Annotated in this window: 41 protein-coding genes and 2 pseudogenes; 32 read left to right on the top strand and 11 right to left on the bottom strand. The window is 60.8% G+C overall.

Translation table 11 applies throughout. The features are described 5' to 3' along the window. Window positions 1-183, top strand: a 183-nt coding sequence (locus PQQ95_RS30950) for a hypothetical protein (protein WP_408444651.1), incomplete at its 5' end; no start/stop codon positions are given. Window positions 184-322: 139 nt separating this feature from the next. Here the strand turns inward: PQQ95_RS30950 and PQQ95_RS30945 are convergent. After that, window positions 323-991: a TetR/AcrR family transcriptional regulator gene (locus tag PQQ95_RS30945; RefSeq protein ID WP_408444650.1), complete on the bottom strand. Its 669-nt coding sequence runs from the start codon at window positions 989-991 to the stop codon at window positions 323-325. Between the two features lie 238 nt (window positions 992-1,229). Between PQQ95_RS30945 and PQQ95_RS30940 the strand changes: the two genes are divergently transcribed. The 6 genes from PQQ95_RS30940 (at window position 1,230) to PQQ95_RS30915 (ending at window position 7,550) form a co-directional block, all read left to right on the top strand. Beyond that, complete coding sequence (locus PQQ95_RS30940; protein WP_408444647.1) at window positions 1,230-2,669, top strand: amidase family protein; 1,440 nt, start codon at window positions 1,230-1,232, stop codon at window positions 2,667-2,669. Window positions 2,670-2,783: 114 nt separating this feature from the next. Next, a complete protein-coding gene (locus PQQ95_RS30935) occupies window positions 2,784-3,017 on the top strand; it encodes a hypothetical protein (RefSeq protein ID WP_408444645.1) in 234 nt (77 codons plus the stop codon). A 23-nt stretch (window positions 3,018-3,040) separates the two neighbouring features. Next, window positions 3,041-4,576 (top strand): sodium:solute symporter family protein, encoded by a 1,536-nt coding sequence (locus tag PQQ95_RS30930; protein WP_408444643.1) that lies wholly within the window; start codon window positions 3,041-3,043, stop codon window positions 4,574-4,576. Between the two features lie 135 nt (window positions 4,577-4,711). Continuing rightward, window positions 4,712-5,182, top strand: coding sequence for an aminotransferase class III-fold pyridoxal phosphate-dependent enzyme (locus PQQ95_RS30925; protein ID WP_408444640.1), 471 nt, complete (start codon window positions 4,712-4,714; stop codon window positions 5,180-5,182). Between the two features lie 358 nt (window positions 5,183-5,540). Then, window positions 5,541-6,590 carry a porin gene (locus PQQ95_RS30920; RefSeq protein WP_494471481.1) on the top strand — a complete coding sequence of 350 codons (1,050 nt, stop codon included), beginning with the start codon at window positions 5,541-5,543 and terminating at the stop codon, window positions 6,588-6,590. Between the two features lie 756 nt (window positions 6,591-7,346). Continuing rightward, a complete protein-coding gene (locus PQQ95_RS30915; protein WP_408444638.1) occupies window positions 7,347-7,550 on the top strand; it encodes a DUF2970 domain-containing protein in 204 nt (67 codons plus the stop codon). 92 nt (window positions 7,551-7,642) lie between these two features. On the opposite strand, the gene PQQ95_RS30910 is transcribed toward PQQ95_RS30915, so the two are convergent. Beyond that, window positions 7,643-9,061 carry an aminotransferase-like domain-containing protein gene (locus PQQ95_RS30910; protein WP_408444635.1) on the bottom strand — a complete coding sequence of 473 codons (1,419 nt, stop codon included), beginning with the start codon at window positions 9,059-9,061 and terminating at the stop codon, window positions 7,643-7,645. A 323-nt stretch (window positions 9,062-9,384) separates the two neighbouring features. Here PQQ95_RS30910 and PQQ95_RS30905 point away from each other — a divergent pair, with 323 nt between their 5' ends. Next, window positions 9,385-11,163, top strand: a complete 1,779-nt coding sequence (locus PQQ95_RS30905; RefSeq protein WP_408444632.1) for a nitrite/sulfite reductase — start codon at window positions 9,385-9,387, stop codon at window positions 11,161-11,163. Continuing rightward, entirely contained in the window at window positions 11,160-11,537 is a 378-nt protein-coding gene (locus PQQ95_RS30900) for a DUF934 domain-containing protein (protein WP_408444629.1), read from the top strand. The genes PQQ95_RS30905 and PQQ95_RS30900 overlap by 4 nt, the downstream gene beginning before the upstream one ends. A 218-nt stretch (window positions 11,538-11,755) precedes the next feature. Here the strand turns inward: PQQ95_RS30900 and PQQ95_RS30895 are convergent, their stop codons facing one another. Further along, window positions 11,756-12,181, bottom strand: a complete 426-nt coding sequence (locus PQQ95_RS30895; protein WP_408444627.1) for a PaaI family thioesterase — start codon at window positions 12,179-12,181, stop codon at window positions 11,756-11,758. A 2-nt stretch (window positions 12,182-12,183) separates the two neighbouring features. Further along, complete coding sequence (locus PQQ95_RS30890; protein ID WP_408444624.1) at window positions 12,184-12,918, bottom strand: IclR family transcriptional regulator; 735 nt, start codon at window positions 12,916-12,918, stop codon at window positions 12,184-12,186. A 152-nt stretch (window positions 12,919-13,070) separates the two neighbouring features. Here PQQ95_RS30890 and PQQ95_RS30885 point away from each other — a divergent pair, with 152 nt between their 5' ends. The 6 genes and pseudogenes from PQQ95_RS30885 (at window position 13,071) to PQQ95_RS30860 (ending at window position 20,259) form a co-directional block, all read left to right on the top strand. Beyond that, window positions 13,071-14,663: an acetate--CoA ligase gene (locus PQQ95_RS30885; RefSeq protein WP_408444621.1), complete on the top strand. Its 1,593-nt coding sequence runs from the start codon at window positions 13,071-13,073 to the stop codon at window positions 14,661-14,663. Window positions 14,664-14,681: 18 nt separating this feature from the next. Continuing rightward, complete coding sequence (locus PQQ95_RS30880; RefSeq protein ID WP_408444619.1) at window positions 14,682-15,818, top strand: FAS1-like dehydratase domain-containing protein; 1,137 nt, start codon at window positions 14,682-14,684, stop codon at window positions 15,816-15,818. 56 nt (window positions 15,819-15,874) lie between these two features. After that, on the top strand, window positions 15,875-17,113 hold the full coding sequence (locus PQQ95_RS30875; RefSeq protein ID WP_408444616.1) for a CaiB/BaiF CoA transferase family protein: 1,239 nt from the start codon (window positions 15,875-15,877) through the stop codon (window positions 17,111-17,113). A gap of 101 nt (window positions 17,114-17,214) precedes the next feature. Further along, window positions 17,215-18,367, top strand: a pseudogene (locus tag PQQ95_RS30870) (MFS transporter); the annotation flags it as partial. 113 nt (window positions 18,368-18,480) lie between these two features. Next, window positions 18,481-18,831: pseudogene (locus PQQ95_RS30865) on the top strand (MFS transporter); the annotation flags it as partial. A gap of 198 nt (window positions 18,832-19,029) precedes the next feature. Continuing rightward, complete coding sequence (locus PQQ95_RS30860; protein WP_408444613.1) at window positions 19,030-20,259, top strand: porin; 1,230 nt, start codon at window positions 19,030-19,032, stop codon at window positions 20,257-20,259. Window positions 20,260-21,430: 1,171 nt separating this feature from the next. On the opposite strand, the gene PQQ95_RS30855 is transcribed toward PQQ95_RS30860, so the two are convergent. Continuing rightward, the gene (locus PQQ95_RS30855) at window positions 21,431-22,282 is read right to left on the bottom strand and encodes an alpha/beta fold hydrolase (RefSeq protein ID WP_408444610.1); all 852 of its coding nucleotides are present in this window, start codon (window positions 22,280-22,282) and stop codon (window positions 21,431-21,433) included. A gap of 448 nt (window positions 22,283-22,730) precedes the next feature. Next, the gene (locus PQQ95_RS30850; RefSeq protein ID WP_408444608.1) at window positions 22,731-25,439 is read right to left on the bottom strand and encodes a winged helix-turn-helix domain-containing protein; all 2,709 of its coding nucleotides are present in this window, start codon (window positions 25,437-25,439) and stop codon (window positions 22,731-22,733) included. Window positions 25,440-25,673: 234 nt separating this feature from the next. On the opposite strand from PQQ95_RS30850, the gene PQQ95_RS30845 reads away from it, so the two are divergent. The 10 genes from PQQ95_RS30845 (at window position 25,674) to PQQ95_RS30800 (ending at window position 37,861) form a co-directional block, all read left to right on the top strand. Further along, the gene (locus PQQ95_RS30845; RefSeq protein WP_408444605.1) at window positions 25,674-26,930 is read left to right on the top strand and encodes an acyl-CoA dehydrogenase family protein; all 1,257 of its coding nucleotides are present in this window, start codon (window positions 25,674-25,676) and stop codon (window positions 26,928-26,930) included. A gap of 52 nt (window positions 26,931-26,982) precedes the next feature. Beyond that, window positions 26,983-28,098, top strand: a complete 1,116-nt coding sequence (locus tag PQQ95_RS30840; RefSeq protein WP_408444602.1) for a saccharopine dehydrogenase family protein — start codon at window positions 26,983-26,985, stop codon at window positions 28,096-28,098. A 64-nt stretch (window positions 28,099-28,162) separates the two neighbouring features. Next, the gene (locus tag PQQ95_RS30835) at window positions 28,163-29,404 is read left to right on the top strand and encodes a thiolase family protein (RefSeq protein ID WP_408444600.1); all 1,242 of its coding nucleotides are present in this window, start codon (window positions 28,163-28,165) and stop codon (window positions 29,402-29,404) included. A gap of 94 nt (window positions 29,405-29,498) precedes the next feature. Next, entirely contained in the window at window positions 29,499-31,103 is a 1,605-nt protein-coding gene (locus PQQ95_RS30830) for an AMP-binding protein (RefSeq protein WP_408444597.1), read from the top strand. Window positions 31,104-31,266: 163 nt separating this feature from the next. Then, window positions 31,267-32,910 (top strand): fatty acid--CoA ligase, encoded by a 1,644-nt coding sequence (locus tag PQQ95_RS30825; RefSeq protein WP_408444595.1) that lies wholly within the window; start codon window positions 31,267-31,269, stop codon window positions 32,908-32,910. A 22-nt stretch (window positions 32,911-32,932) separates the two neighbouring features. After that, the gene (locus PQQ95_RS30820; RefSeq protein ID WP_408444592.1) at window positions 32,933-33,397 is read left to right on the top strand and encodes a MaoC family dehydratase; all 465 of its coding nucleotides are present in this window, start codon (window positions 32,933-32,935) and stop codon (window positions 33,395-33,397) included. A gap of 76 nt (window positions 33,398-33,473) precedes the next feature. Beyond that, window positions 33,474-35,180 (top strand): alpha/beta fold hydrolase, encoded by a 1,707-nt coding sequence (locus tag PQQ95_RS30815; protein WP_408444590.1) that lies wholly within the window; start codon window positions 33,474-33,476, stop codon window positions 35,178-35,180. 66 nt (window positions 35,181-35,246) lie between these two features. Continuing rightward, window positions 35,247-35,669, top strand: a complete 423-nt coding sequence (phaP, locus tag PQQ95_RS30810) for a TIGR01841 family phasin (protein ID WP_408444587.1) — start codon at window positions 35,247-35,249, stop codon at window positions 35,667-35,669. A 72-nt stretch (window positions 35,670-35,741) separates the two neighbouring features. Continuing rightward, window positions 35,742-36,575, top strand: a complete 834-nt coding sequence (gene phaZ / locus PQQ95_RS30805) for a poly(3-hydroxyalkanoate) depolymerase (protein ID WP_408444585.1) — start codon at window positions 35,742-35,744, stop codon at window positions 36,573-36,575. Next, on the top strand, window positions 36,572-37,861 hold the full coding sequence (locus PQQ95_RS30800) for a DUF445 domain-containing protein (RefSeq protein ID WP_408444583.1): 1,290 nt from the start codon (window positions 36,572-36,574) through the stop codon (window positions 37,859-37,861). Before phaZ ends, PQQ95_RS30800 begins: the two co-directional genes overlap by 4 nt. A gap of 28 nt (window positions 37,862-37,889) precedes the next feature. On the opposite strand, the gene PQQ95_RS30795 is transcribed toward PQQ95_RS30800, so the two are convergent. Beyond that, complete coding sequence (locus PQQ95_RS30795) at window positions 37,890-40,628, bottom strand: winged helix-turn-helix domain-containing protein (protein ID WP_408444580.1); 2,739 nt, start codon at window positions 40,626-40,628, stop codon at window positions 37,890-37,892. Between the two features lie 286 nt (window positions 40,629-40,914). On the opposite strand from PQQ95_RS30795, the gene PQQ95_RS30790 reads away from it, so the two are divergent. From PQQ95_RS30790 to PQQ95_RS30780, 3 genes are all read left to right on the top strand, one after another. After that, entirely contained in the window at window positions 40,915-42,705 is a 1,791-nt protein-coding gene (locus PQQ95_RS30790; RefSeq protein ID WP_408444579.1) for an acyl-CoA dehydrogenase C-terminal domain-containing protein, read from the top strand. A gap of 74 nt (window positions 42,706-42,779) precedes the next feature. After that, window positions 42,780-43,535, top strand: coding sequence for an OmpW/AlkL family protein (locus PQQ95_RS30785; RefSeq protein WP_408444576.1), 756 nt, complete (start codon window positions 42,780-42,782; stop codon window positions 43,533-43,535). Between the two features lie 165 nt (window positions 43,536-43,700). Then, a complete protein-coding gene (locus PQQ95_RS30780; protein WP_408444573.1) occupies window positions 43,701-44,534 on the top strand; it encodes a hypothetical protein in 834 nt (277 codons plus the stop codon). Window positions 44,535-44,745: 211 nt separating this feature from the next. Here PQQ95_RS30780 and PQQ95_RS30775 read toward each other — a convergent pair whose 3' ends face one another. Then, on the bottom strand, window positions 44,746-45,666 hold the full coding sequence (locus PQQ95_RS30775; protein WP_408444572.1) for a CHAD domain-containing protein: 921 nt from the start codon (window positions 45,664-45,666) through the stop codon (window positions 44,746-44,748). A gap of 245 nt (window positions 45,667-45,911) precedes the next feature. On the opposite strand from PQQ95_RS30775, the gene PQQ95_RS30770 reads away from it, so the two are divergent. Continuing rightward, window positions 45,912-46,280, top strand: coding sequence for an NUDIX hydrolase (locus PQQ95_RS30770; RefSeq protein ID WP_408444569.1), 369 nt, complete (start codon window positions 45,912-45,914; stop codon window positions 46,278-46,280). A gap of 347 nt (window positions 46,281-46,627) precedes the next feature. Here PQQ95_RS30770 and PQQ95_RS30765 read toward each other — a convergent pair whose 3' ends face one another. Beyond that, the gene (locus PQQ95_RS30765) at window positions 46,628-47,233 is read right to left on the bottom strand and encodes an acetate uptake transporter (RefSeq protein ID WP_408444567.1); all 606 of its coding nucleotides are present in this window, start codon (window positions 47,231-47,233) and stop codon (window positions 46,628-46,630) included. 101 nt (window positions 47,234-47,334) lie between these two features. Further along, complete coding sequence (gene acs, locus PQQ95_RS30760; RefSeq protein WP_408444565.1) at window positions 47,335-49,311, bottom strand: acetate--CoA ligase; 1,977 nt, start codon at window positions 49,309-49,311, stop codon at window positions 47,335-47,337. 395 nt (window positions 49,312-49,706) lie between these two features. Between acs and PQQ95_RS30755 the strand changes: the two genes are divergently transcribed. Together PQQ95_RS30755 and PQQ95_RS30750 are read left to right on the top strand one after the other, a co-directional pair. Continuing rightward, a complete protein-coding gene (locus PQQ95_RS30755) occupies window positions 49,707-50,396 on the top strand; it encodes a CBS domain-containing protein (RefSeq protein ID WP_408444563.1) in 690 nt (229 codons plus the stop codon). A 181-nt stretch (window positions 50,397-50,577) separates the two neighbouring features. Beyond that, window positions 50,578-51,564: a zinc-dependent alcohol dehydrogenase family protein gene (locus tag PQQ95_RS30750; RefSeq protein ID WP_408444560.1), complete on the top strand. Its 987-nt coding sequence runs from the start codon at window positions 50,578-50,580 to the stop codon at window positions 51,562-51,564. A gap of 32 nt (window positions 51,565-51,596) precedes the next feature. Here the strand turns inward: PQQ95_RS30750 and PQQ95_RS30745 are convergent, their stop codons facing one another. Continuing rightward, window positions 51,597-52,574, bottom strand: a complete 978-nt coding sequence (locus PQQ95_RS30745) for a LysR family transcriptional regulator (RefSeq protein WP_408444558.1) — start codon at window positions 52,572-52,574, stop codon at window positions 51,597-51,599. Window positions 52,575-52,691: 117 nt separating this feature from the next. Here PQQ95_RS30745 and PQQ95_RS30740 point away from each other — a divergent pair, with 117 nt between their 5' ends. Then, window positions 52,692-53,657 carry an alpha/beta fold hydrolase gene (locus PQQ95_RS30740; RefSeq protein WP_408444555.1) on the top strand — a complete coding sequence of 322 codons (966 nt, stop codon included), beginning with the start codon at window positions 52,692-52,694 and terminating at the stop codon, window positions 53,655-53,657. Window positions 53,658-54,111: the final 454 nt, after the last annotated feature.

Here is a 54,111-nt window from a genome sequence, read left to right as displayed (position 1 = left end):
CGAAATAGTCGATTGAAGCAGTTGGGCAACTTCCTGCTGACTGATACCGAATGGCTGCTAATGAGAACGGCGACTGGCCGTTCCGGCTCGATAACGGACCGTCGTGACAGGCGAGTCATGCCACTTTCTATTTCTCTGATCTCCGATGTGATCGTAAAAACAAAAAGTGTCGGCGCAAAATAAAAAGCGTCACGAACTCGCCTATGCGAGCTTGTCCTGAAAGGCAAACACAAACACACAATTTCGCGCTCTCGCCGCCGATTGGCAACAGAGTCCGTCAGGACACCTTGAGCATCTGAACCCTGTCATCGGACCAAACAGTTCACGGGCATCCCGGGGCAAGCATTAGTCGCGCTGCAAGTGCAAACAGGCAAACTTTCAGGCTTTCCATGAATTTCTCGGGATGCGGCGCGTCGCGCACGTATGCCTCGCTAATCATGCCGTGACCGATTATCTGGAGGGTACGAGCCAGCACGGCAATGTCCGCTACCGCGGCGTTCGGTAGGAGCATCGATATCGAATCGACGACGAGTTCAACAAACCGGCGCCGGTGCTCTTCGGCCGCTGCGCGCAAGTCCGGGGCAGAGGTGAGCATGGTATTGATCGCCGATAACCCCGGCTGATCGCGATACAACGGGACAATGCAATCGATCGACTTGTTCAGGTAGGTCAGCAGGTCATGCGTGGCGCCATGGCGAGGGTGAACGGCCTCAGTGACCTCATAGATCTGGCTCATCCAGCGCTGTGCCAGGGCCAGAATAATCGACTCTTTGTTCGGAAAATATTCATATAAGGCGCCAACAGAAACTCCAGCCTCCTGCGCGATCCGGCGGGTTGTCAGCCCATCCAGGCCACCTTTCTCGATTTGAATGGCTGCTGCCTTCAAGATCGTCTCGATTGTCTCGCGTCCTCTCGACTGGTGCGGCATCTTGCGTGCTGACAAGCTCCGGGCGGACCGACCGGCACGCCCGGGCGAGGTTTCTTCCTGCATCTGCGTTTCTCCTGAGGCAATGGTCCGGACATCATACCGATTTGCCCAATCTGTGTCTGCGGACCGGCAGCGGATGGCCGAGTACGGGTTTCTATGCATATAAACCGATCTTTTGTTCGGTTTAAATCCTCATCAAGCGTGAACAACCTTCCGTCGATGGAAGCCGCGGGCGGCTGCGGCGGGAAGGTCGGAATCTTTCAATCCTTGCGCTTCGAGCTGCGCTTTCTGAGGAGTTAAAGTGGAAATTACCCGGTTCAATAGTGAGATGGCTACCGAATCCCGTGACATCTGGCAGTGGGACGCATGGCAGATCGCCGATGCAATAGCGGATGGCACGATCTCAAGTCGCGAAGCCGTGACGAGCTGTCTGCAACGGATCGAGGCGAGCAACCCCCGCATCAATGCGTTTTCCCACGTCAACACAGAGTCGGCTTTGCATGCGGCGGATACCGCCGACGCCGCGCGGGCGTCGGGCCAGAAACTAGGTCCTCTGCATGGTGTTCCCGTGTCGATCAAGTGCAACATCGATGTACTCGGCGAACCGACCACAAACGGTGTGGTCGCGAGACGGGATGACGTTGCCCGTGCTCATAGCCCGGTGGTCTCGAACCTGCTGAACAGTGGGGCAGTGATTGTCGGGCGCACCAATGCTCCCGCGTTTTCGTTCCGGTGGTTTACCGAGAATGACTTGCACGGACGCACGCTGAATCCGTGGAATGACGAACTCACGCCCGGTGGTTCCTCGGGCGGGGCAGGCGCTGCGGTGGCTGCCGGAATGTGCCCGATAGCGCATGGCAACGATATCGCCGGTTCGATCCGCTACCCGGCCTATGCATGCGGCTTGGCCGGCTTGCGTCCCACCGCCGGTCGCATTCCTTCGTTCACGCCGAGCGGCGGTGATGTCCGGACTTTCTCGTCGCAGCATTTCGCCGTGCAGGGGCCGATTGCACGCTCCGTGCGCGACTTGCGCATCAGCCTCGCAGCCATGTCCACCCGTGATGTGCGCGACCCCGATTGGATTCCCGCGCAGTTGACCGGTGATATTGCCAAAGGTCCGATCAAGGTGGCGCTCGTGGATGACTTCGACGGCCTTCCGCTTGCCCCCGAGGTTCGTGCTGCCCTGGAGCGCGCGGCTCAATGGCTCAGCGAGGAGGGCTACATTGTGGAGCGCAAGACGCCGCCTGGGTTGAAGGAGGCTCTGGACGTCTGGATGACGATTGCGATGACCGAACTAGGCTTAGGCTACGCACCGCTTATCGAACAGTATGGGGATGACGGCGCGCGTGAAGCGGTGCGCGCAATGTATGCCCGTTCTGGGAAGTCCACCACGCTGGAGGACTACATCCGCGCCTTTGCGAAACGTGATGGCCTGCGCCGGCAATGGAACGCATTCTTCGAACAGTACCCGGTGATGCTGATGCCTACATCACTGCAGCTACCGTTCAAATATGGTCTCGATCTGGCCGGTGATAAAGCCATGTCGGACATCATGGATGAACAGCTTCCGATGATGGCGATTGCGGCGCTCAACTATCCTGGCTTGAGCGTACCGACCGGCCTGCATGGCGATGTGCCCGTCGGGGTTCAGATCGTCGCCGGGGCATTCCGCGAGGATCTGTGCCTGTCCGCCGGCGAATCGATTGAGCGGCACGCTTGCATGCCGCGGGCTTTTGGGTAGACCGACAACAAAGCGCCCGGATTAATTCCTTCAAAAAACAGACCAGTCCAGCGACCGGCAAAACATATTGAGTCGCATATTGCGCGGCGGCGCGTGCATCTATAGGAGTCACGAATGAGTTCAAGGTTCTTGCGTTGCGATACCCCATTGTCGCGCTGCGTGACGATCTGGTTCGCCCTGGATTGGTTTGTTGCGCTCTTTCCCCCCATTCACTGGGGCATCGCACTTCCCCTGCCCAACGTTTTGGGGTTGCCGGTTACGTTGGCCTATTTCCTTGGCGTATCACTTTGCATCTGCGCCAGCATTGCGTTTGCGTACTGGGTGGATACCCGGCGCGGTATCGCCTGATCAGCCTTCTCCGGAGAGACATCATGTGGGTGACGTACGGTGCGCTGGCACTATTTTTCTGTGCGGTGATCTGGATTCTGCAGAAATCGTTTGTGGCTGACCGCAATTTCTCGGACTATGCCGTCGGGGGCAGGTCGTTCGGCCCGTGGTACCAGACCATGTCGTTTTTGAACACCTGGTATCCAGGGGCGACATTTACGGCGTTCGCCGGCCTGGCCGCAGGCACCGGCGTGTTCAGTTTCTATTTGCTGACCTACAGCCTGCTCACCGTCGTGTTGATGTACCCGATGGCGACCCGGGTCTGGACCTGGGGAAAGCGTTTCGATCTGGCCACGCAGTCAGAGTTCTTTTCCCTGCGCTACGACTCGCACCACATCAAGGCGCTCACGGCGGTAATCGGCATCGTCTCCGCGTTTCCGTGGCTTGTTCTCGGCATGCAGGCATTGGGCGCGATGTTTCACGACCTGTCGCTGGGTTATCTGTCGTTCACCGCATCCGTCATTCTTGCTGTCGCGGTGATGGTCGTCCGGCAGTTCTGGACGATCCGCATGGGGATGCGCGGCGTGGTGATCTCGGATATGTTCCAGGGCATCGTTGCGTACGGTGGCGGCTCGCTGCTGATTGCGGGCCTGCTCATCTGGCTCGTGGAAGCTCGCGGGATTCATCTGTCGTCGTTAAGCACAGGTGTACTGTCGATTCCCGGCTTCGGATCGGACAAGGGATCTCTCTATCTCTTCGCGCTGATTTTCAGCGGTGCGATCGGCGGCTGGTGCTGGCCGTCCATTTTCGTTCGTCTATTCACTGCTGACGGTGTGCGCAGTGTCAAGAAGGCGGCGGTGCTTGCGCTGCCGTGGTCGATCATTTTCAGCAGCGGGTTGTTTTTCACCTGCATGCTCGCCAGCCAACTCCCGGACGTGGCCGCGCATCCCGACAACGTCTGGTTCACACTGAGCCGGGATGCCGGCGGACTGGGCGCGCTGGCGCTGGCGGGAGTGTGTGTTCTGGCCGCATCGATGGGCAATATCGATGGCGGCATTCAGGCAATCGGGGCGCAGGTCGCGGGCGGCTTTGCGGGCAGGAACAGCAGGTTCACCCATACCCAGCTTCTCGTCATCGCGAAGCTCGGCATGGGGGTCGTCACTGCGCTCGCCGCCTGGGCCGCCTGCTCGACGCTGCCAGCCCTTTTCTCGCTCGCCGTGCTTTCGTATCAGGGCATCATCCAGCTCGCGGTCCCGCTGATGCTTGGGATCTTCTGGCGGCGCGGCAATCGCCAAGGTGCGATCGCAGGCCTATTCGTCGGTTTCGTCGTTACAGGTGCGCTGGAATGGATATACCACGGTTCCGTGCCTTGGGCTCATGGGCTGACGTCGGGTGTGATCGGGCTCGCGGCGAACTTCGCGATCTATGCCACGTGCGCCTACCTCTTTCCTCATTCCGCCGCGGAGCAGGCCCGGCTCGACGAACTGTTCGATTCGACGTCGTCATCCGCGCGCGCCTGTCCCGGCAGCAGCGTACCGTCTTCTGCGGTTGCAATGCAGGCCACGCAGAGTGGTGGATAAAAGGCCGCGTCCGGAATAGACATGGGCTTGAGCGGCGCAGAGCATTGACGCCCCTGCGCAGCACAACCGGGGTGGGCGCGCTGCCGGAATTGGCACGGCCGTTTCTCGAGATTTCAATGAAGTGAGCGATAGATCATGAGTTTCGATTCAACCCTGATCGATCTAACTGCTTGTGAGGTGGTCGATCTGCTGCGTCGCGAGGACGTGAGTCCTCTTGACCTGCTCGACACGATCCGGATCTATGAGGAATTCGACATCGTCGCGCGCGTTCGGGAGCTTACGCCCGTGTTCCAGGCTCATCTGCAACGTCTGGGTGACCACCCGCTGATTGGCGAAGCACGAGGCGTCGGCCTGCTCGGCGGCCTGGAGGTGTCGAAGAATAAGGCATGCCGCGAATCGTTTGATCCGGGCGCGGGTGTTGCCGGGTATGCGGCGAAGCGGGCACTCGCACACGGCGTGATCACGCGCGGACTGAACGATACCGTGACGCTGTGCCCACCGCTCATCATCACGCCGGATCAACTTGACGAGATGTTCGACGGTATCGGCAAGGCGCTCGACGACACGTATGCCTGGGCGGTCCAGCAAGGGTTGACGGCCGCCTGAAGCGAGGCGGCCGCAGCCACCGCGAGAAGTCGGATGGACCAAGGAGCAGGCATCCGCCGCTCTATATCGATAGGAATGAGTGGTGTCGTTTCACGCGTTTTGGGCGCCGCTCCTGAAATCAAATCGATGTTCGATTGCTGACTGAGTTGATGCGTCATTCACCATGCAGGATCAAAGGCCACTATTCGTATATTGATTAGGTATACAAAATATGAATTTGAGGCGTTGTCGCTTTGCGATTTCGACGGGGGTATCGAGTGCAATCGAAAGAAGGTTGGAACAACATTTAACCGCTTGGAGACTAAACTTGAAGAAGCTGATTTCGGACACCTTCACCCGATTGGGTGAAGATGGAAGCGTGTTTCCCGCCCAGGGGCTTTTGGCCCGCGCCATTGGTGTCGCCGCGCTCTTGTGCGCCGCGCCGGCCTGCGTCCACGCACAGGGTAGTGTCACCCTGTACGGGATTCTTGATGCCGGGATTCAGTACCGCACGCATGCCGACGGAACGAATAGCGAGATCAACCTTCAGAACTACGGGAATATTCCCTCTCTGGTTGGCATGTCGGGCAAGGAGGAACTCGGCGGTGGCCTTAGCGCGGTTTTCAAACTCGAACAGGGACTCAACCTGAACGACGGGACCCCGACGGTGCCAGGATATGCCTTTTTCCGTGGCGCGTACGTCGGCCTTTCTGGCCCGTTCGGTACTGCCACGATAGGCCGGCAGACAACCGTGCTTTTCGACCAAAACCTGTACTTTGATCCGCTGTTGCTCTCGGCGTACAGCGCCGACGGAGAGGTTATACCTGTCACGGATAATTTCGTCAGCAATGCGGTCAAGTTCAAGTCGGCCTCGCTGGGCGGCATCGAACTGGAGGCGTTGGCCGCCACGGGCGGTATCGCCGGTCGTTCGACATCAGGCCGGGTGCTTGAACTCGGTGTCCAATTTTCGGGTACTTCGCTTGGCGCCAGTGGCGTGATCAGGGAGTCGTATGGAACCTATGTCAGCGATGCAGATGACACTTCAGGTTTGAAGCGAGTCATCGCAACGCTCGCGGCGAACTACCACATTGGCGGTTTTACCGCCTACGCCGGCTTCGAACGACAGACGGGAGATCTGGCGCCGGTCAAGACCGTCCTGTGGACGGGGGCAAGGTACCAGATATTTTCGGATCTAAGTTTTGCCGGCGGCGTCTATCAAACCCTTTCGAACACGCCGAGCGTGGGTAATCCGACGCTCTATTCGTTTAGTATGACATACAATCTGTCGAAGCGGACCAGCACATACCTTAATGCCGCGTACTCGAGAAATTCCAGCCAAAGTTCGCAGACAGTCTACGAGTACGATCCCACGTTGCTGAACGGAGTTGGCCAGCTTGGGGTAATGCTCGGAATAACCCACACGTTCTGACGCGTCGTCAAATGAAAAAGGAGTTCCAGAAGTGATCGTTTATTCCCGCGTCACTAATACCCATGATCCGCAGAGTCGGGGACGGCAGATCGGCGAAAAATGGGCCGAAGAAATCAAGCGCACGGTCTCGCTTGGGGGCGCCGCCCGGTAACGGAATTTCTCGTACGGATGTGCAAGTGAATCGATGATCGGAAGGATCCGGGGCGTGGGTGGCGTGATGAGAGAGAGGCATCGCTTTCTAATGGCTATGTGCTGATGGGAGTCGTTTTTTTAGCGCTGCGAGTGCGCCGCAGTTCCTCGCTGTAAGTGATGGGCAATCCGGTTTCTTACCGCTGAATCGTGATCGCTGGATCGATGCGGGTCGATCGTTCCAAAACACTGGGACGGAAACGGGTTGCAGTCGATTTGGCGCGAAGTGTGGGTAGGATCATGGGTGGGAGGCGATCCGTAGCGTTGGGAGTCAAACCTGGCGCGGCTTTCCGGGGGAGTTGGCTGCCTCCCTTTCCGTCGAATATCACGAAGGGAATAGCACCGATTGCCGCAGCCCGCATCTGGAGCTTCACTCATCGCCATGTGGCTGTTGAATAGACGGTCTTTCTCGTCTCGACTGTCTGCAATCGCATTCTTCGCGGCAGTCCGGGTTAGCTCACACACGGCAAAGTTTCTGCTTACCTCGAATCGGCGAGAACTGCTTCTTCTAGTGCCGAGAGCTATACGAGACCATTAAGCATGAGATGAATCCTTGGGAGAAAGATCGTGGAACTTTTCCGTATGGTTTGCATGGTGTTGGCCAGTTTTTTTGGTGTACGCAAACGCGCTGCTCATGAGGCAGATCTGGCGAATGTCAACATGGTGCTGCTGCCGTTTGTCGCAGTCGCACTCGCCTTGATGATTGGCTTACTCATCTTTGGAGTCGTACATTTGGTTGCTGACGTCACAAGTTCGACGCAAGGATTTTGATTGCAAGTGAACTCGTGCACACGGATTCAATTGGCAACGCGTCGCAGAGTACCTCGCGGGTAAACTCGACCGTTTATGCTGCATTGGTGACATTAGCCGTGAACAGAAGGATCGTCGAGAATTTCGGCAAGTCCGCGAATCGCGTTTTCGAAGCGATTGTCCCAAGGATGGCCGAAATTGAGCCGGATGCAGTCCTGGAAGCCGTGCATCGCTGAGAAAATCGGCCCGGGAGCGATACTAATACCGCGCGCGGTTGCCAACGCGTGAAGCTCCATTGCTTTGATAGACTGTGGGAGTTGTAGCCACAGAAGGTAGCCACCCGTTGGACGCACCCACCTAACGGTACTCGGCAGCCATTTGTGCAGAGCCGCCTCCATTCGATCGAGCTGCGATTGAAGCGACGACCGCAGCGAGCGCAAGTGTCTATCGTATCCTCCGTGCTGCAGATAGTCGGCAATTCCCGCTTGTGCGGGGATGCACGCAGAAAGTGTTGTCATCAGCTTCAGCCGTCGGACTTTATCAGTGAATCGGCCAGCCGCTGTCCACCCGACTCGATAGCCCGGTGCGAGTGTTTTTGAAAATGAACTGCAGTGCATGACAAGCCCCTCTGTATCGAACGCTTTGGCCGGCAGCGGACGGTCGCGGCTGAAATGAAGCTCCTGATAGACATCGTCTTCGATGAGCGGTACTTCGTGTCCACGCAGTAGTTCGACCAGAGCGCGCTTCTTGTCTGCTGACAAGGATGTGCCGGTCGGATTCTGGAAATTGGGCATGAACCAGCACGCTCGAATGGGATGCTGGTCAAGCGCACTTTGTAACGCTTCCAGGTCAAGGCCGGACACCGGGTCAACAGGTATTTCCACAGCGCGAAGGTCGAGCCGTTCAATCGCTTGCAGGGCGGCGTAGAAACCCGGGGACTCTACAGCTACGAGGTCTCCAGGCCGGGTAACGGCCATCAGACATAGATTCAATGCTTCGAGGGCGCCGTTTGTAACGAGAATTTCGTTCGGCGACACGGACATACCCGTTCCAACATACCGAAGACTGATTTGCTGGCGGAGATGGTCGTTACCGGGCGGCAGATCTTCTACCGTGTTCCATGGGGTGAGCGACCGCGTGCCGGAGACCAGTGACTTCAGAAGCCGCGCAGATGGAAAGAGCAGTGGTGAGGGGAACGCTGAACCCAACGGCACAATGTCAGGATGCCGGGCTGACTCAAGCACGGAGAACACCAGGTCGCTGACATCTACCTTCTTTGGTTCCGTTGCGAGTCCTTCTGTCCGAACCGCCTCGTTCACAGTGGCGCCCTGAGTGACGAAGTACCCAGCACGCTCCTCGGCGCGCACGAGGCCCCACTGCTCAAGGAGCGCGTAGGCGCGAAATACCGTCGACTGGCTCACGCCATACTGCGCGATCAGGTGGCGAAGCGACGGAAGCCTGGCTCCGGCGGGAAGCAAGCCTTCCCGGATTTGCGTTGCCAGATTCTTCGCAATAGTCTCGTAGCGATTCATTGATTGCCCTTACCGTGTTCTTCGCGGACCGAACCCACAGCGCACGCTGTGTCGCGAGATTCCCGGCATGTCTACCGGGAAACTGTGCCGCAATACTATAGCTTCTGTCGATGAGCGAGCGACGATTGCGGTTGGGGCTGGCAGCGATTGAGTGGGCGCGCCAACCGGGCTTGCCTGCTACGCAAACATCAGTGGCATCTGCTTCTTTTCGCTGGGCAGCGGGTGGCCTATCGTGGGTACGCGTGCCTTTCGGAGGGATGCCTCCAACATCCCTTGCCTTCAACTACGTCGCGTAATACCGCGACGCGAGACGCTACCTATCCATGTATCAGTACAACGAGTTCGACAAAGCATTTGTCAGGAGCCGTGCAGCGCAGTTTCGCGATCAGCTTGACCGTTGGCAAAGTGGCCAGCTGAGTGAAGACGACTTCCGTCCGTTGCGCCTGCAGAACGGCTGGTATGTACAGCGTCACGCGCCGATGTTGCGTGTCGCAGTGCCCTATGGCGAGTTGTCGAGTGCTCAGCTACGGATATTGGCGCGCATCGCTCGAGAGTACGATGCTCCGGAGCCTGAGGTCTATCTTCAGGCCGCCGACGCCCAGCGCAAGCTCGGGACGCATCATCTGCCAACGAATTCTGCGCACTTCACAACGCGCACCAACGTGCAGTTCAACTGGATTCCCCTCGGCAAGGCGGCTGACGTGATGGACCTGCTAGCGTCCGTCGACATGCATGGCATTCAGACCAGCGGCAACTGCATTCGCAACATCTCGTGCGACGAGCGTGCCGGTGTCGCCCCTGACGAAATCGCTGACCCACGGCCCTTCGCCGAACTCATGCGGCAATGGACGACGCTTCACCCTGAATTCGCATTCCTGCCGCGTAAGTTCAAGATTGCGGTAACAGGCGCCGCGGAGGACCGCGCCGCGACCGACTGGCATGACGTCGGCCTCCGGCTCTTGCGCAATGACCTGGGCGAACTGGGTTTTCGTGTAACGGTTGGCGGAGGGATGGGGCGCACGCCAATGGTCGGCTCAGTGCTTCGTGAGTTTTTGCCCTGGAATCAAATCATGAACTACATCGAAGCGGTCGTGCGCGTGTACAACCGCTACGGAAGGCGCGACAACAAGTACAAGGCTCGCATCAAGATTCTGGTTAAAGCCGAGGGCCAGCGCTACATTGACGATGTTGAGGATGAGTTTCGGGAAATCGTCGAGCACGATGGCGGTCCGCATACGATTCCGCAGCAGGAACTGGACCGCGTGGCCGCCTCGTTTGCGCCGCCTGCCGTGACCCGTAGCGCGTCAGCGCAAGCTGCGAGAAAGGATGCACCGACTGACAATCCGCTTTTCATGCGATGGATGCAGCGAAACGTGGCTCTCCATAAGGACCCGGCACTACGCATCGTTACGCTGTCATTCAAGCGTCTTGGACAAGCACCTGGAGATGCATCAGCCGCGCAGCTGGAGAGGCTTGCCGACCTCGCGGACCGCTTCTCAGCGAGCGAGGCACGCGTGACGCATACTCAAAATATCGTCCTTCCATGGGTGGCTGCGGACCACCTTTTTGCCTTGTGGGAGGCCGCCAGGCAACTGGGTTTGGCCAGCACGAACGTTGGATTGTTGACAGATATCATCGCCTGTCCCGGGGGAGATTTTTGTGCGCTGGCCAATGCGCGTTCAATTCCAATCGCTCAGGCACTTGCCGAACGCTATCAGGACATTGACGAACTCGACGATATTGGTGATATCGATGTCCATATCAGCGGCTGCATCAACTCGTGCGGTCATCACCATAGTGGGCACATCGGCGTGTTGGGCGTCGACAAGGATGGGAAGGAGTGGTACCAGATTACGCTGGGAGGGGCCGACGGAACCGCTGCGAGCGGCGCCGCACAACCCGGAAAGGTCATTGGTCCATCGTTCTCTGCTGCAGAGGTGCCCGATGTAATCGAGGCCATGCTCAGAACGTACCGCGACCTGCGCGAATACCGAGGACAAGGACGATACGAGCGTTTCATCGAAACGTTGCGCCGGACCGGCCTTGACCCGTTCAAAGCAGCCGCGAACAATGCACGAGTAAAACAGGAGGTGTCCGCGTGAGCAACGTCCCCCGACTGAATGTCATTGCATGGCACGCTGTCCAAGGCGATGAACAGTCCAATGTCCTCAAGCTTGCTAATGATGCAGACCCCATGTCGCTTGTAGATGGCTTGGCCGGAATTGAGCGAATCGAGTTGCATTTTCCGCATTTCACCGACGGCCGTGCATATAGCCAAGCCTATCTTCTTCGGCGCAGATTGGGCTTCACGGGAGATTTGCGAGCAACTGGTGACGTACAGATTGATCAAATTCTGCAGATAGCGCGAACAGGCTTCTCAAGCGCCGTACTCAACGAAGGTCTCGATCCGGCTGATGCAGCCAGCCATCTGGCGCGGTATTCCGGGTTCTATCAGCGCGACCTGGTTGGAGCATAGTCAACCTGAGCTATCGCTACCTCTTGTCCTCACAATCAGTCGCCCGGATTGGGTGGGAACGCTTCAACAGCATGGTCAACCGGGGCGGGTGAGTACGCGTAGGCGACGCAGGCACGGCTCGCAAACGCGCCGAATTCCACGAGAACGGCCAGAGAAGGCGTTTGAGTTTCATATTATCGTCTCAAGCGAAGATCGGCCTCGTTTCGCGAAAACCGGGTTTACCGCGCTCGCAATATTTTCAACACGGCACTTCCAGTTGCCACGCGATCGGTCGACACAGTCAGCTCTCCACGTGTAAAAACCAGCTCGCGTGTCGTCTTGACGACTTCCGCGCGAGCCTCCACGAATACCCCGGCTTTTACGGAGGAAAGGAATTGTGTGTCGAACTGAACCGTCACACAAGGCTGGCGCCCGCTTACCTGCCACGCCGCTGTGCTGAGCACCTGATCGAGCAGCGTGGTGAGCATGCCGCCATGAACAACGCCGGCAGGATTCAGATGCTGTTCGTCAACTATGACGCCGAACGTGAGCAAGTCCAGATTCGCACGGCTCCACAAAGGGCCGACGAGACCGGTGAAACCCTTTGGAGCGTGTTGCCGCCATCCATCCTGCGTAAGCCGTTCGGCCGTTTCGGAGGTCGTCATGATCAGCGCATCGAAATCACTGTGGCGGCGAGTTCGGTGGCCGCCTTGCCGAGATCGCTTGCGAGCGCGCTCGTGTCGGCAGCGTTGAGCTGTGTCGCGAGGCCGACTGCAGCAAGACCGAACACCATCCGCTGCCTCGAGTCGAGCACCGGCACACCAATCACGGTCACACCGGCAATGTAATTTCCGCGATCGACGGCATAGCCCTGCTTTCGCGTGGCGTCGACTTCTTTCATCCAGGTCTCGAATGTGGGCGGGTTTTGCCAGCGTAGCAATTCGAATCCGCTTTGCAGCTCCTCGCGTGTGTAGTCACCGTACGCAGCCACGCAGCGCCCGGTTGCACTGATGAGCGCCGGGAAGCGACTACCCAGTTCGACACGCAAGCTGAGTGAGATTTCGGAGGCCGACAGCGCTTTGACGACCATATGCTTCAGGCCGCTCGCCTCGACACCCATGGTTGTCACACCGTATCGCGTAGCGAGTTCGTTGAGGAACGGTTGCGCGAGATCGCCGAATCCACCGCTTCTCAGCGCACTACGCGCGAGCGACAACATGCCTGCGCCCACCGAATACCGCTTGGTGGACGGATCGACCTTGACCAGTTCTTCCTCGACGAGCACGCGAAGAATGTGCAGACAGGTGCTCGGCACCAATTCCAGTTCGTCCGCGATCGCTTTCACTCCGAGCGGGCCCGCGCTATTGCCGAGCAACCGCAGGATGGCAATGGATCGCGTCACTGCTGGCACTGGCCGAACGCGCGGTCCGCCCGCCTTCTTCTCTTTCTGTTCTGCATGTCCTGCTGTCGCCATCGTTCCTCCGTTTTGTATATAGACAAAAGTACATGCTATTTGACAAAAGATCAAGCCGCGCCTAAAGTGAGTTCAACAAGATGAATCAGCAAAAACAGCGGAGACACATCAAGATGACCAGATTAACGGCGTACACGTCTTATGCCGACGCCCAACGACACTTTAGCGCGCAGAACCTGTGGGACCTCGTAGATGGCGAACCCCCGCTACTGAACATCGCGCACGAGTGCATTGACCGATACGCCACGGAAGACCGCAGCGCCGTCATCATCGCGCACGCCGAGGGGCACGACGAAGTGCTCAGCTTTCGCGAACTCTCGGAGACTTCGTCGCAGGTCGCCCATTATCTGCATGCAGAGGGAGTGCGGGCGGGCGATCGCATCGGCATCATGCTCGAACCTTCGCTCGCTTTCTACGCTTCGCTGTTTGGCGTATTGAAGCTTGGAGCCATTGCCGTGCCGCTCTTTACGCTCTTCGGACCCGATGGGCTTCGACTTCGTGTTCAGGACTGCAAACCACGCATACTCATCACGAATGAGGAGAAGGCAGCGACTGCAGCAGCGATCGAGGGAATGAAAACGATAGTGGCGAACCACGACTGGTTGCAAGGTCTGGCTGCTTATCCGACGCACTATGAATCCGCGACTCACAGCGACGATCTTGCGATCTTCCAGTACACCTCCGGGACTACTCGTGAGCTGCCCGACGCGGTGCGGCACACCCATCGTGCTCTCGTCATGGTGCTGCGCGCGGCGCTCTACGGAACCGGAGTACGGCCCGGCGAGCGTTTTTTCTGTCCTTCGTCGCCGGCGTGGGGGCATGGTCTCTGGCATGGCACGTTGGCGCCGCTCGCACTGGGCGCGACCATCGGTGCGTATGCCGGCAAGTTCTCCGCGGAGCGACTGCTGAAGGCTCTGCAGGATCACCGCTTCGTCAATATGTCTGCCGCTGCGACGCACTACCGGATGATGCGCAACTCCGGTGCGGCCAGCCGCTACACGTATGCAATCGAAAAGCTGTCGTTCACGGGCGAACCCATTGATAGTGAAACTATGGAGTTCGTGCGCCAGACCTTCGGCTGCGTGGTATGCAGCATGTACGGTACGACGGAGATCGGCGTGATTCTGGTCAGTTATCCGGGCGCCCATGACTTCCCAGTCAAGCCTGGTTCGCTCGGTAAAGCAGTGCCGGGCGTACGTGTCGAAGTTCACGATGCGGAAGGACGTCCTTGCGGTGCCGACGTCACCGGCGAATTGACTGTCTGGCGAGGTGGAAAATGGCTGCCGACCAAAGACCTCGGGCGGATCGATGAAGACGGGTATTTCTACCATCGCGGCAGGGCCGATGATGTGATCATCTCGGCGGGCTGGACGATCAGTGCCGTTGAAATTGAAGACGCCGTGCTGAAACATCCGGACGTCCGGGAAACTGCAGCTATTGGCGTACCGGATCCGTTGCGTGGACAGGTTGTCAAGGCATTCGTAGTCGCAGAACGACCTGGCGACGAAAATTTTACAAAGGAAATTCAGGATTCCGTACGAGTGAGGCTGAGTCAGCACGAGTACCCCAGAGTAGTCGAGTACGTGGCCGAGTTGCCAAAGAATCCGGCTGGCAAGGTCAATCGAAAAGCTTTGCGTGACCGCGAGCGTGTCACGACGGCAGTTTCCAGTTAAATCGTGAGGAGAAAGTGCATGGCAGAAGATCAGGTAATGTTCCCCAAGATCACTGAAAAGGGTCTGGAAGAATTGAGCAAAAGAATCGGCGTGGACGTGGGGGCCACCGCCGAACCATGGTGTTATGAAGCGACGCGCGACAATATCCGGCACTACGCTCACGGCATCGGCGATGACAATCCGCTCTGGTGCGATCCGGACTATGCGGCGCAGACGCGCCATGAGGGAATCGTTGCGCTGCCGAGCTTCCTGTTCACCACGAGCCGGATCGTCTCCGGCTATGTGGGCGGCTTGCCCGGGGTTCACGCCATGTGGTCCGGTGCGGATTGGAACTGGCACAAACAGGTCAAGCGCAACGACGTGATTACCACCCAGGCGAAGCTGAAAGATCTGATCGAACACGAGACCCGCTTTGCGGGCCGGGCGATCCAGCAGATTTATCACGTCGACTTCTACAACCAGCACGGTGATCTCGTTGCCGACGCGGATAGCTGGTGCTTTCGCACCGAACGCGATCATGCGCGCGAACAGGGGACGAAATACCGTGACGTGAAGTCGAAACCACCGCGAATCTACACGGAAGAAGAGCTGGCCGCAGCCTACGAACTCTATCGGAACGAAAAGGTTCGCGGCGCCGAGACTCGTTATTGGGAAGACGTCACGGAAGGCGAAGAACTGCCGGTCATGTTCAAGGGGCCGATGACCGTAACAGGCTTCATCGCTTATGCACAGGGTTGGGGAGGCCTCTACATCCGCGCCAACAAGCTGGCCTGGCAACTGATCGACGCGCATCCGGGCGTGGGTATCAAGAACCGCTTTGGCATTCCGGACTGTCCGGAACGCGTGCACTGGGAAGAAGAGTTCGCGCTTCGCGTCGGGGCGCCGGGTGCTTACGACTACGGTCCGGAGCGCTGTTCGTGGCTGACGCATCATCTGACGAACTGGATGGGCGACGATGGCTTCCTGCGTCGCGCCACCTGTAAGATTCGTCGCCATAATCCGCAAGGCGACATGTTGTTCATCAAAGGCAAAGTGAAGCGCAAGTTTATCGAGGCAGGCCGACATCTCGTCGAGATCGAGCAGGAGGCGCGCAATCAGGACGATGAGGTGTCGGCACTCGGGAGCGGCGTGGTGGAGTTGCCAAGCCGCGGTTAAAACACGGAAGCGAGGGCCGAGCATAACGGCCCGTTTCATGAAAACAGGAGACGTTGATGACTGAAGCGCGAGGGGACACCTCGAACGAGACGGGAGTACCGCGTGGTGCATTGCACGGACTGAAGGTTCTGGACCTGTCGAGAGTGCTCGCGGGACCTTTTGCTGCCCAGATACTTGCTGACCACGGAGCGGACGTCACGAAGATCGAGCCGCCGCAGGGCGATGAAACACGTGAACTCGGGCCGCCTTTCGTTGACGACAGCGCCGCGTACTTTCATGGACTGAATCGCAACAAGCGGGCCATCTCGCTCGATCTATCCCGTCCGGAAGGCCGTGAGGTGCTGCTCGCCCTGCTCGCCGACGCCGATGTGCTAGTCGAAAATTTCCTGCCGGGCACGATGAAAAAGTGGGGATTGGACTACGGCGAGGTGCTACAGGCGCGCTTTCCCCGACTCATCTATTGCCGTATTTCGGGCTTCGGCGATAGCGGGCCGCTCGCTTCGATGCCCGGCTACGATGCGGTGCTTCAGGCATTTTGCGGGCTGATGAGTATCAACGGTCACCGCGAAAGCGGTGCGACGCGGATCGGCATTCCGATCGTGGATACAGCGGTGGGTCTGTCGTCGGTCATCGGCATTCTGTTGGCCGTGGCGGAACGGGCGGGGTCGGGTCTCGGGCAACTGGTGGATACGTCGCTATTCGAAACCGCGCTTGGTCTGTTGCACCCGCATCCGGCCAACTGGTTTGCCTCGGGCAATACACCTGTCCTTACCGGCAATGCGCATCCCAACATTTCTCCTTACGACACGTTCGCTGCGGCACGTGGCGATGTTTTCATCGGCGTGGTCAACGACGGTCAGTTCCGCCGATTCTGCAATGTGATCGGACGTGCCGAGCTGATCGGCGATCCACGTTTCGTCACCAATCGGGCGCGGGTTGAGAATCGCGCAACGCTGCGCGCGGAACTCGAGCCCGTACTGCGCGACTTCGATGCAACCGATCTGTGCCGCAGACTGACTGAGGCCGGCGTGTCCGCGTCACGAATCAACTCCGTTGCGGAGGCGTTGCAGCATCCGCACACGCTTGCACGGGAGATGGTGGTCCAGCTTGGTGACTACAAGGGCGTGGGCATTCCCGTCAAGTTGTCGCGCACACCCGGTTCGGTTCGCACCCCGCCACCCGGCTTTGCCGCCGATACCGAGGCCGTGCTGCACGAAGCTGGCTATGACGCGCAAGCCGCGCGTGCACTGATCGACTCGGGCGCCGCGCCCAAACGAAGGCGTGCGAAGGCCTGACGCGTCAAGCAGTCGCATACCTACCGTTGAATAACAAGGCTGCCGGAAGCGGCTGCCGGAAGGAGACATGAATGGCTAGCAACGTTAGCCGGGGCGCGCGCATGTCGCGCGACGACCGGCGTGTTCTCATTGCGTCGTCTCTAGGCGCGGTCTTCGAGGCCTACGATTTCTATCTGGCCGGCTCTCTTGCGGTGATCATCAGCAAGCAGTTCTTCGCGGGCGTGAATCCCGGCGCTGCCTTCGTGTTCACACTCCTGAGCTTTGCAGCGGGTTTTGCGGTGCGCCCACTCGGGTCCATCGTGTTTGGCAGAATCGGCGACAAGATCGGGCGCAAATACACATTCCTTTTCACCATTTCGGTGATGGGTATTTCGACTTTCCTCATTGGCCTGTTACCTGGGTTCAGTCAGATCGGCATAGCCGCGCCGATTATCTTCATCGGGCTGCGCCTGTTGCAGGGTTTGTCGCTCGGCGGCGAGTACAGCGGCGCCGCAACCTATGTCGCTGAGCATGCACCGAATGCGAAGCGCGGCGCGTGGACCGCATGGATACAGACGCCTGCGACGCTCAGCCTGCTGCTTTCACTGGTGATCATCATTGCAGTGCGCTACAGCGTCGGCGAGGCGGCTTTCTCCGCATGGGGCTGGCGTGTGCCGTTTCTCCTTTCAGCCGTGCTGCTGGCGGCCTCGGTGTGGATTCGCCTGAAACTGCACGAATCGCCCGTATTCAGCCGGATGAAAGCCCAGAACAAGGTGTCGAAGGCGCCGCTCAAGGAAGCATTTGGTGAATGGCGCAATCTGCGTCTGTCGCTAATTGCGTTGTTCGGTCTGGTGGCCGGCCAGGCCGTCGTTCTCTACACGGGGCAGTTCTATGCGCTGTTCTTTCTGACGCAGACGCTCAAACTCGACATCATGACGGCGAATGTGATGATCGGCGTTGCGTTGATCGTGTGCACGCCGTTCTTCATCGTCTTCGGTGCGCTGTCGGATAGAGTGGGGCGCAAACCAGTGATCATGGCCGGGCTTCTGATAGCCGCGTTCGCTTATTTTCCCCTATTCAAAGGGCTGACGCATTATGTGAATCCAGCCCTGGAGCATGCGCTGGATCAGTCGCCGATCGAAGTCGTCGCAAATCCGGCAGACTGCTCCTTCCAGTTCAATCCGACCGGCACGGCCCGCTTCACGAGTTCCTGCGACGTCGCGAAGCAGGCCTTGGCGAAAGCTGGCTTGAGCTATCGGAACGTCGAAGCAGTTGATGCGACTGTGGCGGTTGTTCATATCGGTGCCGCCAGCGTCCAGTCCTACCGGGCGGGAGGTCCGCAAGCCTCGTTGGAGGAACGCCGTTTCAGCGCAGCGCTGAGCGACGCTTTGTCGAAGGCCGGCTACCCGAACCAGGCGGATCCCGCGCAAATCAACTGGGTCATGGCGTTGCTGATTCTGATTGGCCTCGGATTGCTGATCACGGCAACCTATGGCCCGGTTGCCGCGGTGCTGGCAGAAATGTTTCCGACGCGCATCCGCTATACCGCTGTCTCGCTGCCGTACAACATCGGCAATGGCTGGTTTGGTGGATTCCTGCCTGCCACAGCGTTTGCGATCGTGGCAGCCAGCGGCGACATCTACGCAGGGTTGTGGTATCCGGTCAGCTTGATCGCGATGACCTTCGTTGTCGGCGTTATTTTCCTGCCTGAAACGAAGGGCCTCGATCTCGAGGCGGAGCCCGTCAATCAGATTCCCGATTCCGTGCATGAGAAATACAGTCCCGCACGCTCTACCGTTGATGCAAAGGGCACTGACGTCAGCTAGTCCATGTTGTTTCGTATTTTTAACTGGCATCAATAATACATAGTATAACTAATAAATAAGAATGGATTTTGGAGCGAGTTTAAGACTTGTGAACCAAACAAAGGAGACGAAATGAAGAGAAGCGTTCTAATCATGGCGATAGCGTCGAGCGTCCTGGTATCTACAGGCGCCATCGCGCAATCTTCGGTCACTATCTACGGGATCATCGATCAGGGCATCAACTACGTCAGTAACGCGCAATCCATCGACCCGTCTGGCCACCGCGCAGGCCATACTCAGTACACGACTAGCAGCACCGTGATGGCAGGAAACCAGCTAGGTTTTCAAGGCACCGAAGATCTTGGGCTTGGTTACAAGGCAATCTTCAAGCTTGAAACTGGCTTCGACATTGGTACAGGCAAGTTGCAGGAAGGCGGTACGTTCTTTGGCCGCCAGGGTTACGTGGGATTGAGCGCGCCATATGGAACGCTGACGCTTGGGCGGCAATACGACTCGGTCGTCGATTTTCTGCGGCCGTTGAGCGCGGCATCCGCAGGCGGCGGTGGAACGTACACGTCGCACGGCAACGATATCGACAATTTCGCCGACACGTACCGGACGAACAATGCGGTGAAGTTGACGAGTGCGCCTTATCACGGGCTGGTCGTGAGTGGCATGTATAGCTTCGGCGGTGTGGCCGGATCCATATCGAGAAACAGTATCTATTCGTTCGGCGCATCCTTCAACCAGGGACCCATCAAGGTAGCCGGCGCTTACTTGAAGGTGCATGATCCGAATCAGTCGTTCTTTGGCGACAACCAGCTCAGTTCCACTACGGCCAACAACCTGGGCGCGACAGCGGATGTGCAGGCCAATCCGGTCTATGGAGGATTCGCTTCGGCGAGCACGTATCAGGTGATTGCCGCAGGCGCGCAGTATGGAACCACGACTTTCTTCATTGGCGTCAATTACTCGAATATTCGCTTTGGCGGATTGGGGGATCCTGCCTCGGGAACGCTCTCACTCACCAATCCGTTCGGATATAAGGGTAATGCCGTGTTTAACAGCTACGCCGCGTATGTGCGTTATGTGGTCACGCCAGCGGTCGCCCTGGTGGGCGCCTATGATTTCCTTACAGGGGGCGCGATAGATGGCAAACCGCCCGCGCACTATAACCAGTTCAATGCCGCGGCTCACTATCTGCTCTCAAAACGTACGGACATTTACTTGCTGGGTACTTATGTCATGGCGGGCGGCACCGACTCGACCAAACAACAGGCGGTTGCTTCGATTCTCACCGTGACACCGTCGAATAGCGCTCGGCAGATTATCTTGCGAGTTGGGCTGATGCATTTCTTCTGAATTCGTGCCCATTGCCTATACGAGATATTCTTCAATACTCGTTCATCAACCTGGTGATGAAAACGTCTTGGGGCAGGTAATCAATCCAGCCCAAGGCTATCAGTTTGAGCTTGGCGAAAGGCTGGAGGGCTTACGACAACAGTTTTGCTGCTCACCAGTCTTTCTCCATTGCGATGCCGAAGCATCTGTTCAAGATCTGGACTGTTTACAACCTTACCGGAGGGCTCCGCCGCAGGACGATAGCCGGTGTGGGTTCGTCGATGCGCTTGCGGTGAGATCGATCATTCGCGTCTGCCGGCATGCGAATGACAGGAAAGTTATCCGTAGCCGCCGAACCAACGCCGATACCCGAATGTCGGCAATAGCGACCTCAAAACGCTCGGCTTTGACGGTATTGAACGGGACCCGCTCGCGGAAGCCTTCAGTTCCCGCAATCCGCCAATTTAACCTGGCTTTGTGCATATAGTGCTCTCGTTGCCTTCGGTCGTCGCGTAACTGCGGTCACTCAACCACGACGGCGCACTGACATTTGGATGTCCCCTTGACCTCTTGCAGCGGCCATTCGCTCGACGGAGCGAACCTGGCTCGTTTTAGGATCCAGAGAGAAATGGTCCGCCACGCCGATTTGCTCCCGGTAAGAAAAAGAGATGCCAAGAACAGACGATGCCTTCCAAAGGCAGTTGCCGCCCTGCCATTTCTCCCCACCAACACGATTTCCGCCGTGGCGGGAAGGTCACGCAACGCTGCGAGCGTCTGGCTAGACGCCTAACCAATGGCGAGGACGTGAGCCTCATTCTCGACAGCACGGGGATGAGTTCCGGCCGGGCCAGTGAGTGGTACGAGTAGACGTACGGTAAAACGTCGACGAAAATGCCGTGGCGTAAGATGCACCTGTCGATCGACGTTGACATGAACGTTCACGTGATCGCCATGGCTGGCGCAGACGTTTCGGATAGCGAAGGGATGGAGTGCGTCCTGCTCGCCGATCTGCAAGATGATCGCCGTGCGGGTCCCGGCAGGCAACGAACCGGTCAGCACCCTGGCCGCCCGGCACGGCGTGAACCGCCCGGGCTTTATTCGGAAGGGGCCGATTTCCCGTGCTAAGTACGCACAGTTCCGTCGGCGCCCCAAGGAATTGGCGCCGACGACCGCCGCCATGCCAAAGACGGATTTATTTGCTGGCCGCAGCAATAGCCTCCTCGACCACGTGGGCCACCACGAAGGGCTGCGCCGCCGGAACATCATGACCAGACCTGGTTCTGACGATCCTGGCACCGGCCCGATTCGCCATAAATTCCTGCACCTGAGTAGGAATTGCATGGTCCTGAGTCGCGACGATTTCCCACTTTGGGACAGACGCAGGCGCCGCTAGCGTGGCCGCTTCCGCGAAGGCCGCCGCGGCAAGTGGGCGTTCGCCAGCCGCGGCGACGCTTATGTCGGGCTGGCTGAGTCCACCGGCATAGACGGTGCCGTATTTGTCCTGGTTGATGTACACGTCGGTCTGCCCGCCAGCGGCAGCAACGGAATGCAGGTTCGCAGAGACAAGTTCGGACCCCGGAAACTTCGTGACCAGGTCATTGGTGCTCTCGCCCACCACGGGGATCAGCGCGGCAACGTATACGACCGCCTTCACCGACGGCTCCTGGGCGGCGACCTGGCTGACCACCATGCCCGCGTAGGAGTGACCCACCAGCACGACGGGGCCGTTGACGGACTTGACCAGCGCGTCCAGGCCAGCGGCGTCATTGGCAATGCCACGGAGCGGATTCGCATAGGCAATGACGGAATACCCGGCACTGCGCAGCACACTGATCTCCACGTTCCAGCTGGATGAGTCGGCGAACGCCCCATGGACAAAGATCACTGTGGGACTGGCATTGTCAGGATGATGGAAACTATCGGCCGCGGTTGAGGCAGGTGTGGTGGCGGTGTCCGTGGAAATGGGCGCCGCGGAAGCGTTGAAGCTGACGCTGGCAGCGAGAAGTGTGGCGATGAGGGCGCTGAGACTGCTTAACCTGTTCACGGGAATACCTCTTCTGAGTAGTTTCGAGCGGAGTTTGCACATGGCGCGTTCGCAGCGACATTTGAAGTCACGGCTATCCCTTGCCTGGGGGCCCATTGCCTGAGCCGCATGGCGGTCGATAACTGGTCGTATGCTGACTACCGGAAACGATTTCGTCTTGAAGGTCCTTGCTGACCATGGAACCTTGTTGCGCACGCGATGATGCAAACATCGGGCGAGGTTCAAAGGCGCACACGAGGGAGTTCCTTTGGTTCGGCACTCAGCGTCGAGAGGCCGGCGGCGGTGTGTTGCTGGTGCTGGGTGACCTGTTGGAACTGGATGCGGCGCGCACAACGTGGGTAGATGGGTAGCCACCATCCGGAAAATCGCAATGAGGGACTTGTGTCAGTCCGCGATAGCGGTGCAGATGCCGCCCAGGCAGCAGAACATGAATCACGGCTCCGCGCCGCTAGCCGTGTCGGACCAGCCCCAGCGCCTGCGCACGCGAAACAGCCTGAGCTCGCTTGTCGACGGCCAGTTTCAGGAAGATGCTCTTCATGTGAGACTTGACGGTTTCCGGCGCAATCCCGATCGCGCGCGCAATCTCCTTGTTCGACTGTCCTTGCGCAATCAGCTCGAGGATGTTGCGCTCCCGTGCGCTCAGCAAGTCCCCCGCGGTGTCGCGCTGAGGCTTGCTGGCGGGCTCGTACTGTGCCCGCCAGCCACCAAGCAGGCGATCGATGCAGGCGATCTCCCCGCCCGATGCGGTACTGCGCATGTCCTCCCGGACAGCCTGCAGCAGCGGCCCAATTTCCCGCCCCTGATCGAGAGGGGTCCGAAAGATGCCGGCCGGCTCGGCGGAGCGCAAGACTGGACGGAAAGTCTCAATGGCCCGCGCCCGATCCTGCGCACCGAGCCATGCCAGCGCGAGCGCGGTTCGCAAACGTATCGCGAGGTAGTCGTCATGGCGGCGTTCGACGTTTTGCAGCGCGGCACTCAATGAGTCGACCGCCTCGTGCGCCCGGTGTTGGGCCATCGCCAGACTGGCTGCCCCGAGTGCGCGATAGTGTTGGATATCCGCAGAGACCGGGCGCGCAGGATCGGCGTTGGAGGCCGCCAGCTTGTCGAGTTGCGCGACGCACGCCGACGCTTCCGGAAGCCGCGCTTCGGCGACATACAGTCTGGTGCGCTCGACGAGGGCGCCTGCGATCAGCCGGTCCCATCGCCGCGCGTGACCCAACGCCTGAGCCTGATCGAGCAGTGCATGCGCATGCGGAGTGTTCTCACGCGAGCAGGCGATTCGCACGAGCACCTGGTAGGCCATCAGCGTGCAATCGAGCCACACCGCAAGATCGACCACCGGCATCAGGTCGGCGAGCAGCGCTTCGGCCTCGTCCAGCCTGCCCTGCTCGTAGCGTAGCTGCGCGAGCATCGGTGCGCACAGTGCGGCCGAAATGGACTGCGGACCCGCGTAACGTTCGGCGAGGCGCATCGACTCGTTGAAGTGCCGCTCGGCAAGCGCGAAGTGCACCTGCTGCAGTTCCGCGAGGCCAAGCAGGCAGAGCCGGTAGACCGAAGAAAACACATTACGCTGGTCTTCCTCGAGCGAATACGGAATCCACGGTGTGGCGTAGAGCGCTTCGATGTTGCCTGCTCGCCAGTGGCCGAACCGGACGACGTTGGATACCACGTTGGTCGTCCAGATATCGGTCGATGGCCGGTCGAGACACGCCTGCGCGATCGTGAGCGCACGTTGCGGATCGTCCTGCAAGGCCGCGAGCACCGAATGGATCGCGCGGCACTGCCGCAGAATGCCGTCGGTTTCGGTGTTCGTGCTCGCGGTGGCGTCGCGTTCGATCACATCCAGCATCGTCGACGCTTCGTCGAAGCGCATGGCGAGCGCCATTCCCCAGGCGATCGCGAGCGTGACCGTGACCTGCGCCCGCATCAGGTCTGCGGGGAACTGGCGCTGCCAGCCGAGCAGCGTGAGCAGATCACCCTTTTTCACGAGCGCCATCGCGCAGTGCTCCATCAGGCGAATCGCTTCGTCCGTGGCGCCGGCGGCCATTGCATGCCTGACCGCGTCTGTCCAGTGCTCCTGTGCGGCGTACCACTGGCATGCCCGGCGATGGAGGCCGGCCACGTCATCACGATGCTGCGTTGCGAGCCGCTGGCGTAAATACTCGGCCATCAGATGGTGATAGCGGAACCAGCGTCCCTCCGGATCCATCGGTTCCAGCAGCAACTGGCGCGCAGCGATGGTCTCAAGCATGCTCTGGCTCGACTCGACGCCTGTGACCGCCTCGCACAGCGGCGCAGTCAGCCGGTCGAGTATCGCGGTGCGCAGCATGAAATCGACCATGTCGACGGGCAGACGTTCGAGCATGTCCTCGAGATAGGAGGCGAACGGTTTCGACGCACCGGTCGGCGCGCTCAACGCCCAGCCCGGCGGACGATCGTCCCGCGCCAGCACGGAGGCTGAAATACGCAACGCCGCAGCCCAGCCTTCCGTCCTGGCAAACAGCGACTTGATATCGGCCGTGCGCAATTCGCCGGGGCATTCCTGCTCGACAAAGCTGCGTGTCTCGTCGAAGTTGAAACGCAACGTCGAAGCGTCGATTTCCAGCAGTTCGTTGCGGGCTCTCAATTTGCCGAGCGGCAGCGGAGGATCCATCCGGCTGCAGATCACCACATGCACATGTGACGGCGCATTGGCGACAAAAAACGCCATCGCGTCGTGAATCGCCTCGGCGCTGATCAGATGGTAGTCGTCGACGAACAGATAGACCTCGTCTTCGACGTCGACGAGATCGTTGATCAACATTGACACGACGGGACGCGCCGGCACGAGAGACGCCTGGGCAGTCAGACCGATCGCCGGCGCGCCGATGTCGCCGCAGGCATGCCGCAAAGCGTGCGCCAGGTGATGGAAGAAGCGCGCGGGTTCGTCGTCCTCCGCATCCAGCGATAGCCATGCGACCCGTGCGCCGCTCGCGCGCAGGTGATTGAGCCAGCTCAGCACGAGCGATGTCTTGCCGAAGCCGGCCGGCGCTTCCACCACCGTGAGACGTTTGGTTTCAGCCTGCCCGACGAGACAGGCGAGGCGCTGCCGATCGATCAGGCCCGTGGGCAACCGTGGCGGGACGATCTTCGAGGCGAGCAGGAGAGGGGGTGCCATTGCCGGCATCGCTTCAGTCATGTGCGGGCCGTTCCGGGTGTTCGGGATAACCCTTCCCGCCATTTGCCATGCGTCGGTTCACGTACCCCCATTAGGGGGATTCTGCGCAGCATCGCGATCGGACACCATGGATTCATACAAGAGATCGTTGTTCTGTGGGCCGGACAACCACGCAGCATACGGCGGCCTGCGCAGCTGACGAAATGATACGCCAACCACCTCGGAGGAGGAGACATGTCTACCACATCGAATCGCATTGCAACGCACAAACTCGGGCCGCTCGGCGCTGAGCCGGAATTGTCGGAGATGGGGCAGATGGTTCAGCAGACCGTCCATCGTTACGCAGAGGAAGTGATGCGTCCGATCGGCGTCAAGCTCGATCGCATGACGCCCGAAGAAGCGATCGCGCCAGGGTCGCCGTACTGGGAGGCGCGCAGAAAATTCGTCGAACTGGGTTTCGGCGTGGACGGGATCTTCGAGCTCGAGCCCGCGGAACGGGCCAAGACCATGTGCATCCTGTTCGAGGAACTGGGCTGGGGTGACGCGGGCCTCGCGGTTTCGTTCGGCGCGGGTCTGCTGCCCGCAATGCTGGCCACCCTGTTCGGCAACGCATTCTGCCGGGCGCTCGCGCCGGATGCGAAGCTCGGATGCTGGGCCATCACGGAGCCCGATCACGGCTCCGACATGCTCGATGCCAGCGGCGCGATCTTCCACGCGCAAGGCACCTATGGCCGGCCCAACTGCGTGGCGACACTGCGCGGCGACGAAGTGATCGTCAACGGGCAGAAGTCGGCGTGGGTCTCGAACGGCATCATCGCGGACGTGTGCATTCTCTACTGCGCGGCCGACAGCGGCGCGGGCGCCGATACGAAGCGCGGCGCCGTGATTATCGTGCCGATGGATGCCAAGGGCGTGTCGCGCGGCAAGCCGCTCGACAAGATTGGCCAGCGCGCGTTGAACCAGGGTGAGATTTTCTTCGAGAACGTCACGCTATCGAAGGAGCATATCCTCGCGGGCCCCGATCAATACCTCGACGCCGTCTATGCGATTCACGCGTTCGCCAACGCAATCATGGCCGCCGTCTTCACGGGCACGGCGCGCGCGGCGTACGAACTCGCGCATGCCTATGCCCATGAACGCAAGCAGGGCGGCTTGCCGATCATCCGGCATCAGGCGGTGGCATCGCGGCTCTTTCATATGTTCCGCAAGGTGGAGGCGTCTCGCGCGCTCGCGCATCGCATCGTCCACTACAACTTCACGGCGCCGCAGCCGTCGCTGCATGCGGCGATGACGGCGAAGATTACCGCGACGCAGAGCGCGTTCGAAGTCGCCAACGACGCATTGCAGATCTTTTGCGGCAACGGCCTCACGCGCGAATACCCGATCGAGAAGATCTGGCGCGATGCCCGCGCATCGCTGATCGAGGACGGCTGCAATGAAGTCCTTGCGATCAAGGGCGGCTACTCGCTGATCGATCCCGACCTGCTGTGAGCGGTAGCGATCGAATCGCGCAAACAGATCAATACCCCAAGGAGACGGTGAAATGACGACGGCATATGAAGTGGTGCTCTATGGAGCAAGCGGCTACACAGGCAAGCTCACGGCATGGAAGCTTGCCGAACGCGGGATTCCGTTCATCGCAGCCGGGCGCAACAAAGCCCGGCTGGAAGAAGAAATGGCTAAGGTGCCCGAACTCGCGGGTCACGACTATCAGTGCGTGGCCGTCGAGCATGAGACCGCCGCGCTGACGGAACTATTCAAAGGCAGAAAGGCGGTCATCAACATCGTCGGGCCGTTCATGCAGCTTGGCCGTCCTGTCGTGGAGGGGAGCCTTGCGGCGGGTTGCCACTACTTCGACACCACGGGCGAAACCGACTGGATGACCCTGCTCAAGCGCGAATACGGCGCGTCATTCGCAGCGAAAGGCCTCGCGCTATGCCCAGGCAACTCCTACATGTGGACCGAGGGCAATCTGGCGGCCGAGATTGCGCTCGAGACACCGGGCATCGACACACTCGACATCGTTTATCTAGGGGACTCCGAAGTGAGCGTCGCGTCGACGATGTCGTTCCTGCGCATGTGCACTCAGCCTCAGTACTCCCTGCGCAATAACCAGCGCGTGCAGTGGCCGTGGGCGACGCCGTATCAGGTGCATGTGCCTGGCGAGCATGTATTGCTCAACGCGTTGCCGTGGGGCGGTGGCGGCGAGCCGGTCTGGTTCGAAGACGATCCGCGTGTGCGCAATTGCCAGACGCTCGTGTCGTTCAGAAACCAGGAGCGTTTTAACGCGGTGGTCGGGCTGCTGAAGAAGTTCGAGGAAGAGTGCCGGCATCTCGACCCCGCAAAGCAGGAAGAAATCACGAACGAGTGGGGCAAAGCCGTCACGCAGGTCGAGCCGCCGCGCGAGAACCCCGATATCAATCGTTGCACGCTGTCATGCCAGGGGCGTGGCAATACGAATTCCGTCAGCGTCATTCTGCGCGGCAATTCGCCTTATGCGCAGACTGGCGTGCTCGGTGCGGAAGCCGTGCGCCGCGTGTTGCGCGGGCAGCTTCATGCGGTGGGTTTCGTGTCGCCGTCGCAGGCTTTTGGCGCTCGCAACCTCGTTGCCGCGCTGGCCGAGGAAGGTTATCTGGCTCACGACGTCAAAAGTTTTTGACAGGGAATACAACCGCCTGTGCCATACGCTTTTGGCGCGAGCGGTCCAGCGATGGAGAGAGGAAATGGGCAGCGAAGTGTACATCGCGGGCGTGGGAATGACGCCCTTCGGCAAGCACCTGGATACGACGGTCAAGCAACTCACGCGCGCTGCTGTCGAAGCGGCATTCGCCGACGCAGGCTGCGAGGCGGCGCAATTGCAGGGTGCGTTTTTCGGCAATTCCACGCAGGGGCACATGGAGGGTCAGCACATGATTCGCGGCCAGCTTGCGCTGCGCGCCATGGGCGTGGGCACGGTGCCCGTGATCAACGTCGAGAATGCGTGCGCGAGCGCCAGCACCGCTTTTCATCTCGCGGTGAACTACGTCAGGGCAGGCGCTGCCGATATCGTGCTCGCGGTGGGCGCCGAGAAAATGTTCTCGACCGACAAGGCTCGCACTTTCAGCGCGTTCGACGGCGCATGGGACGTACACGACACGGAGAACGGCAAGCGCACTTTGCTCGAGATGGGCAACGGCATCGAACCGCCCGAAGGCAGCATGTCGCCGAAGCCGTACAGCGTGTTCATGGATATCTACGCATCCATGGGCCGCATGCACATGCGCGAATTCGGCACGACGCAGCGACAGTTCGCGGCCGTGTCCGCGAAGAATCACGGGCACTCGGTTCACAATCCGCTCGCCCAGTATCGCCAGCCTTACACGATCGACGAGATTCTCAGCGCGGCGGCCATCACCTATCCGCTGACGCTGCCGATGTGCTCGCCCGTCAGCGATGGCGCCGCGGCGGCGATCGTGTGCAGCGAGGCAGGTCTCGCGCGTCTGAGCGGCCGGCGCTCGCGTGCGATCCGCGTGCTCGCGTCCGTGCTGCAAACGGGCAGCGACCGGCCGGCCGCCGCGCTCGACCGGCATCTGGTCCGGCTCGGTGCGGCCCGCGCGTATGAGCTGGCGGGCGTCGCGCCGCAGGATGTTTCGGTTGCCGAAGTGCATGACGCGACGGCGATCGGTGAAATCATCCAGTCCGAAGTTCTCGGCCTGTGCAAGACGGGTATGGGCGGCATCGCCGCGGAACGCGGCGAGACGACCATTGGCGGGCGGATTCCGATCAATCCTTCAGGCGGCCTCGAATCAAAGGGGCATCCGATCGGCGCGACGGGGCTCGGCCAGCTCTACGAACTCGTGACGCAACTGCGCGGCGACGCGGGCGCCCGCCAGGTCGCGGACGCACGCATAGCGATCGCTGAGAACGGCGGCGGTTTGTGCGGCGTGGAAGAGGCCGTGGCCAGCATCACGATTCTGGGGCGTTGAGGCCGCATCGTCAGGCGCACGACCGGTTCCCGCGCGCACGCGAAAACGAATGTGAACGCGAACGCGGACCCGATATGGAAGGAGACATTGAGCAATGAGCACGCGACCTGAAACCACGCTGGCGGCGTTGATCGCCAACCGCGTCGAATCCATGCCGGATCTCGACGTCCTGACCGTCGAAGGAGCCGGTGTGCGTTCCGACGACGTGCGCACCTACCGGCAGCTTTGGGAGAACGGCCAGCGGCTCGCGCAGGTGTTGCGCGACCAGGGGCTGCGTCCCGGTGACCACTTCGCCTTGCTGATGGCCAATCATGCCGAGTTCCTCGATGCGATGGTCGCGGCATCGATCTCGGGGACCGTGTTTGTGCCGATCGATCCGCGTACGAAGGGAGACAAGCTCGCGTACATGCTCGATAACGCGCAGTGCCAGGGCGTCATCGCGGCCGACTACGCGCTCGACAACCTGATGGCAGTACGGGATACATGCGCGCGGCTCTCGTGGGTGATCGGGCTCGAAACGGACGAAAGCACGAAGCCGCTCTCCGCGTTTCCGGGTGTGGCGTCATATCGCGCATTGCTGCCTGAAACCGTGCCCGCAATCGAGGTGATGACGCGCGACCCCGATAGCGCGATGCAACTGATCTTCACGTCCGGCACCACGGGCGACCCGAAAGGCATCGTCATGACGCATCGGCGTTATTGCACGACGTCGGCGGCAGTCACGGCGCTGTTCGGCTATGCACCCGACGACCGGCCCTATACAGGACTGTCGCTGACGCATGCGAACGCGCAGATCGTGAGTCTGGGCGCCGCGCTGGCCGCGGGCATGCGCGCCGTGATGTCGCGCCGCTTTTCGAAGTCGCGTTTGTGGGACATCACGCGCAAGTACCGGTGTACGACCTTCACGCTGCTCGGCGGAATGACCACGGCGATCTACAGCGAGCCCAACAGGCCCGACGATGCCGACAACCCCGTGCGCTTCGTGATCTCTGCGGGGATGCCGGCTGCGATCTGGAGCGCGTTCGAAGAACGCTTTGGCGTGCGGCTCGTCGAGTTCTACGGCGCGGCGGAAGGCGGCCTCACCGTCAAGCCGCTCGGTGTCGGGCCGGTCGGCAGTATTGGCAAGCCGGCGCCGATGCTTGCATACCGCATCGTCGATGACGAGGGCAACGACTGCGCCCCCGGCGTACCGGGCGAATTGCTGTTCCGGCCGGCTGACGGGTCGCCCTTCCGGGTCGAGTACTTCCGCAATCCCGAGGCCTCGGCGAAGAAGTGCAAGGACGGCTGGCTGTACATGGGCGACGTCGTGCGCGAGGACGGCGACGGCTGGCTTTACTTCGAGTACCGCAAAGGCGGCGGCATTCGCCATAACGGCGAGTTCATCAACCCGGCGCCAATCGAAAAGGTGATTGCGGAGTCGGGCATGGTCGAGGACGTCTATGTCTACGGCGTGAAGGCCGCGTCCGGCGCGCCCGGAGAGAAGGACGTGGTCGCGGCCGTCGTGCCCAAGCACGCATCGCGTTTCGAGCCGCAGCAGGTGTTCCGCGCCTGCCGGGCGAGGCTCGAAGCGAGTTCCGTCATCACCTGGTTGCAGGTGGTACCGGAGATTCCGAAGACCGCGTCCGAGAAACCGCTGGAGCGCTATCTCATCGATATGTTCGAGCAGCGCCCAGACAGCGTGTTTACCGAACAGGCCTGAGCGGCCCATCCCCCTTCGATCCCTCCCCCTCGCTCCCCTGTTCAGGGGATAGTCCGGCGCCCCTGAACAATCGATCATTGCATCACTCGGGATGCCGCCGTGCGAGAGATGTCTCACCGGACCTGTGTCAGCCCGAATCCATTCTCGACCTCAGGAGATATCGATGCAGGACGCCGCACGGGAGCCGACGCCATCCCCCTACGCCTATCCGCTGCTGATCAAGCAGTTGCTGCACACGCCGTTCATCCAGGCGCCCAACCAGGAAATCGTCTACCGCGGCGAGCTGCGGATGACCTATACGACGCTGCGCGAACGCATCGCGCGGCTCGCCAACGGCCTCCACGGGCTCGGCGTGCGGCACGGCAGCACGGTCGCCGTAATGGACTGGGACAGCCACCGCTACCTGGAATCGTACTTCGCGGTACCGATGATGGGCGCCGTGCTGCAGACGGTCAACGTGCGGCTGTCGCCGGCGGAAATCGTCTACACGATCAACCACGCGGGCGCCGACGTGCTGTTCGTGCACACCGACTTCCTGCCCGTGGTCGATGCGATCAAGGATCAGCTCGAAACGGTCCGCACGTTCGTGTGGATCGATGAGCCGGGCAGCGAAGCTTGCACGCACGACATTGCGTTCGCAACGGAATACGAAGCCATGCTTGCCGCGAGCGCGACGAGCTATGACTTCCCGGACTTCGATGAGAACACCCGCGCCACCACGTTCTACACGACCGGTACGACCGGCCTGCCCAAGGGCGTGTACTTCTCGCATCGCCAGCTCGTGCTGCACACCATCACGCTGATGGCCGCGCTGTCGAGCCCGATGTCGGGGCAGCGCTTTCACCGCGGCGACGTGTATATGCCGCTCACGCCGATGTTCCACGTGCATGCATGGGGCATGCCCTATATCGCGACCGTCATGGGCGTGAAGCAGGTCTACCCGGGCCGCTACGTGCCCGAGCGTCTCGTGCAACTGGCGAGCGAGGAGGGCGTCACGTTTTCGCATTGCGTGAGCACGATCCTGCACATGGTGCTGTCGTGCCCGGACGCGAAGCATGCGGACTTCAGCAAATGGAAGATCGTGATCGGCGGCGGGGCATTGCCGCACGGGCTGGCGCGCGCCGCGCTCGATCGCGGCATCGACATCTTCGTGGGCTACGGCATGTCGGAAACGTGCCCCGTATTGAGCCTCGCGCAGTTGCCGCCGCACGCCGGGCCACTCGATCTCGACGAAGAAGTGCGCCTGCGTTGCAAGACCGGCTTCCCCGTGCCGCTCGTCGATCTGCGCATCGTCAACGAGAACATGGAAGACGTTGCGCACGACGGCAGCGCGTACGGCGAGATCGTCGCGCGCACGCCGTGGCTGACGCAGGGCTATTGGAACAACCCGGAAGCGTCCGCGCAACTCTGGGCGGGCGGCTATCTGCATACGCAGGACATCGCGAACGTCGACCCCACCGGCAACATCCAGATCACCGACCGTATCAAGGACGTCATCAAGTCGGGCGGCGAGTGGATCTCGTCGCTCGAGATCGAGAGCCTCATTTCGCTGCATCCGGGCGTCGCGGAAGTCGCGGTGATCGGCATCAAGGACGACAAGTGGGGCGAACGGCCCGTCGCCCTGGTGGTGTGCAAGGAAGAGGCCGAGCTCACCGAAGACGACGTCAAGGCGCACGTGATGAGCTTTAGCAAGACCGGGCGCATCTCGAAGTACGCGGTGCCGCAGATCGTCAGATTCGTCGATTCGCTGCAGAAGACGAGTGTCGGCAAGACCAACAAGAAGTGGTTGCGCGAGCAGTTCGCCTGACCCTTCACAAGGAGCACACACGATGAGCATCAAGGAATACAGCATTGCCACGATCGACAACTTCGTGGGGCGCGAGCTGGGCGTATCGGACTGGGTCGTCGTCGATCAGGCGCGCATCGACGCCTTCGCAGCCTGCACGGGCGACCGGCAATGGATCCACGTGGACGTGGAGCGTGCGAAACGCGAGAGTCCCTTCGGCGGCACGATCGCGCACGGCTATCTGACGCTGTCGCTGCTGGCGGCGCTCGCCATCGAACTCGGCCTCATTCCCGAGGACGCATCGGCCGGGCTCAACTATGGACTCGACAAGGTGCGCTTCATGACCCCCGTGAAAGCCGGCGCGCGGGTGAGAAATCGCGTGACGCTCGCATCGGTGGAAAGGAAGGGCGGCGGCCGGATCATCATCAAGACGATGAACGAGCTGCAGATCGAGGGTGAGGAGAAACCGGCGCTGGTCGCCGAAACCCTGGCGATGCTGGTTGCGTGAGCAACCCTGAGAAAACTTTAGCAATCTTGAACAATCGTCTGATGACGAACCTGATCGATATTCGAGGAGCAGCAGAATGGCGGCTGTAAACGAAAAAACGGCGCGCAATGCGCAGCCGGAGGATATCGCGGCGAGCGCCGCGGAAGGCATGCTGGGGCCCAACCCGTTCGTGGGCCTGCGCCCGCGCGACATCATGGCTGCCGTGCAGCAGATCGGTGCCCAGGCGCTGCGGCAACCGGCATTGCTCCTTGAGCAGGAGGCGGCGCTTGCCCGCGATCTGATGGCGGTGCTCGGCGGCACGGCGGATAGCACCCCGCCCGCAGGCGACAAGCGTTTCACCGACCCGGCGTGGCAGAACAATTCGCTGTATCGCATGACGATGCAGGGCTACGTCGCATGGCGCAATGCGCTGACGGGGTTCGTCGAGCGCTCGGCGCTCGATCCGAAGAGCAAGGAGCGCGCGCAATTCGTGCTGTCGCTCATGACCGATGCGCTGTCGCCAACGAACACGCTGTTCGGCAATCCGGCGGCGCTCAAGAAGGTCATCGACTCGGGCGGCGCGAGCCTTCTCGGTGGTGTCAAGAATCTCGTGACGGACATGCTGCAGAACCAGGGCATGCCGGCGCAGGTCGACAAGACTGCGTTCAAGGTCGGTGAGAATCTCGGCACGTCGCCGGGCGCGGTGGTGTTTCGCAACGAGGTGCTCGAGCTGATCCAGTACGCGCCGTCGACAGGCGAGGTGTACGCGCGCCCGCAACTGATCGTGCCGCCGCAGATCAACAAGTTCTATGTGTTTGACCTGTCGGAAGGCAAAAGCATCGTCGATTACCTGGTGAGGAGCGAGTTTCAGGTGTTCGTGGTGAGCTGGCGCAATCCCGTCGCGACGCAGAGTCATTGGGACCTCGATACTTACGTGGCCGCGCTTCTCGAAGCGATCGCGGCCGTGCGCGACATCACCGGCAGTGACGACGTCAATCTGCACGGTGCCTGCTCGGGCGCGATGACGATTTCGGCGCTGCTCGGCCACCTGGCCAGCCGTGGCGACAAGAGCGTCCATGCCGCCACGTTGATGGTGGCGGTGCTCGACAACACGGCTGATTCGCAGCTCGGTCTCTTTGCCACACCCGAAGCCATCGCGGCGGCAAAGCAGAACAGCACGTCGAAAGGTGTGCTCGCCGGTGAGGAAATGGGCCGCGTGTTCGCGTGGATGCGGCCGAACGATCTGGTGTGGAACTACTGGGTCAACAACTATCTGCTCGGCAAGGCGCCGCCCGCATTCGACATTCTCTACTGGAACAACGACGCGACCCGCCTGCCTGCGCGTATGCATGGACAACTGCTGGATATCTTCACGGGCAACCTGTTCAGCAAGCCGCGTGCACTGACGGTGCTGGGCACGCCGATCGACCTGTCCGAAGTGACGTGCGACAAGTACGTGGTGGCGGGTATGACCGATCACATCACGCCGTGGAAGGGCGTGTACAACACGGCGCGTGTGTTCGGCGGCAATACGCGCTTCGTGCTGAGTTCGAGCGGCCATATCCAGAGCCTGATCAACCCACCGGGCAACCCGAAGGCGAAGTTCTTCCTCAACCCCAACCTGCCAGCGAATGCCGACGCATGGCTCGCCGGCGCCCAGGCCGAAAAGGACTCGTGGTGGGACAACTGGCGCATCTGGCTCGCCGATCGTTCCGGCGAGCGGCGTGCGGCGCCGGCATCGGTCGGCAATGCGCGGTATCCCGCAGGCGTGAAAGCGCCGGGCACCTACGTCATGGAAGCATGACGTGCACCCTTTGACCGCATGAGGGTCATCATTTTTTAAACATCGTTTCTAAAGGAGCACCGAATCATGGATTCAAACACGACCAACAACATTTTCGCGGAGTACAAGAAGGTCATCGGTCAGTTCAAGCTGCCCGGCATCGACGTCGCCGCTATCCTCGAATCGCACCGCAAGGATATCGAAGCGATCGCCGAAGCCAATACGACCGCGCTCGCAGGTGTGCAGTCGCTGGCGCAGAAGCAGGCGGAAATCCTGCGCACGACATTGAGCGGACTGCAGTCGCTTGTCACGCGTTCGGCGCAGGCGGATGGCCAGAGCGCAGCCGGTGCGGGCGAGATCGTTCAAAATGCGATGCAGAAGGCGCTCGTCGACATGCAGGAACTGGCGGACACGTCTTACCGCGCCCAGTCGGACAGCTTTGCGGTGGTGACGAAGCGTGTTGCCGAGCGCGTCGAGGAACTGAAGACGCTGCTGCAGCCGAAGAAATAAGGCGGCACCGCGTTTGCGGCATGCCGGCGCCTCGAATGAAGTGTCGTTCAAGAAGATCATCCGGAAAATAAGATGCACACGAGCCTCGAGTCTGATTGCAGCATGTCCGTCCAGCTAGTCGATCTGGACGGGCAGACGCTGCGTGTCGCAACCTGGCGCGGCAGCGATGCTTCGCCGCCGCTCCTCATTTTCAATGGCATCGGCGCCAACCTCGAACTGGTGGAGCCGTTCGTCAGGGCGCTCGAAGATGTGAGCGTCATCATCTTCGACATTCCCGGTGTGGGTGGCTCGCCCGCGCCGGTCGTGCCGTACCGTTTTTCGACGTTGTCGGTGTTGGCCGACAAACTGCTGACGAGGCTCGGCCATCACGGCGCTGTCGATGTGCTCGGCGTATCGTGGGGCGGGGCGCTCGCACAGCAGTTCGCGCGTCTGTACCCGGCGCGCTGCCGCAGGCTGATCCTGGCGGCCACTTCGCCCGGCGTCATCATGGTGCCGGGCAAGCTCTCGGTGCTGTCTAAAATGATCGGGCCGCGCCGCTATTTCGATCCGGCCTATATGCAGCAGATCGGCGCGGACCTGTATGGGGGCGCTTACCGTCGGAATCCGGCGCTGCTGAAGGAGCATAGCCGTCACATTCAGGCGCCGCGCGGCCGTGGCTACCTGTATCAGCTGCTGGCCATGTCGGGCTGGAGCAGCCTGCCGTGGCTCGGTGCGTTGCGCCAGAAAACGCTCGTCATGCACGGCAGCGACGACCCGATCGTGCCGCTCACCAACGCGAAGATTCTGGCTGCGCGTATCCGTGATGCGACGCTCCATGTGATCGACGACGGCCACCTGTTTCTGATCTCGCGTGCGAGCGACGTCGCGCCGGTGGTGCGACGGTTTCTCCGGCAGGAGGCAAGTTGAGGTTCTTCGCGGACGGCGGGGCAGGTGCGCGGACTGCATCGGCGAGCGTACGCGATCTACGCAAGATCAAAGGTCTGCAGCGCATGCGCGTGACGGCGACGTGCCTGCTGGCGCTCATGATTGCGCTGCTGCTCGTGTGCGTGGTCTGGCAGCCCGGGTATGCCTGGCTTGCGTGGCCGCGCGCGTTTGCGGAGGCAGGCACGGCGGGCGCAATCGCGGACTGGTATGCCGTCGTCGCGCTGTTCCGTCATCCTGTGGGGCTGCGCATGCCGCATACGGCGATCATTCCGCGCAACCAGCAACGCATTGCCGAGAACCTCGGTCGCTTCATCGAAGAGAATTTTCTCGCGCCGGAACTGGTCGTCGGACGGCTGCGGGAGCACAACACTGCACAGGCGCTTGCCCGCTGGCTCGCGGAACGCAAGAACAGCGAAGCGATCGCCGATGCCGTGGCGGATTCGCTTGCGGTGCTGCTCGACGGGATCGGCGAAAAAGATGTCGAGTGGCTGCTCGATCGCCTCGTGATCCCGCAGTTGCGTACGCTCGATATCTCGCATGTGGCGGGTGATGCGCTCAAGGTCCTGACCGAAGGCGACCGGCATCAGCCCTTGCTCGATCACGGACTCGCCGCGCTCGAACGCTGGTTGACGGCGAACGTGGAGATGATCAAGGCCCGCTTCAGCGAGGCGTCGCGGTACACGCCCGCACCACTCGATGCGTACATTGTCAGAAAATTCGTCGAAGGCATCATTGCGTTGCTGCATGAAGTGGCGGCGAGCCCGGACCATGCGCTTCGCCTGCAGTTCGACGAGGCCTTGCAGGAACTGATCGTAAAGTTGCAGACGTCGCCCGTGCATCGCCGCTTCGGCAAGTTGTTGATGCGCGACTGTATTCGCCATTTCAGGCGGGGAAACTACTGTCGCGTGCTGCTCGATCATGTGCGCACGCGCTTGCTCGGGGAACCGGGTCAGGGGCAGACTGCGATGCGCGATGTGCTGGCGAGTCTGCTCGCTTCGCTCGGCGAACGCGTGAGCCGCGAAGCCGCCATTCAAAACAAGCTGAATGCGTGGTGGCTCGCGCTTGCGCACGAGCTTGTCGTGCGTTATGGGCGCCAGTTGTCCGCGCTGATTACCGAGGTCGTGAAGAGCTGGGATGCCGAGGAAGTGAGCCGGAAGATCGAAGCCGAAATGGGTCGCGACCTTCAGTTTGTGCGGATCAATGGGACATTGGTGGGCGGCATGGTCGGTTTGCTGCTGCACGCCCTCGCGCTGGCCGTCGCGCGCTGAAGCGGTGCCTCGCAAGCTGGGCCGAACGTCAACCCGCCGCGACGAGCCCCAATGCCTGGGCTCGGGCAACGGCCTGCGCACGCTTGTCGACCCCCAGCTTCACGAAGATGTTCTTGACGTGCGTCTTGACGGTCTCAGGCGTAATCCCAAGGCTGCGCGCGATCTCCTTGTTCGACTGCCCCTGGGCAATCAGCTCGACGATGCCGCGTTCGCGTGCGCTCAACGCTTCGCGCTCCACCTCGCGTGCGGATTTCGCCGCGGGATCGTATAGCGCGCGCCAGCCGTCGAGCAGACGATCGATATACGCGACCATTTCTCTGGGTTGCGGCGTGGTGCGTGTGTCGTCGCGCACGGCGCGCAGGAGCTGCCCGATTTCCGGCCCCTGGTCGAGAATCGAACGGTAGATGTCGCGACTCGCATTGAGGACGTCGCGAAACATCGCAACCGCGCGGGCCGGTTCGTTCGCGCGCAGCCAGACGAGCGCAAGCACGGTGCGCAGGCGAAACGCGAGGTAGTCGTTATGCCGGTTTTCGACGCTTCGAATAGCGGACGTCAGCGATCCGACCGCGTCTTCCATGCGGTTCTGCGCGATGGCGAGCCACGCCACCGCGGTCGCATGAAAGGTTTCGATCTCGGGTGACAACGCGCGGCCGGCTGCGGCATACGAGGCCACCAGCTGATCCAGCTGCGCCCCACAGGCCGCGGCTTCGGTGCTCCTCCCTTCCCTTAGATAGAGCCGCGCGCGTTCGACGAGTACGCCGGCCTTCATCCGTTCCCAGTGGCGCGAATAGGCCAGCGCCTCGGCGTGATCGAGCAGCGCATAGGCCTGCCGCGTGTTGCCGCGCGCAATGGCGATGCGCACCAGCACACGATAGGCAATGAACGTGCTATCGAGCAGCACCGCGAGATCGATCACCGGCATCAGGTCGGCCAGCAATGCTTCGGCTTCGTCGAGTCGTCCCATCTCGTACCAGATCTGCGCAATCATCGGCGCGCATAACGCGGCCGAGATAGACTTCGGACCGGCGTGACGTTCGGCCAGCTGGATCGATTCGTTGAAGTAGCGCTCGGCCAGCGTGAAATGCATCTGCTGCATTTCCGCGTGTCCGAGCAGGCACAGGCGGTAGACTGAAGCGAACACGTTGCGCTGGTCTTCCTCGATCGAATAGGGGACCCACGGCGTGGCGTACAGCGCCCCGAGGTTGCCCGCTTTCCAGTGCCCGAAGCGCACGACGTTGGAAGCGACATTGGTGGTCCACTTGTCGGTCGAGGGCCGTTCGAGGCAGGCCTGCGCGATTGGCAGCGCACGCGCTGGATCGTCCTGCAGTGCTGCTACCACGGAGCGGATTGCCTGGCATTCCCAATGGATGTCCTCCGCAGCGTTTCTTGCGCTGATGTCGCTGTCTGTGTCGCGTTCGGCGGCGTCCAGCATCGGCAGTGCTTCGTCGAAGCGCAGGGCAAGCGCCATCCCCCATGCGATCGCGAGCCTGATCTTGATCTGTCCGCGCATCAGATGCGCGGGGAACTGCCGCTGCCAGCCGAGTAGGGTGAGCAGGTCGCCCTGCGTGACGAGCGACATCGCGCAGTGGCCGATCAGCGCGACGGCCCGCTCCGTATCGCCCGCTGCGATGGCGTGCCGGACCGCGTCTGTCCACAGCGCGTGGTCGGCGTACCACTGGCAGGCACGGCGATGCAGTTCGGCTACCTCGTCGCGATGGCGCGTTTCGAGCCGGTGATGCAGATACTCGCCCATCAGGGGGTGATAGCGGAACCAGTGCCCTTCGATGTCGAGCGGTTCGAGCAGCAACTGGCGTGCCGCGATCGCGTCGAGCATGCCATCTTCTTCCGCGACGCCGGTGACGGCCTCGCATAGCGAAGCCGTCAGGCGATCGAGTATCGAGGTGCGCAGCATGAACCCGACCATCTCAGCCGGAAGGCGCTTGAGCATGTCTTCGAGGTAGGCCGCAAACGGCCGCGAAGCACCGGACGGCGTGCTCACGTCCGAGGCCGTCCTGCCTGCGTCACGCGAAAGCGCCGAGGCCGATATACGGAGCGCCGCGGCCCAGCCTTCGGTGCTGTCGAACAGCGATTTCACGCTGGCCGCCTTCAGCCTGCCGGGGTATTCGTGTTCGACGAAGCTGCGTGTTTCGTCGAGATTGAAACGCAGCGTCGAGGCGTCGACTTCGAGCAGTTCGTTCTTTGCGGCGAGTCTCGCGAGCGGCAGCGGCGGATCGGTGCGCGTGCAGACCACGACGTGCACGTTCGACGGCGCGTTCGCGATGAACCACGACATCGCCTCGTGAATGGCAGGCAGGCTGATCAGGTGATAGTCGTCTAGGAACAGATAGACCTCGTCGTCGACATCGACGAGCTCGTTGATCAGCGTCGATACGACCGACTGCGCCGGCACGAGCGAAGCCTCCGCCGTCATGGTGATGGCGGACGCGCCGACACTCGCGCAGGCGTTGTGCAAGGCCCGCGCCAGATGGTGAAAGAAGCGCGCGGGCTCGTCGTCCTCGATATCGAGCGCAAGCCACGCGACGCGTGCGCCGTCTGCATGCAACTGCTTGATCCACATGAGCGCGAGCGAGGTTTTGCCGAAGCCGGCAGGCGCCTTGATGAGGGTGAGCCGTCTGGATTCCGCCTGTTCGGCGAGGGCGACGAGCCGTGGCCGCTCGATCAGGCCGGTGGGCAGGCGCGGCGGCAAGACCTTCGTGGCGAGGAAAAGAGGCGGCCTTGCCGGGGGCTTTGCTTCTATCACGTGCATTGAGTGCTCCAGGCGTTCGGGTTGACCCTGACTGCCGTTCCCCATCCATGCGATCGCGCTCCCCTGTACGGGGGATATTGCACCGCATCACGCCCGGGCATCATGGAATCAACCGATGAGATCGACTTCCTGCAGCCGGACAACGATGTGTTGCTCAGGAAATGATACGCCCAACGACCTTGAAAGAGGGCATATCGAGCGCATCGAAGCGCCTTCAGTCCAGTGAGCTGCACTGGGCAAGCGCCTGACCCGACACCCTTCAACGGAACTGATGCAGGAATCAACGATGAGCACCTATATTGCCCCGCTGCGCGACATGCGCTTTGTGATGACGGAACTGGCCGGCCTTGATGCGGTGTCCGCGCTGCCGGGCTTCGAGGAGGCCACACCCGAACTCGCCGAGGCGGTACTCGATGAAGCCGCGAAGCTCGCGACCGAAGTGCTCGCGCCGCTCAACAAGCCCGGCGACGCACAGGGCGCACGCCTGACGGGCGACGGCGTGATCGCGGCGGACGGCTTTGCGGGCGCCTACAGCCAGTTCGTCGAAGGCGGCTGGACGGGATTGAGCGGCGACCCGGAATTCGGTGGCCAGGGATTGCCCGAGGTGCTGCATGCGGCCACCGTCGAAATGTGGAATGCATCGAACATGGCATTCGCGCTGTGTCCGCTGCTGACGGCGGGCGCCACGGAAGCATTGAGGCACCACGGTTCCGATGCGCTCAAGGCACGCTATCTGCCCGATCTCGTGAGCGGCAAGTGGACGGGCACCATGAACCTGACCGAACCGCAGGCAGGCTCGGATCTCGCCGCCGTGCGTACGAAGGCGGTGCCGGAAGGCGATCACTATCGCCTTTCCGGCCAGAAGATTTTCATCACGTGGGGCGATCACGATATGACGGAGAACGTGATCCACCTCGTTCTCGCTCGTACGCCGGACGCACCCGAGGGCGTGCGGGGCATCTCGCTCTTTCTGGTGCCGAAGTTTCTGCTCAACGCCGACGGCTCCATTGGGGAGCGCAACGACGTGCACTGCGTGTCGCTCGAACACAAGCTCGGCATCCATGCGAGCCCGACCTGCGTGATGAGCTTCGGCGATCACGGCGGGGCGATCGGCTATCTCGTGGGGCAGGAGAACAAGGGGCTCGCGCATATGTTCACGATGATGAACGAGGCGCGCCAGAAGGTGGGTATCCAGGGTCTCGCGATCGCGGAGCGCGCGTACCAGCAGGCCCGCGAGTACGCAATGGAACGCGTGCAAGGGCGGCTCGCGGGCAGCAAATCGCCGAACGCCGTCGCGATCGTTCATCACCCGGACGTGCGGCGCATGCTGATGACGATGAAGTCGCAGATCGAAGCGATGCGCGCGTTCGCCTACGTCATGGCCGCGGATATGGACCATGCTCACCGCAATCCCGATGAAGCGGAGCGCGCCCGCCGGCAGGCGCGTGTCGATCTGCTGATTCCGGTGCTGAAGGCATGGTGCACGGAACTGGGTGTCGAGATTGCGTCGCTCGGCGTGCAGGTGCATGGCGGGATGGGTTACATCGAAGAAACGGGCGCCTGCCAGTTCCTGCGCGACGCGCGCATTGCACCGATCTACGAAGGCACGACAGGTATTCAGGCAGCGGATCTTGCGGGCCGCAAGCTCGCGGCGGATGGCGGCGCGGCGATGAGGGAACTGATCGCGCAGATGCGTGAGACCGCCCACGAACTCGCGCACAGCACGGACGCGCAGGTGACGGCGATTGGCGCGGCCTTGACCGCCAGCGTGCAGGCGCTCGACGACGCCACCGCCTGGATGCTGCAGGCACTGGCGAGCCAGCCGGACGCCGCGCTTGCCAGCTCCGTCGACTATCTGATGCTCGCCGGCTACGTATGCGGCGGGTGGCAGATGGGGCGGGCGGCGCTCGTGGCATCGAAGAAAAGCGCCGCGAACGAAGACCCGGATTTCCACCGCGGCAAGCTTGCCACCGCACGTTACTACGCCGACAAGATCCTGCCGAAAACGCAGGCGCTGCTCGAATCGGTGCGCAGTGGCGCTTCAAGTGCCAACAGTTTCGCCGCAGAAGCACTCTGAGCCGTACTGCGATCGCCAGGCGATCCGGTATGAACACATTGATAGGTATGACGAACTAAATAACAGACGAGACCATGAAAAAAATTACATGCCTTGCGCTCATTTCGGGCGCGCTCTGCTCTAATGCGATGGCTCAGAGCGCCGGCAGTATGGTCACCAGTGTGGGAGGCGCCTGGCTCGACTTCGGCGGTTCGTCCGCGACGCCGTTGCAGAGCAGTTCCGCTGCGGGCAACTTTACGTCGCCGGGAACGGGTGGACAGATCCACAATACGGCCACCCTTGAACTCGCATTCACGTACTTCATCACCGACAACATTGCACTGGATCTGGCTTCGGGTATTCCGCCCAAGCTCAAGCTCTATGCGCAAGGCGCCGTGGCGCCGTTCGGTCCCGGCGGTCCGAAACTCGATCTCGGCAATCTGCAGCCGCTTGCGACCACGCGGTCATGGCCACCGATTCTCTTCGTCAAGTACTTCTTTGGCCGTCCGGAGGCGAAGGTGCGTCCCTTCGTGGGTGTCGGCGTGAATTACACGTGGTACTCGCATACCGAACTCAATCCCACCTTCAGCGGCGCGTTGCAGCAGGTGGCGGGGCCGGGCGGCAAGGTCGATACCTCGCTCAGTTCGTCATGGAACCCGGCGTTCAACGTCGGTGCCTCCTATAACTTCAGCAAGAACTGGTACGCGACTGCATCGATGACTTACCTGCCGCTCAAAACGAATGCGACGGTCAATGCCGTGGCTGCCAACGGCGAGACGGTGCTGTCGAACAAAACGCATATCGTGGCGAACCCGTGGATCGCATTCGTGGGGATCGGGTACCGGTTTTAAGCGAAATCGCGCGAGAGCGTTCCCCCTTACAGGGGATGGTTTCGGACTGGGTTTGCGTCGATCATAGACATACCGGGACGATATCGGATTCCGGTTCTGGCTGATGAGGACCATACGGCTATGCGGATCGATGCTCCTAAATTACGTCTTGACCTGCGAGGCAAGATGGGTGAACCCGCTGCGCTGCGATTTTTTCGCGGCGTCGGCTCGCGATTTCATGCTTCAGCGGTGGACACAGGCAGGCATGCGCCTGCCGTGCCGGTAACGCGTGTTGCAGAGCGCAGCGTCACTGCGTATCGGGGGCAGTGCGGCGTTCCCGGTGAGCGCCCTGCCGGCGGTAATGCGTCCACTCCCAACGTGGCTGCCGGGCGGGATGACAACGCCGCTGAAATCGTCTCCGCGTTGCTCGGCTGCTGGCCCGAACCGTGGCTGGCTGTCGCAAGTCGCGCGGGCGTGACCAAGGTTGAGCTCGATGCATGGCTCGCGCGCAAAGGAACATTGGCCGACGACGTGCTTTCGCGTTTGATGTCGATATTCGGGCTCACGTACCCGCGGTGCGAGCGTGCGGGCGAAGCGGCAGATTCCGCGGCGAACGCCGGCCACTACATGCTTTTCGCGGGCAACTCACCGGAACGGGTGACCCGGGCCTATGCGTTCGTGACGGCGGGCGATCCGGACGCAGCCAGTGTCGAACTGATACCGGCCGGGCGAACACCGGAGCACCGCTGGCGCTATCTGCTCATCCTGCGTGGCGCGGATATTCCCAGTCTGATCTGCTTCCCACGCGTGGGACGTAGCGCCCAGCTGCTGGAACTGGGGCGGCTTGCACGATTTCATGGGCAGTTCGCGGTCAGCGCGGACTTCTACGAGGCGGTCCAGGCCCTGCGTGCCGATGTCGAACAGCGACCAACCCGCGTTTTGCACGCGATGCGCACGCTGCATCGGGTGCACGCGGGCGACATCGCGCGGATCCATGCGAGGCTTAAAGGGGATCGATAAGCGGGTGAAGTGCCAGGCCGCCGCCGTGAAATCTGGCTTGACCGGGTTGCGATACGCAAGGGTTGCAGTCAGGCGGGTGTCATACATGGCGCGGCGGTTCCTCCCAGTCCGGTACTTCAGTAGTTGTGACTGGCGCTACTTCCACATATTTTGGTTGCTAGCCTGTCGAGACCGGACGAAAGGTTGGAGGTGGCCAACCAGGACGCTCGCCTCAAACGTCACTCGCGATGGATCGGACACGCTGCGATGCTGCTCGCATTCGCCGGCACTTCTGCTTTTCTAACCATTGCAGGGATTCCTGCACGACTTCGGGCGGAACGCTCTCGAATGATGTGCCCCGAATCAGGGTCTCGCTTGCGGCAATGTCGTTGAACTGGCCAAGCTTGTTCTGAACGGACGCCAGTTCTTTTATCGTACGGGTATGTCCGCCATTGATGAAGGGCTGAAAAAACTCAAGCAGATACCTGAGTTTTTTGCCGGCCTTGCGAACATCGTGAAGATCTTCCTCGTGGACGGACTCGTTACGAGATGCGTATTTGCTACGTTTCCTGAGTGAGCGTTGCGCGCGACGGATGCGATTCTCGGCGAACCCCTGGATGGGAAGATCATTGCACCTTGACGCCAATGTCACTTGCGCCCGAAGCAATACATCGTTCAGGAACGACTCGACATCGTCGCTCTTTATCATCCTCTGGCTATGCACGACCGCCTGTGCCCGCTTGTTCCTCGTGGCGGCCACGAGAAGTTGCATGGATGCGCGTGACTTCTGCGCGGCTGTCAAAAGATCGCCCGCGATATCCCAGTCACGCGTCTCACCGGCGACCGCCGCAAGGCGCTTGAACTCTTCAGTGGCTTGCGCGGTGACCTCTTCGCCAAGGTAGGGAGAATAGGCCCAGTACAATGCACGCAGCTTTCTGAATGCGACACGAAGCTGATGGAATGCTTCAGCTTCGCAATGTGTGCTCAGTCCTTTCGCCCGCTGCACGGCCTCGGCGACAACCGGTATCGCCAGTGACGAGAACGTGCTTGCGACGGAACCTGTGTCTGATATCGATGAAACGGCGGGTCGCCTGTTTTCCTTGTTAAGACTGAGCGGCCGTGGCAACGGCCAGTCAGCATCCATATCTACCATTGACGCCTCGAGTCGGACAATAAAATATTGCCCCTGACATTACCATACTGACGTTCTCGTTATCACCATTTATGTGACGATTTGATGAAGCGCTTCGTAGTTTGTCGCGTGTGAACCGCTTTCGCTTCAAGAGATGGCCGTGCGCCCGCCGTTTTGCATTAGGATGCACGATACAAACACTGTTGGCACGGCGTTGCATCGCGCGTGCCTCGAAGATACCTTTACTGGAAAAGTGGGAGTTTAGTTTGAAGAAACGCGCCACCGTGATCTGTCGCCGAGGCAAGCGCATTCTCCTGGTTGCGCGAAGCCAGTCGAAATGGGCCCTACCGGGTGGGATCCTGAAGCGCGGAGAACATCTTTCGGACGCAGCGCTTCGGGAACTCAAGGAGGAGACGCGGCTCTGCGGGAAGTCCGCCAGATTTCTCTTCGATATTCGTCGCAAGCAGAAGCACCATCACGTGTTTTTCTGCGAAATCTCCAGCCGTGCCAAGGCCCGCCCGAGTAACGAAATCTCCAAATGCCGCTGGGTCCATCTTGAAGACATCTCTCGTCTCTTGACCAGCGCGCCTACGGTCGACATCGTCAAGCTAGTCGGGCAAAGAAGCAAACGGTGATTTTGCCGGTCATCGCTACTATCTGCCCATCCGCTATAACGCTCGCGCAATCTGGTTTTCAGCGCACGGACTTGGGTGGGGCAGCCGCGCCTTTGACTTTCCGCTGAAGTGAAGCGGCCTGGCGGTGCTGGCGTTCGATGTTGCCGGGCAGACCGGGCGCTTGAAAGAAGGTCGCTCATGATGTTGCTCCTTTCGTCCTGGAAGGGCGAACCGGACGACGCGCTCCAGTTCGCCCTCAGGGAATTTCTCTACTGACAAACAAATCGAAACACGCTGCGCGTGCAGCGCGGCCGCTGAGCCGAAACGAAAGTAGGCCGGTGTTGAGAAATTTTCGAGTGCGCCTGCTTTCACGCGCTACGGAGTCCCTCGGTGACCGTTACAGTCACGTCGATCTCCCGAACCACGGTTCCAACCGGTAGCACCGTGCGCCCATGTGTTTCGTTGATGATCTCCGCCGCCGACAGGTAGAAAGCCAGCAGCGCCGTCAGCAGACCGAGGTAGCCGCCCACGTGGTGCAGCAACACAAAGCCGGTCCATTCGCTCGCTGCCAGCACGAAGAAGGTGATCCACAGAGACAGAAACACCAGTTGCAATGCCCGCGGTGCACGCCACGTCGCGACCCACATATAAAGCGTGAATATGCCCCACAGGAACAGATACCAGCCGACGAACGTCGCAGGAACCGTGCCGTGCAGGAACAGCACGAAGAGGGCGAGCGACCACCAGAACGCCCCATAACTCAGAAAGGCCGTCGCGCCGAACGTATTGCCGCGCGGTATTTCCATGAGTCCGGCCAGCGCCTGCGCCGTGCCGCCATAAGCGAAAGCCACGGCGAGCACCATGCCCATCGACTCGCCGCTGAACCAGCCAGCGTTGATCATGCTAAGCAACCAGGTCGTCAGCGCAAAACCGGCGAGGCCGAGTGAAGCGGGATTAGGAGCTTTGATATTCATGATTCATTCCTCAAGCAAACGGAAGTAGAAGCCGATTGCGCAGCGGTCCTCGAGACGGGCGCCGCGCTTCGGCCACAACAGGATCGAGCACCTGAAAGCGGTCAGATCGAGTCGGCGAACTGGGAAATCACGGCGGGATTTTCGACAGTCGACGTGTCCTGCGAAATCGCTTCGCCTTTCGCGACTGAACGCAGCAGGCGGCGCACGACCTTGCCGGACCGCGTCTTGGGCATGGCGTCGCCGAACCGGATGTCTTTCGGCTTGGCGATCGGACCGATCTCAGTGGCCACCCAGGCGCGCAACTCGTCCGCTATGCGCTTCGCCTCGGCGCCGGTGGGTCGCGCCGTCTTCAGAACAATGAAGGCAACGACCGCTTCCCCGAACGTTTCGTCCGGACGCCCGACGACGGCGGCCTCGGCGACGAGCGGATTGGCCGCCAGCGCCGACTCGATTTCCATCGTGCCCATGCGGTGGCCGGACACGTTCAGCACGTCGTCGATACGACCGGTGATCGTGAAATAGCCTGTGTCCCGGTCGCGAATCGCGCCGTCGCCGGCGAGGTACAGCTTGCCGCCGAGTTCGTCGGGGTAATAGCCGTTGCGAAAGCGCTCGGGATTACCCCAGATCGTGCGGATCATCGACGGCCACGGCTTGCGAATCACAAGCACGCCGCCTTGGCCGTTGGCCACTTCGTGACCGGTTTCGTCGACGATCGCCGCATCGATGCCAGGCAGCGGCAGCGTGCATGATCCGGGCACGAGTGAGGTGGCGCCTGGCAGCGGCGAGATCATGTGGCCGCCTGTTTCGGTTTGCCAGAATGTGTCCAGCACCGGACAGCGGCCGCCGCCGACATGTTCGGCGTACCAGTTCCATGCGGCTGGATTGATCGGTTCGCCGACCGTGCCGAGAATGCGCAAGCTCCTCAGGTCGAAGCTGCGAGGATGCACCGCGCTGTCAGCGTCGGCGCTCTTGATGAGAGACCGGATGGCGGTCGGCGCGGTGTAGAAGATGCTGACCTGATGACGCTGGATCATGTCCCAGAAGCGGCCTGCATTCGGATAGGTGGGCACGCCTTCAAAAATGACCTGGGTTGCACCGACGGCGGTAGGGCCGTAGCAGATATACGTGTGACCGGTGATCCAGCCGATATCGGCAGTACACCAGAAGACATCGGCCGGCTTGATGTCGAAGGTCCATTTCATCGTCACGGCGGCCCACAGCAGATAACCGCCGGTGCTGTGCTGAACGCCTTTGGGCGCGCCGGTCGACCCTGATGTGTACAACACGAATAGCGGATGTTCAGCGCCGACCCATTCCGGCTCGCAGGTATCCGGCTGGTCTCGTTCGAGTTCGTGCAGCCACATGTCGCGCCCTGCGATCCAGGGGATCTGGCCACCCGTACGCCGATAGATGACGACTGTCTTGACGGCTTCGGCGCCACCCATCGCGAGGGCTTCGTCGACGATCGTCTTGAGCGGCAGTGTTTTGCCGCCGCGCACCTGTTCGTCGGCTGTCATCACGGCGACCGCGCCGACATCGACCATTCGTTCATGCAGCGATTTGGCGGAAAAACCACCGAACACGACGGAGTGCGGCGCGCCGATGCGCGCACACGCCAGCATCGCGACGACGCCTTCCACCGACATCGGCATGTAAATCACTACCCGGTCGCCTTTCTTCACACCACGCGCACGTAGCGCGTTGGCAAGTCTGCATACGCGGTGATAGAGCGCCTGGTAGGTGACGCGAGTGACCTTGCCGTCGTCCGCCTCGAACACGATCGCCGTCTTGTCGGCGAGCCCGTTAGCGAGGTTGCGATCCAGACAGTTGTATGAAGCGTTGAGTTCACCGTCTTCGAACCATTGATAAAACGGCGCGTTCGTCTCGTTCAGGACCTTCGTGAATGGTCGGCGCCACTCGAGATGCTCTCTGGCGAGGCGTGCCCAGAATGCTTCGTGATCGCGTTCGGCCTCGGCCACGAGCGCATGGTAAGCATCCATGCCGTCGATGGTTGCGTGCTTGAGCGCGGGGATATGCGGCGCCGTAGCGTTGAGTTGATTAAGCTCGATGGTAGACATCCAGTGTCTCCTCACATGAAAGTCAAGGATAGGGCGAAGCCTGAAACGGCGAGTCGCTTGAGCGAAGGCTCTTGATGGCCGTGGTGCAGATGCGTGCGTGCAGGTCAACTATGACCGCCGGGACGAGCGTGCGATTGACGCAAATCAAGAGAAGGACGGCAGGGAAGAGCGGTTGGTGCTTGATGCAAATCAATCGCAATACGTGCGGCGAGAATGACTTCGTCATTGACTGCTGGCGAATGTCATGCCGCCTTCGAGATGATCCATGTCAAACGACAGGACGCTATGCCGGCCTAATCTCAAACCATGCGAGGGCTTGCCGGCAGCCGGATGCTGACGATCGGGACGGGCCGGTACCATGAATTCAATGATCCTAACTGTTAAGGAGGCTTACCATGCACGCATCAGATGTCATGACCAGCAACGTTATATCGGTCACGCCCGACATGACTGTGCGAGAGGTCGCTAGAATTTTCGTCGACAATCGTATTAGCGGCGCGCCGGTCGTCGATTCGGACGGCCGTATTGCCGGCATGATCAGCGAAAGCGATCTGCTTCGCCGCAGTGAGATCGGTACCGACGAGCGCACGCGAACGTCGTGGCTCGATCTCTGGTCCGTGAGCCATGAGGCACGAGATTACATCAAGACTCATGCGGTGAAAGTGCGCGATGTGATGACTCCTGGCGTGGTGAGCGTTCAGCCTGAAACACCGCTTGGCGAAGTGGCCGGTATTCTCGAGACGCGGCGCATCAAACGCGTGCCCGTGATAAAGGACGGAAAGCTTGTGGGCATCGTGAGCCGTGCCAATCTTGTGCAGGCGCTGGCAAGCGTACCGGACGAGCCGTCAACGGATGTGACGCTCTCGGACAGCGAGATTCGCGCCATGTTGATGGGCGAGCTGGCTGGCCGTAAGTGGAGTTTCGCGGGACGCAATATCGTCGTCACCAACGGAGTCGTACATCTCTGGGGCATCTTCCATTCGATAGAAGCCGTCGACGCGGTTCGCGTGGCGGCGCAAAACATACCTGGCGTCAAGCGCGTGGAAGATCACACCGAGCCCTATCCGGTAATGCCGGGCATCTAGCGGACAACACCGAAAACGGTCGGCATTCGACTAAGGTGCGGAGATGAATTTTTGCGAGGCAGCGCGCGAAATGCGGTGACGTCTACGATATTTAGTTAGCCGTATCTGCGCCCGGCGTTCAATCATGCCTCGCGATACACTATGGGTGCCAACGGCAACCATCACGCAAGGGAGGTGTGAGATGCGCGCAATGGTATTCGACGATACCGTAGGCTCCCTGCGCGACCTGGAGGTTCCAGATCCTGTGCCGGCTGCGGGGCAGTTGTTGATCGACGTCCACGCATGCGGTATTTGCCGTACCGACCTGCATCTGATTGACCACGAACTGCCTCATCCAAAGCGGCCGGTGATCCCGGGCCATGAAATCGTCGGTACGATTGCGGCGGTGGGAGCCGGAGTAAGCGGTTTCAATGTGGGGGAGCGGGTCGGCGTGCCATGGGTAGGCCATACCTGCGGTCACTGCCGTTACTGTCTCTCTCATCGTGAGAATCTGTGCGATGAACCGGGTTTCACGGGGTATACGATCGACGGCGGTTACGCCGAGCGCACCGTTGCCGACAGCCGTTACTGTTTTCATCTGCCTGACCGATATTCGGACGTGGAAGCGGCGCCCTTGCTGTGCGCGGGACTCATCGGTTATCGCACGCTGGCCATGGCAGGCGACGCACAGCGGATCGGTATATACGGCTTTGGCGCAGCCGCGCATATCGTCGCGCAGGTCGCGATTCATCAGGGGCGCACCGTTTATGCCTTCACGCGTGATGGCGATATGGCTGCGCAACAGCTCGCCTTGCGACTCGGTGCGACGTGGGCCGGCAGCAGCAACGAGGCCGCGCCGCACGAACTCGATGCTGCGCTGCTCTTCGCTCCGGTCGGCGCGCTCGTGCCGATTGCTCTGAAGGCGGTGGGGAAGGGCGGCATTGTGGTGTGTGGCGGGATTCACATGAGCGACATCCCGTCTTTTCCGTATGACTTTCTATGGGGCGAGCGTCGCGTGGTGTCGGTGGCCAATCTCACGCGCGAAGACGGGCTTGCGTTCATGCATCTGGCCGCGGAGATTTCGCTCGACATAGAAACGACGCCTTATTCGCTGGGCGAGGCCAACCAGGCGCTTGCCGATCTGCGGGAGGGAAGGCTGACGGGGGCGGCAGTGCTGGTGATCCGCTGACGGTATCTTCGGTAGAGCCGCCATGTTTTCGCTCACCCCTGCAATGGTCCGGGCTGTACCGGGTCCTCCAGAGCCTGTAGCGGTAGATGGTGCGTCGGACGGGAAGCCTCAAGCACCTCGCGATGGTCGGACACGTAGCCTGCGAGTGCATTGACCACTGTTTGAATGCGCGGCATGCGGCGAAGATCAGGATGGCCGACGAGCCACAGCGTCGACGTGATAGCTGCAAGCGGTGGTGTCATGCGCCGTAGCCGCCGGTCGGCATCGCCGAGAAAGCAGGGCAACAGCGCGATACCCATGCCCGTGGCCGCCGCCTCTCGCAACGCAAGCAGTGAATTGGATCGATGCACGATCCGGGCGGAATCAACGTGTGTCGCGATCCATTTCGACGATGCGAGATGGGCGAGGCTTTCGTCCGGACTCAACCAGTCGAGCGCAAGTGGATCGGCGTCGACCTTGTCCGCAAGATACCGATCTGCGCCATAGATCGCGGACGCGACGGTAGCAAGAGGCCGTGCGATCAGATCGTCCGGCACCGTGGCCGATGGCCGTAGCGCGATGTCGGCTTCGTGACGCATCAACGTAGAAAATGCGTTGGTTACGAGTACCTCCACAAGCAGTCCGGGATGAGACTGACGCAATGCCGCAAGGGCAGGCGCGATGAAGCCGAATAGCGCTTCAGTGGTGGTCAGCCGCACCGTTCCTGTCGGCCTCGAATCGTGCCCGGCGAGCCTGCGCCCAGTTTCGTCGATCTCACGCAGCACCCGCTCTGCCAGTCCGATGGCTTCACTTCCCGCAACTGTCGAGATGTAACCTGTCCGGCTGCGCTCGAAGAGCCGCACACCGAGCCGGCGCTCGAGGTGGTTCAACCGTCGCCACGCACTGGCATGGTTCAGTTTCAGCTCGCGCGCCGCGCCCGCCAGCGTGTTGGTCCGGCCTAGCGCGGCGAGGAGCCGCAGGTCCTCCAGATCGAACATTCCTTGTCGTGCGGACAAACTGGGATTGCTCATAGCCAATATTTCATTGCGCCGTAATGCTGGAGATCATACCGACTACCCGCTATTCGTGTTTGCGCGCTTGTCGGCCCGAAGGCGACGGTTCAATGTCTCATTTCAACAGGTAAGCCTATGACCCAGATTCAGATAGCTGTGCAACGCCGCCGCATGCTCGGGCGGCTTGCAACCGGGCTGATGCTTTCGTCGCTGGTCGACACACCGACGCATGTCCACGCCGAACTCGCAGACCGCCACGCAGCCGTTATACCGGAGGGTTTCGCAAGTCGCTATGCCTTGGTCGACGGGTTCCGCATGCATTATGTCGAAGGCGGGGAAGGCCCCGTTGTCGTGCTATTGCACGGCTGGCCGCAGACGTGGTGGGCGTGGCGAAAGGTGATGCCGCTGCTGGCCGAGGACTTTCGCGTCATCGCGATCGACACGCCCGGGCTCGGCGATTCGGATATACCGTCAGGCGGCTACGATAAGCGCAGTCTTGCCAGGCATATCCGGACCTTGGTGAACGGACTCGGGCATTCGCGCTTCGCACTCGTCGGTCATGATCTGGGTGCATCCATTGCCTATGCGTACGCTCAGCAGTTTCCCGCGGAACTTACGCGGCTCGTGGTAATGGACGATCCGATCCCTGGCCTGAAAGACTGGGACATAGTCAAAGGGAAGTGGCCGCGCTGGCACTTTGCGTTTCACGCGATTCCGCATTTACCTGAGGCACTTGTGACCGGCCGCGAGTTAACGTATCTGAAATGGTTCTATAACAACGCCTTTCAGAAAGACGCGATTACCGATGCCGATGTCCAGCAATATGCTGCAGCGTACGCGCGTCCAGCATCGTTGCAGGCGGGTTTTGAATACTATCGTGCGTTTGCGCAGGATGCGGTCGACAATGCGGCGAATGACAGGTCAGTGGCGATGCCGGTGCTTGCGCTTGGGGGTGACCATTCGCCATGGCGGTCGTATTTGCACGAACAGTTGCAGGGACGTGCGGTATTACTGGAAGGTGACGTTGTGCCCGACTGCGGACATTTCATTGCCGAGGAGCAGCCGGAGTGGCTTGTGCGTCGGCTGCGGAAGTTTTTTTGATGGGGCGGGCTGGTAGTGAGTGCAGCTTGAAGGGCGTTGATGCGCACTGTGGGAGACGCGCAGCGGTTTCTGCGTCGGCGCCTTTGTTTATAAAAGCCAATGTGTAAGGGGTCGTCGGTTGCGGTGACTTATATCTTTCGGGTATCCGCGACCGCGATGCGCATTGGCGTTTCTCGCGACTCGTAAACGATAGTTGACTTCGGTTATTTGTAGACGATTGGAAAGAGGAGAAAGCGAGCTTTGTCCGACGCATCGTGAGCGCATTCAGACGGCAGCTTCGCTTAGCAAGCGGTTACTCGATCGCCGAAAGCAGGAGCCGCGTCATCGGCCTTGGCTGACGTTCGTTGCTGCGTGGCATTGCCATTGAATATGCACGCTGCAGATCGATCGAATACCGTCGGAAAAAACAATTAACGCATCTACTACACCGTTCGCAAGTAAAGTATTGGCAGCG

The organism is Paraburkholderia caffeinilytica, assembly GCF_046030355.1.
Classification (GTDB): domain Bacteria; phylum Pseudomonadota; class Gammaproteobacteria; order Burkholderiales; family Burkholderiaceae; genus Paraburkholderia; species Paraburkholderia caffeinilytica_B.
The sequence above is the reverse complement of the archived record's forward strand: the minus strand, read 5'-3'. Positions and strand labels throughout refer to the sequence as shown.

Coding starts and splice junctions, on each gene's coding strand:
- PQQ95_RS30765 (WP_408444567.1), bottom strand. CDS start 47,233: ATGAATATCAAAGCTCCTAATCCCGCTTCACTCGGCCTCGCCGGTTTT.
- PQQ95_RS30830 (WP_408444597.1), top strand. CDS start 29,499: ATGAGCACGCGACCTGAAACCACGCTGGCGGCGTTGATCGCCAACCGC.
- PQQ95_RS30790 (WP_408444579.1), top strand. CDS start 40,915: ATGAGCACCTATATTGCCCCGCTGCGCGACATGCGCTTTGTGATGACG.
- PQQ95_RS30840 (WP_408444602.1), top strand. CDS start 26,983: ATGACGACGGCATATGAAGTGGTGCTCTATGGAGCAAGCGGCTACACA.
- PQQ95_RS30815 (WP_408444590.1), top strand. CDS start 33,474: ATGGCGGCTGTAAACGAAAAAACGGCGCGCAATGCGCAGCCGGAGGAT.
- PQQ95_RS30945 (WP_408444650.1), bottom strand. CDS start 991: ATGCAGGAAGAAACCTCGCCCGGGCGTGCCGGTCGGTCCGCCCGGAGC.
- PQQ95_RS30895 (WP_408444627.1), bottom strand. CDS start 12,181: ATGACGACCTCCGAAACGGCCGAACGGCTTACGCAGGATGGATGGCGG.
- PQQ95_RS30795 (WP_408444580.1), bottom strand. CDS start 40,628: ATGCACGTGATAGAAGCAAAGCCCCCGGCAAGGCCGCCTCTTTTCCTC.
- PQQ95_RS30860 (WP_408444613.1), top strand. CDS start 19,030: ATGAAGAGAAGCGTTCTAATCATGGCGATAGCGTCGAGCGTCCTGGTA.
- PQQ95_RS30875 (WP_408444616.1), top strand. CDS start 15,875: ATGACTGAAGCGCGAGGGGACACCTCGAACGAGACGGGAGTACCGCGT.
- PQQ95_RS30935 (WP_408444645.1), top strand. CDS start 2,784: ATGAGTTCAAGGTTCTTGCGTTGCGATACCCCATTGTCGCGCTGCGTG.
- acs (WP_408444565.1), bottom strand. CDS start 49,311: ATGTCTACCATCGAGCTTAATCAACTCAACGCTACGGCGCCGCATATC.
- PQQ95_RS30825 (WP_408444595.1), top strand. CDS start 31,267: ATGCAGGACGCCGCACGGGAGCCGACGCCATCCCCCTACGCCTATCCG.
- PQQ95_RS30750 (WP_408444560.1), top strand. CDS start 50,578: ATGCGCGCAATGGTATTCGACGATACCGTAGGCTCCCTGCGCGACCTG.
- PQQ95_RS30910 (WP_408444635.1), bottom strand. CDS start 9,061: ATGAATCGCTACGAGACTATTGCGAAGAATCTGGCAACGCAAATCCGG.
- PQQ95_RS30745 (WP_408444558.1), bottom strand. CDS start 52,574: ATGAGCAATCCCAGTTTGTCCGCACGACAAGGAATGTTCGATCTGGAG.
- PQQ95_RS30850 (WP_408444608.1), bottom strand. CDS start 25,439: ATGGCACCCCCTCTCCTGCTCGCCTCGAAGATCGTCCCGCCACGGTTG.
- PQQ95_RS30775 (WP_408444572.1), bottom strand. CDS start 45,666: ATGGTAGATATGGATGCTGACTGGCCGTTGCCACGGCCGCTCAGTCTT.
- PQQ95_RS30885 (WP_408444621.1), top strand. CDS start 13,071: ATGAATCAGCAAAAACAGCGGAGACACATCAAGATGACCAGATTAACG.
- PQQ95_RS30755 (WP_408444563.1), top strand. CDS start 49,707: ATGCACGCATCAGATGTCATGACCAGCAACGTTATATCGGTCACGCCC.
- phaZ (WP_408444585.1), top strand. CDS start 35,742: ATGCACACGAGCCTCGAGTCTGATTGCAGCATGTCCGTCCAGCTAGTC.
- PQQ95_RS30845 (WP_408444605.1), top strand. CDS start 25,674: ATGTCTACCACATCGAATCGCATTGCAACGCACAAACTCGGGCCGCTC.
- PQQ95_RS30820 (WP_408444592.1), top strand. CDS start 32,933: ATGAGCATCAAGGAATACAGCATTGCCACGATCGACAACTTCGTGGGG.
- PQQ95_RS30785 (WP_408444576.1), top strand. CDS start 42,780: ATGAAAAAAATTACATGCCTTGCGCTCATTTCGGGCGCGCTCTGCTCT.
- phaP (WP_408444587.1), top strand. CDS start 35,247: ATGGATTCAAACACGACCAACAACATTTTCGCGGAGTACAAGAAGGTC.
- PQQ95_RS30930 (WP_408444643.1), top strand. CDS start 3,041: ATGTGGGTGACGTACGGTGCGCTGGCACTATTTTTCTGTGCGGTGATC.
- PQQ95_RS30740 (WP_408444555.1), top strand. CDS start 52,692: ATGACCCAGATTCAGATAGCTGTGCAACGCCGCCGCATGCTCGGGCGG.
- PQQ95_RS30905 (WP_408444632.1), top strand. CDS start 9,385: ATGTATCAGTACAACGAGTTCGACAAAGCATTTGTCAGGAGCCGTGCA.
- PQQ95_RS30780 (WP_408444573.1), top strand. CDS start 43,701: ATGGGTGAACCCGCTGCGCTGCGATTTTTTCGCGGCGTCGGCTCGCGA.
- PQQ95_RS30925 (WP_408444640.1), top strand. CDS start 4,712: ATGAGTTTCGATTCAACCCTGATCGATCTAACTGCTTGTGAGGTGGTC.
- PQQ95_RS30835 (WP_408444600.1), top strand. CDS start 28,163: ATGGGCAGCGAAGTGTACATCGCGGGCGTGGGAATGACGCCCTTCGGC.
- PQQ95_RS30880 (WP_408444619.1), top strand. CDS start 14,682: ATGGCAGAAGATCAGGTAATGTTCCCCAAGATCACTGAAAAGGGTCTG.